Below are 55,393 nucleotides of genomic sequence, written 5' to 3' on the forward strand. Positions count from 1 at the left end.
TCGTCGACGACCACCGGAACCGATGTCTGATAGGACGCGAGAGGCATTTTATGTCTCCTGTTGCGATGTTGCGGTGGATCAGGCGGAGGCGCGGATGCGCTGCTTGTCGTAGAGGTCCTTCTCGTCGTCGGCGATCGGGACGACATAGGGCTCCACGGCGCGCTTCTCGCTGGTCATCTTGCCGTTTTGCTTCGAGAGCAGCGTGTGGCAGAACCAGTTCTCGTTGTCCTTCTCCGGGAAATCCGTGCGCCAGTGATAGAGGCCCCAGCGGCTTTCCTCGCGGTAGAGCGAGGCATGCACCGCCATGTCGGCGCAGTCCATGATCGACTGCACTTCGAGCGCACGAAGCAGCTCGTGCGCATTGCGCGCGATCATGCGTTCCTGCATGTCCTCCCGCGTCTCGGCGAGGCGGCGCATGCCGAGCTCGTATTTGCAGGTGACCTTCGGCGGCTGGAGATAGTCATTGACGAGGCGGCGGGTCTTGTACTCGACCTGGTTCGGCGGAATGCCGTCCTCGCGCCTCGTTGGCGCCAGCACGCGGTCGCGCTCCCTGGCGACATCGGCCGCGTCGAATTCCGCGAAGTCGTGGTTGTCGGCGAACTCCATGGCATCGATGCCGGCAACCGAACCGTTGGTGAAGGCGCCGAGCATGTAATTGTGCGGGACGCTCGCCATGTCGCCGGCGGCGTAAAGGCCGGGCACCGTCGTGCGGGCGTTGTCGTCCACGAACACGCCGGAGGCGCTGTGGCCGGAGCAGAAGCCGATCTCGGAGATGTGCATCTCGATCGACTCGCTGCGGTAATCGACCCCGCGCCCCTGCTGGAACAGGCCGCGCGTGGGACGCTCGACCTTGTGCAGCGTGGATTCGATCTCCGAGATGGTGTCGGGATGGAGATGCTTGAGCTGGAGGAACACCGGGCCCTTGCCTGACAGCAGCTCGTTGTAGAACTCCAGCATCATCTGGCCGGACCAGTAGTCGCATTCAATGAAGCGCGATCCCTCGTTGTTGGCGGTGAAGGCACCAAACGGACCGGCGACATAAGCACAGGCCGGGCCGTTATAATCCTTGATCAGCGGATTGATCTGGTAACATTCGAGGTTCGCCAGCGCTGCACCGGCGTGATAGGCCATGGCATAGCCGTCGCCGGAATTGGCGGCGTTCTCGTAGGTGCCGAACATGTAGCCGGAGGTCGGCAGACCGAGGCGGCCGGCGGCGCCCATACAGAGGATCACGGCCTTGGCCTTGATCACCAGGATTTCGGCGGTGCGGGTGTTGACGCTTATCGCGCCGGCGATGCGGCCGTCGGCGGATTTCAGCAGCCGCGTCGCCATGTAGCGGTTGGAGATCAGGATGCGGGCGCGGCGGAGCTGGCGGTAGAGCGCCTTCTTCACGGTCTCGCCGTTCGGCATCGGCAGGACATAGGTGCCGATGTGGTGCACCTTCTTGACCGCGTAGTCGCCGTTCTCGTTCTTGAGGAAGCGGATGCCGAAACTGTCGAGCTCTTCGATGATCTTGTAGCAGTTTTGCGCATATTTATAGACCGCCTTCTGGTCGACGATGCCGTCGTTGGCGATGGTGATTTCCTTGGTGTACTGCTCCGGCGTCGCGTAGCCGGGGATGACGGCGTTGTTGAGCCCGTCCATGCCCATCGAGATCGCGCCGGAGCGCTTGACGTTGGCCTTTTCGAGCAGGACGACATTGGCCTTCGGGTTCTTCAGCTTCGCCTTCAGCGCCGCCATCGGGCCGGCCGTGCCGCCGCCGATCACCAGCACATCGCAGGAAACCTCCGAAAGTCCGTCGACGATCTCATCTAGTGCCATCGCTTGCTCCTGGTTCGCCGGCAGGTCCGGCGCCTTTGCATCAGATTTGTTCAGGGGACGTTCCGGCGATAGCAATTAGTTGTCGCCGGGCCGCGATTTGCGCCTCAGCGCTCGACAAAAGCCTTTTCGATGACGAAATGGCCGGGCTGGCTGTGGTTACCCTCGACAAAGCCGCGCGCGGCAAACATCGCGGGGAGTTCCTCGAGCATCGCCGGGCTGCCGCACAGCATGATGCGGTCGGTCTCGATATCGAGACCGGACTGGCCGATGTCGTCGAACAGCTGATTGGAGGCGATCAGGTCGGTGATGCGGCCGCGGTTTTTGAACGGTTCGCGGGTCACGGTCGGGTAGTAGACGAGCTTGTCGCGGATCAGGGGCCCGAAGAACTCGTGATTGCGCAGGCCGTTGACGAGGTGCTCGCCATAAGCGAGTTCCGAAACCTGGCGGCAGCCATGGGCGAGCACGATGGTCTCGTAATTTTCGTAGACGTCGGGGTCCTTGATCAGGCTGGCGAAGGGCGCGAGGCCCGTGCCGGTCGAGAGCAGCAGCAGGCGCTTTCCCGGGATGAGGTTGCCGGTGATCAGCGTGCCCGTCGCCTTGCGGCCGACCAGGATGATGTCGCCCTCCCGGATCTTCTGGAGACGCGAGGTCAGCGGACCGTCCTGCACCTTGATCGAGAAGAATTCGAGCGCCTCCTCGTGATTGGCGCTCGCCATGCTGTAGGCGCGCATCAACGGCTTGCCCTCGACTTCCAGCCCGATCATCGCGAACTGGCCGTTCAGGAAACGGAAGCCCGGATCGCGCGTCGCCGTGAAGCTGAACAGGCTATCGGTCCAGTGCCGGACCGACAAAACCGTTTCCTTCTGAAATGCGCTCATGCTCTCTCCTCAGCCGTCGTTGGCGCACAAGGTTTCGGAGAGAGCAGAGTCCGGCAATTCGGAAGTGAAATTCCCGGTCGATTAGTTTCACATTTCGCAGGTGATGACTGAAGAGGAGGCAGACGACGGCCCCTGCCACGCATCCGCGCCGGCAATTAGTTGCTATTCACGCTCGCCCGCGTCGACATAGAAAGAAGCTGGAGGTTCGTCATGACCATGACCTTGGTGGCACCGACGGTGGCCGACTACGAAGCGAGCGCCGATCTCGCGACGCTCGTCGTGCGCACCACGCAGGACGACGTGGTCGGAATCACCGCCGAGCAGCTCCGTCTCTCCTGCAAATGCGCTCACTGCACTCGCGCCCGCTTCGACGATCGCTTCCCCGAACGCTTTGCCGGCATCGCCATCACCGAGATCGGCGATCTCGGCTACGGGCTGAACATCTCGTTTTCGGATGGGCATAACAGGGGGATTTACCCGAAGCCGTATCTGCTGAGCTTGGCGGGGCGGTAGGGCCTCGACCGTTCCCCTTGCTCCGTTGTCATTCCCCGCGAAAGCGGGGAATCCAGTACGCCGCGGCCTATCCGTAACCCATTGCTGCCTCTGGAATACTGGGTCGCCCGGTCAAGCCGGGCGACGACAGCGGAGTAAAGCTGGCACGGACATTGCTCCTCTTTAGAACGATTTGAACGTTCCGGAGGCGGCTTATGTTGCAGGCGACCAATGTGGTTCGCGGGGCGGTTCCCGCAACGGTTCGGCCTGCCGGCGGCTCCTCGCTGCTGCTGACCGAGAACCAGCAATGGATCGGCGGACCGCCACCGCTGATGGACAAGCTCACGCCACGCGAGCGGGAGCTGGTGCTGAAGCAGGGCCGGCGAAAGGTGCTCAACCGCGGCCAGACGCTGTTCAGCCAGGGCGGCAAGCATGACGGCATCTGGCTGATCGAGAGCGGCCGCATCCGCGTGTTCTACACTTCGCCGCTCGGACGCGAGATCACGCTGGCCTATTGGCATGTCGGCAATTTCGTCGGGGGGCCCGAAGTGTTCGAGGGCACCGTGCATCAATGGTCCGGCGTCGCATCCAGCAATTGCAGCGTCGTGCACCTGCCCGGAAAGGAGCTGCGGTCCCTTGCCGTGGAGATCCCGAACCTCGCCATCGGCCTCATTGAAGGCCTCACCTTCAAGGGCAAATGCTATTCGGCACTGGCGCAGATGCTGGGAACGCGCTCGATCACCCAGCGCCTCGCGCATCTTCTGCTGCATCTGGTCGAGCTCTACGGCGTCGAGGATGCCGACGGCCGGGTGATCGCGGCGGCCTTCACCCATGCCGACATCGCCCACATGGTCGGTGCTACCAGGCAATGGGTCACGATCAGCCTGAAACGGATGCAGGAGAAGGGAATCGTCGTCACCAAGCGCTCGCAGATCGTGGTGTGCCGGGCCGACGCTCTCGAGGAGATGCGCGGCCAGAGCGGCGACTAGGGTCGATGCACAGGCAAGCGGCTTTATAGTGCAGGACTGCTCAAGGAGTATGCAATCAGCTTTTCCCGGCAACTAATCGACTGCGACGGTCACTCCGGATTTGCCCTGCCCGCGGCCTCACCCAATCATGGCAACCACAGCACATCCAACCGAATGAGGATGAGAATGGTCCGCCATCTTCCCACGCTCTCGATCGCGATGTCGGTGACCTCGCTGGCGCTACTCCTTGCGCAGCCGGCCTTGGCGGAAACCGTCACTCTCGGCATTGGAACGCAGGACACCACGACCAACACGGTGACCGCCGGCGTCGTCATCCGGCAGTTGCATCTCCTCGAGAAATATCTGCCGAAGGACGGCAAATACGCCAACATCAAGTTCGAGCTGGAGTGGCAGAATTTCACCTCAGGCCCGCCCGTCACCAACGCGATGATGGCGAACAAGCTCCAGATCGGCATGATGGGCGACTATCCGCTGATCGTGAACGGCTTCACCTTCGAGAGCAATCCGGAGAGCAAGAGCCGCCTGATCGGCGTGGCCGCCTACAGCCTGTCCGGCTCCGGCAACGGGCTCGTCGTCCACAAGGACTCGCCCTATTACGATCTCGCCGATCTCAAGGGCAAGCTCGTCAGCGTGCCGTTCGGCTCGGCCGCGCACGGCATGGTGCTGAAGGCGATGCAGGACCGCGGTTACGCCTCCGATTTCTTCCAGCTCGTCAGCCAGAGCCCGGAGGTCGGCTCGACCAATCTCCAGGAGAAGAAGATCGACGCGCATGCCGACTTCGTCCCCTTCGCCGAGCTGTTGCCGTTCCGCGGCTTTGCGCGAAAAATCTTTGACGGCGTTGAGACCAACCTGCCGACCTTCCACGGCATCGTGGTCCGCACCGATTTCGCCGAGAAATACCCCGAGGTCGTCGTTGCCTACTTCAAGGCGCTGATCGCCGCCAACCAGTGGCTGCGCGACGATCCGAAGCTCGCGGCCGAAAAGATCCAGGAGTGGACCGGCATCAACAAGGAAGTCGTCTATATCTTCCTCGGTCCCAGCGGCAACATGACCACCGATCCCACGGTGAAGCCGGCGCTGATCGACGCTGCCGCGACCGACGTCAAGGTTTTGCAGAATCTCGGCCGCATGAAGGAGTTCGATCCGAAGAAGTGGGTCGACGATTCCTATATCCGCAAGGCCTATGCCGAGATGAAGCTCGACTATGACACCCAGCTTGCGAGCACCAGGAATTACGAGATCGCGGGCGAAGATTCCTTCTGCAAGAAGCCGATCACCGACCCGCGCAAGGCCGGCGAGGTCTGGGTCGACGAAGCCGGCATCCTGCCGTTTGCGTCCGCAGCGTGCACGTTAGGGGCCTATGCCGACTACAAGGCCAAGGGCAAGAAGATCAACGTCGCCTACGTCTTCGACACCACGCGCGGCATCAAGCTGTTCGCCGACCAGGCCTTCTTCGCGGTCGGCAACGGCGAGGTCGCGCCGTTCCTGCTGAAGAAGGACGCCGAAGCCTATGCCGCCAAGATCAATGGCAAGGTGCTCGGCTTCGACGACGCGGTGAAGGCTGCGGTCGGCGGAGGCAAGACGTGAGCAGTCCCGCCCTCGCCAGACATCCCGAGGACAGCATGCCGGCAGCAACCGCAATCGCCGAGGCGGGCCCCGTGCCCGCCCCCTTCCCGCCCGCGACACCGCCTTCCTTCGGCACGCTTGCGCTGCGCTGGTACCGGCTCAATCGAGCGGGACTACGCGCGACGGCGATCGGCATCATATCGCTGCTCGCCTTCCTGCTGGTGTGGCACCTGCTCACGACCTATCGTGTTGTGTTCTTCGTGCGCTTCACCAACGTGCCCTCGCCGCTCGCGGTCTATGCCAGCTTCACCAAGGCGATCCACGATCCCAAATTCCTGCTGCACATCCTCTTGAGCTGCCGGCGCATCTTGTTCGGCTTCTCGCTCGCGGCGGTGGTCGGCGTGCCGCTCGGCCTGATCATGGGCCGCTTCAAGCTGGTGCACGAAATCATCTTCCCGGTGGCCGAGGTGCTGCGGCCGATCCCGGCAATCGCCTGGGTGCCGATGGCGATCATGCTTTGGCCGACCAACGAGCAGAGCATCGTCTTCATCACCTTCCTCGGTGCGTTCTTCCCGATCCTGGTCAACACGCTGCATGGCATGTCGCTGGTCGATCCCGTGCTGGTGCGCGCCGCGCAATGTCTCGGCGCGCGAGAACGGTCGATCTTCCGCGAGGTGTATTTTCCGGCTTCGATGCCGCACATCTTCACCGGCCTCACCGTCGGTATGGGCGTGGCCTGGGTGTCGCTGATCGCCGCCGAGATGATCTCGGGTCAATACGGCATCGGCTACTTCACCTGGGAGGCCTATTCCCTTGTCCAATATGCCGACATCGCGCTCGGCATGATCGCGATCGGCGTGCTTGGCCTTGGATCGAGCCTGCTTATCAGGGGCGCCGGGCAGTTGGTGATGCCGTGGAGGCTAAAATGAACGAAATCCTGACCAAAGCACCGCAGGGCCATATCGAGGTCAGGAATTTCTCCCTCAGCTATGAGAGCATCGAGGGACCTGTGCAGGCCGTCACCGACACGCAGATTCATGTGAGGCCCGGCGAGTTCGTCTCGATCGTCGGGCCCTCCGGCTGTGGAAAGTCGACGCTGCTCAATGCGGTCGCCGGCTTTCTCAAGCCGACCACCGGTGTAGTCACGGTCGACGGCGAGCGGGTCAACGGCCCCAGCGCCGAGCGCGGCATGGTGTTTCAGCAATATTCGCTGTTTCCGTGGAAGACGGTGCGGGAAAACGTCGAGTTCGGCCTGAAGATGCGCGGCATGCCGCGCTCCCAGCGCGAGCGCGCGGCGCGCACGCTGCTCGGGCTCGCGGGGCTCGAGGCGTTCGAAAAACATTATCCGGAAAAACTCTCCGGCGGCATGAAGCAGCGCGTCGGCATCGTCCGCGCGCTCGCCACGGGCCCGAAGGTGCTGCTGCTCGACGAGCCGTTCGGCGCACTAGACGCGCAGACGCGCGTGATCATGCAGCAGATCCTCACCAACATGTGGCAACGGCTGAAGATCTCGGTGCTGTTCGTCACCCACGACATCGATGAGGCCATCTTCCTCTCCGACCGCGTCTATTGCATGACCGCCCGCCCCGGCTCGATCAAGGCGGAAATCCCGATCCCCCTGGAGCGGCCGCGGCAGCAGTCGATGATGATGTCGTCGGAGTTTTTGGCGCTCCGCCGCGGGCTGATGTCGCTGATCCGTGAGGAGAGCCTGAAGGCGATGGGCGGCGAGATCAGCGACATGGGCATGCAGGGGCTGAACATCGAGCTGCATGGGCATTCGCTGGCGGATGTGATCTAGCGCCCCATCTCGACGATTGCGCTCTTACTTCCCTTCTCCCCTTGTGGGAGAAGGTGTCTTGCCGAAGGCAAGGCGGATGAGGGGTCTGCTTCGGCAAACTCCCCTCTCAGTTCGGACTCGCGGATAGAACCCCTCATCCGGCGCTTCGCGCCACCTTCTCCCACAAGGGGAGAAGGAAGAGGAGTTCGCAGCCGCTGCGCCCCCCTTACTTGAACCAGTGCACCAGCGCGATGCTGATGCCGAGCAGCAGCATCAGCGACAGTGTCACGGCGGCCGTCACCCGGCCCCCGACATTCGCCAGCACCTTCACGTCGACGCCGAGGCCGAGCGCCGCCATCGAGACCACGGTCAGGAAGCTCGTGATCTTCGTCACCGGCCCGACCACTGTGCCCGGCACGATCTCCAGCGAGCGCAGGGTCGCCAGCGCAAGGAAGCCGAGGATGAACCAGGGGACCAGGCGGAAGAAGCCGACATTGGATTTCTTGGCGCCGGTCTGCCAGCGCGAGGCGACCAGGGAGAGACCGACGACGACGGGCCCGAGCATCAACACGCGCATCAGCTTCACGAGCGTGCCGATCTGCGTCGAGACGAGCCCGGCCGGGACCGTTGCCGCAAGCACCTGCGGCACCGCATAGACGGTCAGGCCTGCGAGGATGCCATATTGCGTGGCCGACAATTGCAGCAGCGGAATCAGCAGCGGCAGACCCAGCACCATCATCACGCCAAGGATCGCCGTAAAGGAAATCGAGGACGCGATCTCGTCGTTGTTGGCGCCGATGATCGGCGCCACGGCGGCGATCGCGGAATTGCCGCAGATGGAATTGCCGCAGGCGATCAGGATCGAGAGCCGCGTCGACAGCCCCAGCATGCGACTGAGGCCGAAGGAGACGCAGAGCGCGATCACAACGACCGCGGCGATCGATGCCAGCAGCGCCACGCCGGAAGCCGCGATGGCGGCGAAGCTGATCGAGGCCCCCAGCAGCATGACCGCAACTTCGAGCAGCTGTTTGGCGCTGAAGGCGATACCGGCCTGCCAGCGCGGCGCCGGTTTCCAGAAGCTGCGCAGCGCCATCCCGAGCAGGATCGCCATCACCAGCGCTTCGACATAGGGGTGCTCGAAGACACCCAGCTCGGCCCGTTCGAGCAAAGCCGAGATACCGGCCACGGCGATGCACAGGAGGATTCCCGGAATCAGCGCCGCGATACGGCTCACGACAGTGGTTGGCTTGGCGTCGGCCGGGTTGGATGCTTGATTCTGCGACACAAATCTCTCCCAGAGGAGAAATATTTATACGCAGTGCCGTCCGATTGGGGAATAAGTTTTCGGCATATCAGGGCCGAGCGAAGTTCTATGCTCAGCCCGGAATAATCGGCTCAGAAGATCAGGCTTTTGGCGAGCGAGGCGACGCGGCTGAAGCTGTCATAGACGCCCGGCTCGAAGAAGGCCGCACGCGCGAGCACGATGCCCGCGACCAGCGACCAGAACACCGTGGTGCCGGCCCGCAGCAGGAGCTTTGACGCGCGCGATCGCGGCTGCGTGTCCGTTGCGGACACCAGCTGCTCGCCGAAGGGCTCAAATCCGGTGCGTTCCATGACCGTCAATCCATCAAATTCTGAATGGAATGTCGTCGTTTCGGCCCCAAACGGCAATGGAAGCGATTGGCGTTTTTGGCCGTCGACGGGGAAACTCCTTCCGTCTGACGAACCCGAGACAACAGTTTTCTTCTTTGGGCCGGTTTGGCGGTCCGGAACCCGGTTACAGCGCCAGATAACGGCGACGGATCGCGTCGTTGGCCTTCAGCTCGTCGATCCCGGCAGCATAGACGATCTGGCCCTTGTCGATGACAGTGGCGTGGCTCGCCAGCCCCAGGCAGAAATGCATGTTCTGCTCGGCGATCAGGACGGTCGATCCGAGCTGGCGGAGCTGCCGCAACAGCTCGCCGATCCGCTGCACGATGATCGGCGCGAGGCCCTCGCTCGGCTCATCGAGCAGCAACAGCGCCGGGTTGCCCATCAGCGTGCGCGCGATGGCGAGCATCTGCTGCTCCCCGCCCGAGAGACGTCCAGCAATGCGATGGCGCAGCGGCTCCAGCAGCGGGAAGACGTCGTAGATGCGCTTGATCGGCCACTCGTCCTGGCCTTCCGGCCCCTTCTTGCGACCGATGACGAGATTGTCCTCGACCGTGTGCTCCGGAAAGATCTGGCGATCCTCCGGCACGAAGCCGAGACCGGCGCGCGCGATATGGTGCGGCTTCTGGCCCGAGATCACCGCGCCGCGCAGGCTGATCCTGCCCCGCCGCGGCGGCGCCAGCCCCATGATCGCTTTCATGGTCGTCGATTTACCCGCGCCGTTGCGCCCGAGCAGCGCCATGGTCTCGCCCTGCCGCACCGAGAGGCCGACGCCGAACAGGATCTGGCTCGTGCCGTAGTAGACGTCGAGATCGGCGACTTCGATAATGGTCGCGCTCATGCGGTGGCCCCCGCATGTTCGGTGCCGAGATAGGCCTCGATCACGGCGCTGTTGCTTCGGATTTCGTCAGGCGTTCCGGTTGCCAGGATGCGGCCGTAGCAGAGCACGACGATCTTTGGGGCGATCTTGAACACGATGTCCATGTCGTGCTCGATGAAGACGACGGTGATTTTCTGCGTCTCCCAGAGCTCGCGCACCTTGTCGAGCATGCGCCAGCGCTCTTCCGGGCCCATGCCGGCAGTTGGCTCGTCCAGCAGCAGAACCTTTGGCTCGAGCACCAGAGCGAGCGCAATGTCGAGCAGCTTCTGGTCGCCATGCGACAGCGTCGCGGCGGTACGGTTGCGCTTGCTCGCCAAGCCCAGCAGCTCCATCACATGCTCGGCGCGGTCGCGCGTCTCGGGCAAAGGAAAGCGCTTGTGCAGCACCGCGGACGAGCGCTGGTCGGCGCTGACTGCGGCAAGCATGGTCTCCTGCACCGTCAGCGATTTGAAGATGCTCGCGACCTGGAAGGCGCGGCCGATGCCGTGACGCACGATCTCCGGCGGCGAGCGGCCGGCGAGATCGACGCCGTCGAGCAGCACCTGGCCGGAATCCGGCCTCAAGGCGCCGGTGATCAGGTTGAAGAACGTGCTCTTGCCTGCGCCGTTCGGTCCGATCACCGCCGTGAGCGAACCGTCGGGGAAGTCCAGCGTGACGTCGTTGGTCGCCTTCACGCCGCCGAAGGATTTTGCGAGGTTGCGGATCTCGAGCATCGCTAGCGCCCCTCGCCCGCATCACGCCGGTGCGCGAACCAGTCGGCGACGAAATCCAGCAGGCCTTTGCGCAGGCCCAGCGCGAAGAACAGGATGACCACGCCGAGCACGATGCCGTGGTACTCGGTGAAGCGCGTGACGGTGTCGTTGAGCAGAAGCAGCAGCACGGTGCCGACCATCGGCCCCAGGAAGGTCGAGACGCCGCCGAGCATGTTGATGAAGATGCCCTCGCCCGAGATCGTCCAATAGGCGAATTCCGGATAGGCACCGGAGACGAACAGCGCCATCACCATGCCCCCCATCGACGCAAACAATGCCGCCAGCACGAAGACAGTCAGCTTGGCCCGCCAGACGTCGATGCCGAGGAAGCTTGCGCGCGCGGCATTGTCGCGGATCATGCGCAACGTGTAACCGAACGGCGATTGCGCGATCTGGCGCATCGCGAGCAGGCCGAGGATGAGAAGCGCGCAGCTCGCGACATAGAGATGAATGTGATTCGCAAGATTGATGCCGAGGAATGTGGGGCGCGGAATGCCGCCACGCAGGCCCTGGTCGCCGCCGGTGAAGGAGGCCCAGGACAGGATGGTCGAGTGGATCAGCATCTGAAACGCGAGCGTGACGAAGGCGAAATAGATATCCTTCAGCCGCACGCAGATCGCGCCGATGACGGCGGCGATTACCGCCGTGATCGCCAGCGTCGCGACGAAGGCCACGGGAATCGGCACGCCCAGCTTCTGCATGATCAGGCCAAAACTGTAGGCGCCAAGGCCGAAGAACATGCCGTGGCCGAACGAAGTCAGGCCGGTGTAGCCGACCAGCAGGTTCAGCGAGGTCGCGAACAGGCCATAGGCGGAGCAGCGGATGACGAAATCGAGCAGCGCCTTGCTGCCCGTGAACAGCGGCAGGCTCGCCAGCACGGCAAAGGCGACGAGCGCGATCAGGACGTCGCGATAGCGTTGCAGTGCCGCACCGCTGCGCACCGGCGCCAGCGTTTCGGCACGTCCGGCCTCGAGCTCGGTCATGCCGCCTCCTTGCCGAACAGGCCGGTGGGCTTGGAGACCAGCACGATCACCATGAACAGGTACATCAGGCCTTCCGTGAATAGGGGAAAGCCGAGCGAGCCGAAGGACCTGATAAGCCCGAGCAACAGCGCGCCGATCAGAGCGCCTAGGATCGAGCCCATGCCGCCGATCACGGTGACGATGAAGGATTCGATCAGCACCGAAAATCCCATGCCGGGGGTGAGCGAACGAACGGGCGCCGCGAGCGCGCCGGCAAGGCCCGCCAGCATGCCGCCGAGCGCGAACACGCCCCCATAGATCAGACCGGTGTTGATGCCGAGCGCCGAGACCATGCCGGGATTATGTGCCGCCGCCCGGATCACCTTGCCGATCCGGCTGCGCGACAATCCGATGCCGAGCACGATCGCCACAACGAGCGCGACGCCGATCAGCAGCAGGTAGTAAGGCGGCACCACGCCGCCGGCGATGAACAGCGGCATCACCTGGAACGCCGCGGGCATGCCCATCGACTTGAATTCCGGCCCCCAGATGATGCGCACGACATCGTCGAAGATGAGCACGAAGGCGTAGCAGACGAGCAGCTGCATCAGCACGTCGGCGCCATAGACGCGGCTCATGAAGACGCGCTCGAAGATCAGACCAAGAATCGCGGTCCCGGCCGCGCCCGCGAACATCGCCAGCGCGAAGCTCCCGGTGAGCTGATAGGCCGTCATCGCGAAATAGGCGCCGAACATGTAGAAGGCGCCGTGGCTGAAATTGACGACCTTGAGCACGCCGAAGATCAGCGTCAGCCCGACTGCAACCAGGAACAGGAGCATGCCGATGATGAGGCCGCTGGTGGTTTGCGTCACCAGGCAGGCGGAACTGGAGAGGCAGCCGGCGAGCGCGTCGAGATCCACGGGAGCACTTTCATTGCGACGCGCCGAACTTGGCGCGGAGAGCCAAATCAAAACGGCGGAGACGGTCGCCCGTCCCCGCCGCGCGTCACATCAGGTGTAGCCCTTGCTCTTCTTCCACTCGGCCTCGAGCTCGAAGATGGTCTTCCAGTCGCCGGCCTTGACCTCGGGCACGTAGGGCTCCTGCGGGATCGTGGTGCCCCAGCCGATGGCGTAGCCGACCAGCGTGTGGTCGTCGCCGCGCATCGTCACGGTGCCGTCGGCGCCGAACGGGCACTTGATGGTGAGGCCCTTCAGCACCTCCGCGATCTTCTTGCCGTCGGTGGAGTTGGCTTTCTTCGCGGCCTCAGCGAGGAACATCACGGCCGTCGCGTTCTGCCACGACCAGTTGGTCGGATATTCGTTGTACTTCGCCTTGTAGGCATCGCCCCAGGCCGCATTCTCCGGCGTGGTCGGGAAGGTCTTGATGTAGCGGTTGCCGGAGTGGATGCCTTTCGGCAGGTTCTTCACCACGGTAAGCGCGGTGTAGTCGGCCATGTTGACCGCGAAGACCTCCATCTGGCCGAACATCGCGTAGATGTTGGCCTGGTCGATATAGGAGGTGAGATCGCCGCCCCAGAGGCAGGAATACAGCGCATGCGGCTTGGCCTGGAGGATCTTGGTTACCACTTCGGTGTAGTCGGGCTGGAACAGCTTAGGCCAGGACTCGCTGATGATTTCGACGTCGGGCGCAAAACGCTTCAGGTACAGCGTGAACTCGCCGGTCGTGTCGCGGCCATAGGCATAATCCGGCGAGCAGGTCGCCCATTTCTTCAGGCCCTTGGCTTTCGCGATCGAGGCGGCATAGCTGCCGCCGACGATGGAATCGTGGATGCCCTGGCGGACGCAACGGAACGCGTTCGGGATGTGCTGCTTCGGATCGGCCGTGAGCGAGGACGCCTCCGAACAGGTGTGGACGCAGAGCACACCGAGATCGCGCGCGACTTCGTGAACCGCAAACGATCCGGACGACGCCTCGCCGTCGATCAACCACTCGCAACCATCGGTGTTGACGAGCTCGCGCGCGACGCGCGCGGCTTCCTGCGGCTGGCCCTTGGAGTCACGGATCACCATCTCGATCTGGCGGCCGGCAAGTCCGCCGGCGGCGTTGACCTTGTCGACCTCGAGCATCACCGCATTGCGCGACGACGTGCCGAGCTGCGCGACGCGGCCCGACAGAATCGTCGGCATGCCGATCTTGATGGTCTTGGCTTGCGCGCGCGCCACCCACGGTGCGGCAACACTCATCGCACCGGCGCCCATCAGCGCCAGCGTTGAACGGCGGCTGATGCCCGGCATGCGGGTTCTCGTCATTTTCCCCTCCCTCTTTCGGGTCGGCGTTTCCTGGTCCCTTGCCGGAGATCGTCTCGTCTCCGTGTTCCCAACAATTTCAGAGGCAGGGGGGTGACGTCAAGCCAAAGATGAATTACGAGTCATAATTCATCAAAGGAGGAAACGAGGCCGGTAATCGGCCCAAAACCCGCAAAATGATCAATCTTTCGAGCTTCATCACCTTTCATGCCCGGCGCACGCCGGACCGGCCCGCGCTGAAATATCGCGGCGAGGAGATCTCCTACGCCGATTTCGATGCGCGCATCCGGCAAGCGGCCGGCTGGCTCGCCGCGCAGGGCATCGGCGCGGGCGACGTCGTGGCCGTGCTGATGAAGAACAGCGCGGCGTTCCTGGAGCTCGTCTTCGCCACCAGTCATCTCGGCGCGGTGTTCTTGCCGATCAATTTTCGACTGTCGCGCGACGAGGTCGGCTACATCGCGGGCAATGCCGGCGCGCGGTTGTTGATCGTCGATGAGGAACTCGCCGCGAATGCAGCGGGCGCGAAGGTTGTCGTGCTGAACGAAGTTGCGCAGCAAAGCATCACGCACCTCGCGGGCGAGGCCGTGCCCGCGCCGATGCACGTCCGCGCACCGTCCGACCTGATGCGGTTGATGTACACCTCGGGTACGACCGACCGCCCCAAAGGCGTGATGCTCACTTACGATAATTTTTACTGGAAGTCCGCCGACCAGACGATCGCGCTCGGCATCGGTGCCGAGACGCGACTGCTCGTTGTCGGCCCGCTCTATCACGTCGGCGCGCTCGACCTGCCCGGCATCGCCGTGCTCTGGCATGGCGGCTTCATCCGCGTCGAACGCAATTTCGAGCCGGAGACCGCGCTTGCGGCAATCGCGGAGGACAAGCTCAACGCGGCATGGTTCGCGCCCGTGATGACCACCGCGATGCTCACCTGCCCCACCCGCGATCGCCACGACGTCTCCAGCCTGAGATGGGTGATCGGCGGCGGCGAGAAGACGCCGGAGCTCCGCATCCGCGCCTTCTCCGAGTTCTTCCGCAATGCGCGCTACATCGATGCCTATGGCCTCACCGAGACCGTCGGCGGCGACACCTTCATGGAAGCCGGCCGCGAGATCGAGAAGATCGGTTCAACCGGGCGCGCCATCGCCCACGTCGAGATCGAGATCCGTGACGAGGACGGCAAGACGCTGCCGCCGAACGTCAATGGCGAGATCTGCCTGCGCGGACCGAAAATCACGCGCGGCTATTGGAAGGATCCGGAGAAGACGGCGGCGGCCTTCTTCGGCGACTGGTTCCGCAGCGGCGATGTCGGCTATCTCGACGAAGAAGGCTTCCTGTACCTGACCGACCGCAAGAAGGACATGATCATCTCGGGCGGCGAGAACATCGCTTCCTCCGAGGTCGAGCGCGTGATCTACGATTTGCCCGAGGTGCGCGAAGTCGCGGTGATCGGGCTGCGCGATGCGCGCTGGGGCGAGCGGCCGGTCGCGATCGTCGTGCTGGCCGAAGGCGCGAGCCTTGAACTCCCTGCCCTCGCCGAGCACTGCCGCGCGCGCCTGGCGAGCTTCAAGGTGCCGAAGCAGCTCGTCATCCGCAACAGCCTGCCGCGTAATCCGAGCGGAAAGATCCTCAAGCGCGTGCTGCGCGCCGAGCTGGAGACCTCTGAATGACGCAAGCGAATGCCAAGGTCACAAAGCTCAACCGCGTCGAGCGCAACGCCTGGACCAAGCAGAAGATCTTTGACGCCGCGACCAAGGTCGTCGGCAAGCATGGCTATGCCGAAGCCTCCGTCGCCCGCATCACGGAAGAAGCCGGCGTCGCGCAAGGCACCTTCTACAATCATTTCGAGAACCGGCAGGAGCTGCTCGACCAGCTCCTGCCGAAGATCGGCCTCGACATGGTGGAATTCATTCGCGCCCGCACCGGCACCGCCGATGCCGCGCGGCAGGAGATCGCCCGCTTCTCCGCCTTCTTCGACTTTATCCGCGAGGTGCCGGAGTTCCTGCGCATCCTCAACGAGGCCGAATTCTTCGCGCCCATCGGCTACCAGAAACATCTCGACAACATCTCGGTCGCCTATGTCCGCATCTTGCGCCGCGCACGAGCGGCAGGTGCGATCGAGAATTACAGCGACGAGGAATTCGAGGCGATCGTCCACATGCTGATGGGCGCGCGCGGCTATCTCAGCCGCCGTTACTCCTATTCGGCAGGCGGCGTCACCGCCGTGCCCGACCACGTCATCTCCGCCTATCGCAAGCTGATGACGCGCGGCCTCTTCAGTGCATCCGGAGATCAGGACACGCCATGAACATCGCATCTCCACAAAAGCCGCTCGATCTCGTCTCCGCGATCGCCGAAGGCGATATCCGCTGCCTGCTGATGGTGCTGGTGCACATGACCGGCGATGAGCGCTGGCTCGAGCCGCCGTATTTGCCCAAGCGCGACATCCGCCTCATTCCCGATCCGGAAGCCGGCGTGCCCCGGGAGGTCCAGGACGAGATCCGCGCCGCGGTGGTCAGGCTGTTTGCCGACGGCACGCCAAAACTTGTCATCACCGACCCCGGCGAAGCGCTGCTCTTGAAGATGATGCGCGCCTGCCTCGGCGAGAACGTCGCGCCGGAGTATGCGCCCCTGATGCGCGAGGAGATGGGGTTTGTGGCGCGCGAGCCGCAGTGGACGCAGCGCCCTTCCGACGAGAAGCTTGCCGGCCAGCACGTCCTGATCGTCGGCGCCGGCGTCTGCGCCATCGCGCTCGGCGTGGCACTCGGCCATCTCGGCATCCCCTACACCATCGTCGAGAAGAACGACGAGCTCGGCGGCACCTGGTGGATCAACCGCTATCCCGGCTGCGGCGTCGATACGCCGAACCATTCCTATTCCTACTCGTTCGGCTCGGGCAATGCATGGACGCGCTATTTCTGCCAGCGCGAGGAGCTGCTTGCCTATCTGCTGAAGGTCGCCGAGGAATACGGCATCCGCGAGCATCTGCGGGTCAATACCGAGCTGACAGCGTCGCGCTGGGACGAAGGCAAGCGACGCTGGATCTCAACGCTGAAGACGAAGAGCGGCGAAGAGATTTTTGAATCCACCGCGCTGGTCTCGGCTATCGGCCAGCTCAACGATCCCTCGCGCGCGCATTTCAAGGGCGAAGACAGTTTCAAGGGAACGATCCTGCATTCGGCGCTGTGGTCAGGCGATATCGACCTCGACGGCAAGCATGTTGCCGTGATCGGCACCGGCGCGACATCGATGCAGCTGGTGCCGTCAATCGCCGGCCGCGTCGCCTCCGTCACAGTCTATCAGCGTAGCGCGCAATGGGCGCGGCCCGTTAAGGGCTATTCCGATCCGATCAGCGACGGCGCGCGCTGGCTGCTCGCGCATCTGCCGTTCTATGTGCAGTGGTACCGCTTCAACATGTTCTGGCGCTATGGCGACGGCCTGTTGCCGTTCCTGCGCAAGGACCCGGCCTGGCCGCATCCGGAGCGCGCCGTCAACAAGGGCAACGACCGGCATCGCCAGGAGCTGACCGATTTCATCCTCACCGAGCTGAAGGATCGGCCCGACCTGATCGCCAAATGCGTGCCGACCTATCCGCCCTATGGCAAGCGCATCCTGCTCGACAACAACTGGTTCAGGACGCTCACGCGGGACAATGTCGAGCTCGTCACCGACACGATCGATCATTTCGATCGCGACGGCATCGTCACCGCAGACGGCGAGCACCGCCCCGCCGACATCGTCGTGGTCGCCACCGGCTTCAAGGTCACGGAGATGGCGGCGCGCCTCAACATCAGCGGCCGCGGCGGCAAGGATCTGCGCGAGGCCTGGGCCAACGACAACCCGACGGCGTTCCTCGGCCTCACCGTCCCGGACTTTCCGAACTTCTTCTGCATGCTCGGCCCAAACTCCGGCCCCGCCCATGGCGGCAGCGTCATCTTCCAGTCAGAATGCCAGAGCCGCTATATCTCCGCCTGCCTCGCCGACATGATCGAGCAAGACGTCGCCGCCATCGACGTCCGTCCCGACGTGCTCGACGACTACGTCCGCAAGGTCGATGCCGAGCACGAGGCGATGATCTGGACCCATCCTGGCATGAGCACCTATTATCGCAATTCGAGCGGCCGCGTGTTTTCGGCGATGCCCTGGCGGTTCGTGGACTACTGGCGCATGACGCATGATCCGGATCTGGGGCAGTATCGGCTGACGAAGGGGTAAGAGGTTGAGGCATTGAGGCGTTGATTGCGCCACGACGGCACTGCACCCTCGCCCCTTGTGGGAGAGGGTGGCTTCGCGAAGCGAAGCCGGGTGAGGGGTTCTATCCCCACGAACGGTAGCGCGAGTGGATAGATACCCCTCATCCGGCGCTTCGCGCCACCTTCTCCCACAAGGGGAGAAGGAAGAAAGAGGAAGCCGCCAATGCCCAGGCCAATTGTCCGCGTCTACACCGACTACAAGAGCCCTTACGCGTTCGTGGCCAACAAGCGGCTATTTTCGCTCGAGGAGGCGCACGGCGTCGAGCTCGAATGGCTGCCCTATACGCTGCGCGTCGCCGAATTCATGGGGACGGTCGAGGAGCGCACGCCGCATTTCTGGCGCAAGGTGCGTTACGCCTATATGGACGCGCGGCGCTATGCCAATGCGCAAGGGCTCGTCATGAAGGGGCCGCGTCGCATCTACGACGCCTTCTATTCCAGCGTTGGAATGCTGTTCGTACAGCGGCACGGCTTCTTCCGCCCTTATCACGACACGGTGTTCCGCAAATTCTGGAGCCATGAGCTGGAGATCGACGATCTCGCCGCAATCACGGACGTCATCAAATCTTGCGGTGGCAAGGCGCCCGAGTTCGAAGCCTACGTCAACGGCCCTGCCCGCGCCGAGCACGACCGCATCATCGACGAGGCCGAAGCACTCGGCGTGTTCGGCGTGCCGACCATGGTGTTCAACGGCGAGCTGTTCTGGGGCGGTGATCGCATCGACATGCCGATCGAACGGATCGAGCGTCCGGAAACGATCGAGGCCGCGCTCGGCAGCCGCCACCGCAAATCAGTGTAGCCGTTACGCGGCGAGGCCGCTCTCGACCGGAGCAAATTCCAGCCCGAGGCTCTCGGCAACCGCCTTGTTGGTTATGCGGCCACGATGCACGTTCAGTCCGTTGCGCAAATGCGGATTTTCCAGGACCGCGGCAAAGCCCTTGTTGGCGAGCATCAGGCCGAATGGCAGCGTTGCGTTGTTCAGCCCCTGGCTCGACGTCACCGGCACCGCGCCCGGCATGTTGGCGACGCAATAATGCACGATGCCGTCGACCTGATAGGTCGGATCGGCGTGCGTGGTCGGATGCGATGTCTCGAAGCAGCCGCCCTGGTCGATCGCGACGTCGACCAGCACGGCGCCCGGCCGCATCGACTTGAGCATCGCGCGCGTGACGAGCTTTGGTGCGCTGGCGCCCGGCACCAGCACCGCCCCGATCACGACGTCGGCGGCGAACACCTCGTCCTCGACCGCTTCGATGGTCGAGAAGCGGGTGCGCACCCGCCCGAGAAACACATCGTCCAGCTCGCGTAGACGGGGAATCGAGCGGTCGATCACAGTGACTTCCGCACCGAGGCCCGCCGCCATGCGCGCCGCCTGCGTTCCCACCACGCCGCCGCCGAGCACGACGACGCGCGCCGGCTGCACGCCGGGCACACCGCCGAGCAGCACCCCGCGGCCGCCGACCGATCGCTTGAGCGCGGCGCCGGCGGCTTCGACGGCGAGGCGGCCGGCGACTTCGCTCATCGGCGCAAGCAGGGGGAGGTGACCGGCCGCGTCGGTGACGGTCTCATAGGCGACCGCAGTGCAACCGGAAGCGAGCAGGCCCTTGGCCTGTTCGGGATCCGGCGCAAGATGGAGGTAGGTAAAAAGGATCTGGCTCTCGCGGAGCTGGGCCCATTCGCTTTTCTGCGGCTCCTTCACCTTCACGATCATGTCGGAGCTGGCGAAGATGTCGCGGGCGCTCTCGGCAATCGCGGCCCCTGCCCGCTGGTACACCTCGTCGGAAGCGCCGATGCCGCTGCCGGCGCCGGTCTCGACCGTCACCTGGTGCCCAGCCGCGACATATTCGCGTACGGCGCCCGGGGTGAGCCCGACGCGATATTCCTGCACCTTGATCTCCTTGGGCACACCGACGCGCATTTTGGGCTCCTTCCAACGTCCTGATTCACCCCGTCATCGTAGCGATCGGGCCAGTTTGGTTTCGTGCAAATATCCGCTAGCTTCGACCTCCCCGCGCCGGTTTCCGGCGTGCAAACGCCCTTTCACGCTGGAAACGAAACCTTGGCCCTCGACCGGAAAGATCTCGCCATCCTCGCGGAACTCACCACCAATGCGCGGGCCAGCCACACCGAGCTCGCCACGAAGGTCGGGCTATCAAGCACGGCGCTGGCGCGGCGGCAGAAGGCGCTGGAGGACGACGGCTACATCCAGGCCTACCAGGCTGCGCTCGATCTCGCGCAATTCGGCCTCACCACGACGGTGCTGGTCCGCATTGCGCTGGAGAGCCAGAGCGACGAGGCACTGAAGGCGTTCGAGGCCGAGGTGGTGAAATGCCCGTCCGTCGTGCGCTGCTTTCTGATGTCCGGCACCGACGACTACATCCTGATCGTGCTCGCCCGCGACATCCAGGATTTCGAGCGCATCCACCGTACCGAGTTGTCGCGCCTGCCGCGCGTGGCGCGGGTCCAATCGAGCTTCGCGCTGCGCGAGATCGTCAACCGCGCGGTGCCGACGGTGGTTTTCGGCGAAGCCAAGCGCTGACACTGTGTCGCGGGCGCCATAATTCCCGGCAGGGAACCAAGCGGCCGGTTGTAAGTTGGACGCCATTGGCAAGCGGAGGCGACGGTGCCTCCGCGTCAGTTCGGCTGACGTCTCGGCTCGGTCGCCGTCGCAGGGAGCAGGACATGAGCGATGTCACGCACGAGATTCCCGAACGCATTCCAGTTCATATCGTCGTCAATGGCGTCGGCCACACGCTCGATCTCGTGCCCTGGACCACGCTTCTGGATGCCCTGCGTGACCATCTTGCGCTGACCGGCACCAAGAAAGGCTGCGATCACGGCCAATGCGGCGCCTGCACCGTGCTGGTTGACGGTCGGCGCGTCAATTCCTGCCTGACGCTCGCCGTCATGAAGGACGGCGCCGAGATCACGACGATCGAAGGCCTTGCCAAGGACGGAACGCTTCATCCTGTGCAGCAGGCGTTCATCGACCACGACGCCTTTCAGTGCGGCTATTGCACGCCGGGACAGATTTGCTCGGCCGCGGGCCTTCTGGCCGAAGGCCGCGCCCGGGATGCCGACGAGATCAGAGAGCTGATGAGCGGAAATCTCTGCCGTTGCGGCGCCTATCCGAACATCGTCGCTGCGATCCAGCAGGCAATGGGCCGGCCATGAACAACTTCCAATATTCCCGCGCCACCGACATCGCCGATGCGATCCGCTTGCTGGCCGCCGATCCCGGCGCCAAGCTGATTGCCGGCGGCACCAATCTGATCGACCTGATGAAAGAAAATGTCGAGCGGCCCTCCCGGCTGATCGACATCTCCCGCCTGCCGCTCCGCGACATCGAGGAGACGGCCGACGGAGGCCTGCGCATCGGCGCCTTGGTACCGAATTCAGACCTCGCTTACCATCCGCTTGTCGAGCAGCGTTATCCCCTGCTCGCCGCCGCCATCCTCGCCGGCGCTTCCGCTCAATTGCGCAATATGGCCTCCGTTGGCGGCAACCTGATGCAGCGCACGCGCTGCGCCTACTTTTATGACACGGCGACGCCCTGCAACAAGCGAGAGCCCGGCAGCGGCTGCTCGGCAATCGACGGCCTCAACCGCAACCACGCAATCCTCGGTACGAGCGCGTCCTGCATCGCGACCAACCCGTCCGACATGAGCGTAGCACTTGCCGCGCTCGGTGCGCTCGTGCACATCGCAGGTCCCTCCGGCCGGCGCACAATCGCATTGACCGATTTCCATCGGCTCCCGGAGGACAAGCCCCATGTCGACACAAATCTCGGCACCGGCGAGATCATCGCGGCCGTCGAACTTCCCAAGCATGGCTTTGCCCGTAACTACAGCTATCTGAAAATCCGCGACCGGCTGTCCTATGCTTTTGCTTTGGTCTCGGTCGCGGCCGCGCTCGAACTGGATGGCAACGCGATCAGCGAAGCCCGCCTGGCGCTCGGCGGCGTGGCTCACAAGCCCTGGCGCAGCCTTGAGGTCGAAGCGGCGTTGCGCGGCCAGGCAGCGACGCCGGACCACTTCTCGCGCGCGGCCGATCTGCTGCTGCACGGGGCAACGGCCCGCGCACATAACCGCTTCAAGATCGAGCTCGCACGCCGCGCCATCGTGCGTACGCTGATACAGGCCGCGAGCGCCACGCCACAATCACAGGCTCACAAGAAAATCGCGTGAGGGACCGATGAACGCCTATGTCGGAACGCCAACGTCCCGCGTCGATGGCCGCGCCAAGGTCACCGGAGCCGCCAAATATGCCGGCGAATTCCCGGCAGACGGCCTCCTCCATGGCTTCGTTGTCGAGGCCACGATTCCGCGCGGACGTATCGCTCGCCTCGACGCCAGCGACGCGCTGCAAGTGAAGGGCGTGGTCGACGTGCTCACGCATGCGCATCGTCCGCCCCTCGCCGACAATGACGATGCCTGGAAGGACGAGGTGGCGCCGGAGAAAGGCTCGCCCTTCCGCCCGCTCTATGACGACAGGATCTGGTTCAACGGCCAGCCCATCGCGCTCGTCGTGGCGGATGACTGGGAAACCGCTAAATTCGCTGCGACCCGCGTGCGCGTTGAATACGACCGGGAGGCATTTGCAACCGATCTCGAATCCGAACATGGCAAAGCCGGCAAAGTGGATCGGCCGCACAGGCCGCGCGGCGACGCCGCCGCGGCGCTGGCTGGGGCCGCTGTGCGGCACCAGGCGGATTATGTCCTGCCGACCGAGCACCATAACCCGATGGAGCTCTATGCGACCACGGTGGTCCGCGACGGCAGCGGCAGGCTTACCGTCTATGACAAGACGCAAGGTGTCCAGAACGTCCACAAATATCTATGCAGTGTGTTCAACAAGAGGCACGATGATCTCCGCGTGGTCTCGCCCTATGTCGGCGGTGCCTTCGGCTCCGGATTGCGGCCGCAATACCAGGTGGTGCTGGCGACGCTTGCCGCGCTCGAACTCAAGCGATCCGTCCGTGTCGTGCTGACACGGCAGCAGATGTACGGGCTCGGCTACCGGCCGATGACCATTGAGCGTGTCGCGCTCGGCGCAAGGCCCGACGGCACGCTCGATGCCGTCACGCACGAGGCCACTGCCGTGACTTCGCGCTACGAGGATTTTTCGCGCAATGACACCGGCTGGGCGGAACAGCTGTACAAGAGCCCGAACAGCCTCTTCTCCCACAAGCTCGTCGATCTCGACCTCTCCACACCCTGCGACATGCGCGCACCCGGCGCCGCCTCCGGCGTCTGCGCGCTCGAATGCGCCATGGACGAATTGGCCGTCGCGCTCAAGCTCGATCCGATCGAGCTGCGATTGAAGTGCTATTCGGACCGCGACCAGAGCGAAGACCTGCCCTACACCAGCAAGCAGCTGCGCGAATGCTACGCCCGCGGCGCGGAAGCGTTCGGCTGGGGCCGGCGCAATCCTGCGCCGCGCTCCACGCGCGACGGCAAGGAGCTGGTCGGCTGGGGCATGGCGACGGGGGTGTGGGAGGCGCTTCAGATGCCGGCCGCCGTCCGCATCGTGCTGACGTCGAACGGCCATGCCGAAGTATCCTGCGCCGCCTCCGATATCGGCACCGGCACCTACACCATCGTGGCACAGGTGGCCGCCGACGCCCTCGGGCTGCCGATCGAGAATATCGACGTGAAGCTTGCCGACTCGACCTTGCCGCAGGCCCCTGTCGAAGGCGGTTCCTGGATGGCGGCGTCGGCCGCGCACGCCGTGCTGGGCGCGGCCGAAGACATTCGCCAGGAGCTCGCACGGCTCGCCAAGGCGATGCCCGCCTCGCCCCTCGGCGGCGTCGATGCGCCCGACGTGATCCTTGTCGACGGCACGATCGCCAAGGCCGGCGACAAGGCTTGTGCCGTCTCGATCGCCGATGCGATGCGCCACGGCAAGCTCGAGCGGATCGAGAAGCAGAAGCTCAATCATTTCGCGCAGGACAAGTCGCACGCGCGCAACACCCATTCGGCGGTCTTCGCCGAGGTCAAGGTTGACGAAGAACTAGGCGTCATCCGCGTCACGCGCGTCGTGAGCGCGGTCGCAGCCGGACGGATCCTCAATACCAAGACCGGCCGCAGCCAGATCATGGGCGGCGTGGTCTGGGGCATCGGAATGGCACTGCACGAGGAGACGGTGATGGATCACCGCTTCGGCCGGATCATGAACGCGAACATCGCCGAGTACCACATTCCCGTGAATGCCGACGTTCACGACATCGACGTCATCTTCGTCGACGAACCCGACGACCGGATCAACAAGCTGGGCGTCAAGGGCATCGGTGAAATCGGCATCGTCGGCGTGCCTGCGGCAATCGCGAACGCAGTCTATCACGCCACCGGTAAGCGCATCCGGCGCTTCCCGATCACGCTGGACAAGTTGCTGGATTGATCGCCCGTCACACGATCCCCGCTGGATCGGGCGATTGTCATAGAACTGTCATCGAAAGTGCAGAGACCTGCCAGTCTCTGTAGATTCGGGACACACCATGGATTATTTCAAGCGCTTCAACTTCCTGTTCGCCGCACCTGTGTTCGACGCCGACGATCTGGAAGGCATCCGCTTCAACCAGATTATCGAGGAGATCCAGCGCTCCGGCTTCGAGGTCGTGAGGGCCCGCAGACTGGAGGACGCGGAGATCGCGGTACAGACCGACGCCGCGATCGGCTGCATGGTGGTGGACTGGGGCAAGAAGGGCCTCGAGGGGAAGACCTCGGCGCTGATCAACCTGATGCGGCGCCGCGGCCTCGACTTCCCGATCATCCTCCTGATCCGGCGCAAGCGCTTCGAGGATTTGCCGGTCGAGGTGCTCGACTTCATCGACGGCTATGTCTTCCTCTCCGAGGAGACGCCGACCTTCATCGCCAAGAATTTGATCAGCCGGCTCAAGCAATATGCCGAGACGCTGAAGACGCCGTTCTTCGGCGCGCTGGTCGACTACGCCGAGGAAGGCAACCAGCTCTGGACCTGTCCGGGTCACAATGGCGGCGTGTTCTACAACCGCAGTCCGATCGGCCGGGTCTTCGTCGAGCATCTCGGCGAATCCGTGTTCCGCGACGACCTCGACAATTCCGTGCTCGACCTCGGCGACCTCCTCACCCATGAGGGTCCCGCGCTGAGGGCGCAGAAGGAAGCCGCCCAGATTTTTGGTGCGGAAAAGACCTATTTCGTGCTCAACGGCACCTCGACCTCGAACAAGGTCGCGCTCGGCGCCCTCGTCACCGACGGCGACCTCGTGCTGTTCGACCGCAACAATCACAAGGCCGCCCATCACGGCGCGCTGATGATCAATGGCGGCATCCCGATCTACGTGCCGACCATCCGCAATGCCTGGGGCCTGATCGGCCCGATGCGCTGGGACATGCTCGACGAAAAGGCCCTGCGCGAGGCGATCCGGAACCATCCGCTGGTGACGGACAAGGACGCCTGGCGCAAGGAGCGGCCGTTCCGCGTCGCCGTCGTCGAGCAGTGCACCTATGACGGCTCGATCCACAGCGCCGAGATGATCCTGAAGCGCATCGGCCATCTCTGCGAATACATCCTGTTCGACGAGGCCTGGGCCGGCTTCATGAAGTTCCACCCGCTCTATGCCGGCCGCTTTGCCATGGGGCTGGCGAACCTTTCTCCCGAAGCGCCCGGCATCATCGCGACGCAATCCACCCACAAGCAGCTCGCAAGCTTCTCGCAGGCCTCCCAAATCCACATCAAGGACCGCCATATCCGCGGCCAGAAGCGGCGCGTCGAACACCGCCGCTTCAACGAGAGCTTCATGCAGCACGCCTCGACCTCGCCGTTCTACCCGCTGTTCGCCTCCCTCGACGTCGGCGCGCAGATGATGAAGGGCCGCTCGGGCGAGGTGCTGTGGGACGACACGATCCGGCTCGGCATCGAGCTGCGCAAGAAGATCCGCGCCATGCGCCGGGAGTTCGAGGAGAAGGAGCAAAATCCGGATCGCCGCTGGTTCTTCGAGCCCTTTGTTCCCGATCGCGTCACCATTCCCGACGTCAGCCGCCCCGGCGCCGCGCACAACGTCGCCTGGGAGACCCTCTCCACCGACGAGCTCGCCACCAACCCCGCGCTGTGGCAGCTCTCGCCGGATACCAACTGGCACGGCTTCCCGGACCTTGCGGAAGGCTTTGCCATGACCGACCCGAACAAGCTGACGCTGCTGACGCCCGGCTTCGATCGCACCACCGGCGCCTATGCCGAGCACGGCATTCCCGCGCCTGTGGTCGCGCAGTATTTGCGCGAAAACCGCATCGTCCCTGAGAAGAACGACCTCAACTCCCTGCTCTTCCTGCTCACCCCCGGCGTCGAGGCGAGCAAGGCCGGCACGCTGATCTCCGGGCTTGTCGCATTCAAAAGGCTGCATGACGACAACGCGTTGCTGGCCGACGTCATCCCCGAATTTTACCAGCGGCGTCAGGCGCGCTATGCCGGTGTGCGGCTGCGCGATCTCTGCGGCGAGATGCACCGCTTCTTCCGCGCCGCCGATGTCAGCGCCCTCCAGGCCCGGCAGTTCATGCCCGAGCACATGCCCGAGATCGCGATGTCGCCCCGCGATGCCGCGCGCTATCTGTTCAAGAACGACGTCGACTATTTGCCGATCGAGGCGATCGCGGGCCGCATCGCCACCACGCCCTTCGTGGTCTACCCGCCCGGCATCGCCACCATCGTGCCCGGCGAACGGCTGACGGAGCGGGCCAAGCCCATGGTGGATTATCTCAAGATGTTCGAAACCTGCTTCAACACGTTCCCGGGGTTCGATGTGGAAATCCAAGGCGTCTACAAGGAGATCGATGCACAGGGCCGCATCGGCCTCTATACTTACGTCGTTGCCGAGTAGGTGCCGATGAACGAAACAGCGATTGCGCGTACAGATGACGAACCGGTTCTGGTCCGCCCCTCACGGGAGAGCGATGTCGAGGCGATGCTGGCGATCTACCGCCATCACGTCCGCAATGGGGTGCCGCGCGATGTCGAGGGAACCGGCGCGCCCGAACCGGACGATCTGCGCGACCGCCGCAAGAACCTGAAGCAGACCCGCCTGCCGCATCTGGTCGCGACCTATCGCGGCGAGGTGGTCGGCTATGCCTATGCCGTGCTGTTCCGCAAGCGCCCGGCCTACCGCTACACCGCCAAGCACTCGATCTACGTCCACCACGAGCATCTTGGTCGCGGCGTCGGACGGCTGCTGCTCCAGGGAATGATCGATGCGTGCGCGGCGGCCGGCTTCCGCCAGATGATCGGCTATATCGATGCCGACAACGCGCCCTCGCTGGCGCTGCACGAAAAATTCGGCTTCGCGCGCGCCGGCCTGCTCTGCGGCGTCGCCTATCGCCACGGCCGCTGGTCGGACACCGTCATGGTGCAGCGATCGCTCGGCGCGGGCGTCACCGCTCCGCCGACGCTACCGGCACCGGGCCGTTAAACCTTACGAGGGAAAGTCAGCCGGCTTGACCTGGATCCGGTCGGCATGCAGCGACCAGTGATGCAGCGCCTGGTCCTTGCAAAACCGCGCCTTCGCCCGCTCCCTTGCTTCGTCCTCGTCGGTGGCGTCGATTTCGAGCGTGCCCTGGCAAACCTCGATCTGCCGGCCGTACTGGCCGAGCACGTCCTTCATGAACCTGACGACATAAGTTGACATGGGACCTCCTGCCTGCGCCAGCGTGCCCCGGCGGCACTTTAATCCCATTTAGCCTGAACCGGGAAAGGAGATTTTGACGCGGATCAAGATCGGTGACGGTTCCCGTCGCCAACGCAGGCGTCGATACAATCCGTCAGCGATCACGTCTTGATATCGAGGAGGGTCTGTTCTGTCTCGGCGTAGGCTTGAATGACCTTCGCATTGGCGATGAAGCTGTACTTGGCGGCCGCCATTTGAACGAACTCGCTGGCGAGATCGACGTTCGGCGCGGCGACCAGGCCGTCCTCGTTTGCGAAGGGAGCGCTGGGGTCGGATTGTGCGGCATAGCTCGGCGAAACCGTCGACACGGTCGCGACCGTACCGCCTGGCGTCGAGCCGCTCGATTGGGAGACCTGATCGACGCGCAACGGCACATAGGCCGCTGGAAATGTCGGGCCAATGCTCGAGCCGCCCGCACCGGCCGATGTGCTCGATCCGCTTGAAGCGGGTAGCGGGCCGGTCGTGCGCACATTGGCGATGTTGCTCGCGGCCACGTTCACACGCAAACTCGCCGCGGAAAGTCCTGATGTCGCAATCGAAAATATGCTCATGGACTTTCAACTACAGGACAAGTGATACGCGTTCATTCACGCCATCAGTAAAATCCGCAGCTTTCTATTTGCATCCTCGTAACCAACGATCGGAGCGCGATCGGGGTTCGCACGTTCCTACCCCGGCGTCACGCCGAACGCCTGCTTGAAGCGCTCGGCGTAGCGCGGCCAGACCTCGGGATTGATGATGCGCGGCGGGCGTTTGCCGTCGAGCGTGTCCAGCACCTGCTCGGCGGCGATGCGGCCCATGTTCTGGCGCGCCTCGATCGTCACGCCTGCGGTGTGCGGGCTCGCCAGCACGTTGTCGAACTGGAGCAGCGGATGCTCGGGCGGCGGCGGCTCCTTCGACCAGACGTCGAGGCCGGCACCGGCAATGCGCTTGTCGCGGAGCGCCTGGAGCAGCGCATCCTCGTCGTGGATGAAGCCGCGCGCCGTGGTGATGAAATAGGCGTGCGGCTGCATCAGCGCGAATTCGCGCGTGCTGATCATGTTGCGGCTTTTCTTGTCGAGCGGACAGGAGATCGAGACGAAATCGGCGCGGCGCAGCAGCTCGTCGAGCTCGACCTTCTCCCCGCCCCGCTCGGCCATCACCTCGGCCGACAAATACGGGTCATAGGCCAGCACCGTCATGCCGAGCAGGCCCTTGCACAGCGCGGCAATGCGGCGGCCGACATTGCCGAGGCCGATGATGCCCACGGTCTTGTGCTCGACCTCGTTGCCGACGAGCTCGTTGCGGTTGACGTTGGCCTCCCTGCGGAGCTTGCGGTCGGACTGGATGATGCGCTTGGACAGCGTCAGCATCATCGCCAGCGCATGCTCGGCGACGGAATGCGCGTTGCCACCGGACTGGTTGACGACCAGCACGCCCGCATCGGTGCAGGCCTCGACGTCGACAGGGTCGAAGCCCGCGCCATTGCTGGAGACCAGCAACAGGTTCGGCGTGCGCTTCAGGAAGGCGGCATCGACATGGAAATGCGGAGCAAGCTCGTCGCGGGCGGCGCCGATCTGGTAAACATGCGCCGCGTTCAGGATCGGGGCGTAGAAATCTTCGGGGCTCTCGTTCTCGATGCGATCGAGCCGGACGTCGGACCGCGCCTTCAGGATGTCGATATAGATCGGATTGGCCAGGTATTTGACGTAGAAGACGCGCTTGCTATTGACGGACATCAGGACCCTTCCGGCTCTCTCAAGGAGACCCGCAAGGCCAGCGCACCCCGCGCTCCGTCCATGCGTTCCTCCCGTTTTTGCATTATCGCCGCTTATGACATGGCGGTGCCGGCCACGGCAGGCCGTCTGGCGCAGATCACGGTGCTGGCCCGGACATGTTGACAATCCCGCTGCCTGCGTCAAGTTCGGCAGACCGCCGCGACGACCAGAACCAAGAAGCATGCGCGGCTCAAGGGAGAACGCAATGGCGCTTGCGGAACAGCAGACCTCGCCCCAGGCGGCACAAGGCGCCAGCGACAGGAGCTGGCACGGCATCGTCCTGCAGACCCTGAAGCGGAACGAGATCAGCCTGATCCCTTACGTGCCCGACCGCGTGCTGACGCCGCTGATCAAGAACCTGCACGCCGACCCCTTCTTCACCACCTTTGCCACCGCCCGCGAGGAAGAGGCCGTCGGCATCGTCTCCGGCGCCTGGATGGGCGGACGGCGCGGCGCGGTGCTGATGCAGACCTCCGGCTTCGCCACGCTCGCCAACGTGCTGGCCTCGCTCGCGGTGCCCTACCAGATCCCGCTGATCATGTTCGTCTCCGAGCGCGGCACGCTTGGCGAGTTCAATTACGGGCAATCGCTGGTCTGCCGGACCATGCGCCCGGTGCTGGATTCACTCGCGCTGGAGCACCACACCATCACCCGGCTCGACGAGCTCGAATTCATCGCCGACCGCTCGATCAAGCAGGCCGTGACCACGCAGGCGCCGGTGGCGCTGATCCTCAACCCGCTGCTCACCGGCGGCAAGGTTTTCGACAAGTGAGGCCGGCCAGAATGAGCACAGATTTGGACAACCGCAACACCAAGGTCATGAACCGCTTCGATGTCACCTCGCGCCTGATCGCCAGGCTCAAGCACGAGGAAGCGGTGATCGGCGGCATCGGCAACACCAATTTCGATCTCTGGGCCGCCGGCCATCGCCCGCAGAACTTCTACATGCTCGGCAGCATGGGGCTGGCTTTCCCGATCGCATTAGGCGTCGCGCTGGCCCAGCCCGATCGCCGAGTCTTCGCGCTCGAAGGCGACGGCTCGCTGCTGATGCAGCTCGGCGCGCTCGCGACGATTGCGGCGTTGAGGCCGAAGAACCTCATCATGATCGTGATGGACAACGGCATCTACCAGATCACCGGTGCGCAGCCGACGCCGGCCGCGAGTGTGGCTGACATCGTCGCGATCGCCTCCGGCTCGGGACTTGCCAACAGCGCCTGGGCCGCGGACGAGGAGGATTTCGAGCGGCTGGTCGACGAGGCCCTGTCCGCCTCCGAGCCGAGCCTGATCGCGGTCCGCATCGACGACAAGCCGGGCGTGGGTACCACCCGCAGGGATCCCGTTCAGATCCGGGAACGCTTCATGCACGGCCTCGGCGTGCGCGAGCCACTTTAACGTTTCGTCATTAACTACACGGCGATCTGATCCCTGCCCCGCAACAGGCCGTTGCAAATCCGTGCTATCGGCACCGGATGCCCATTTTTATTCGCTTTTTTGCCTGGCTGCTCGCGGCCGCCGTCACTTTCGCAACCCTCGGCCCGCCCGGCCTGCGGCCCCATTCCGATCTCGGCCAGGACGGCGAGCACGCCCTCGCCTTCATCCTGGTCGGACTGGCCTTCGGCCTCGCCTACCGGAATCGCCGCTGGGCTGTCGCGGCCGTCGCGGTGGTCCTGATCGGCGTGCTCGAGCTGATGCAGTTCTGGGCACCGGGACGGCATGCACGGCTGGACGATTTTCTTGTCGATGCCGGCACCGCCTGCATCGGCTTTGCGCTCGCCGCCGTCACCGATTGGATCATGGCGCGCTTCCGCGCCAATTCGGCCCTGACGAACTAGGGCCCCGCGGAGTGACGCTCCGCAGGGCCCGGCTCTTCAAAGCCTTCACGCTCTGATCGATCAGTCGATGATCTTGACGACGCGGCGCGTGCGCGGTTCGACGATGACGCGGCGATCGTTCACGACCGCGTAGCGATACTCGGTGTAGTTCGGCACGGGGCGCAGCACCACGGTCGGGGGCAGCGGCTCGCCGACGATGACGCGCTCGTGGATCACGACGGAATCGTCGCGCGGGATTCCGCCGAGCACGGCATTCGGAATTTCGAGACCGGCGCCGACGGCCGCACCGACGGTGCCGCCGACCATCGCGCCGATCGGTCCGCCGATGTCGCCACCCGCACGCGCGCCGTCCCTAGCGCCCTGTTCGGTCGTCGACTGGGCCAAGGCTGCACTCGACGCCAGCAGCGACACGGCAGCCAGCGAAATCGCAAGACGGGTCTTCATGTCCACACTCTCCAGTGATTGTTCTGCGCCTTCAACCGCGGGGTCGGACCATTGTTCCGGTTCCCGCACGACGAAAGACAGGCCAAATCTGGAGAGTGTTACTGCGTAACACTTACGCTGCGGCGATCTCGTGTCCCGCCATCAGTTCCAGTGCCCGCACCATCGCGGAATGATCCCAGGCCTTGCCGCCATGCGCGGCGCAGGACGAGAACAATTGCTGCGCCAATGCCGTGCTCGGCAGCGACAGGCCGAGCGCGCGCGCACCTTCCAGCGCGAGGTTGAGATCCTTCTGGTGCAGCTCGATGCGGAAACCCGGCTCGAAATTGCGCTTCACCATGCGCTCGCCATGCACTTCGAGAATCCGCGACGATGCAAAACCGCCCATCAACGCCTTGCGCACGAGAACGGGATTGGCCCCCGCCTTGGATGCGAACAGCAGCGCTTCGCTCACCGCCTCAATCGTCAGTGCGACGATGATCTGGTTGGCGACCTTCGTCGTCTGGCCATCGCCATTGGCGCCGACATGCGTGACGTTCTTGCCCATCTTGTCGAAGATCGCCTTCATGGTGCCAAAGGCCCGCTCCGGGCCGCCGACCATGATGGTGAGGCTCGCTGCTTTCGCCCCGACCTCCCCGCCCGACACCGGCGCGTCGAGATAGTCCGCGCCGAGCGCCTCGATCTTCTTCGCGAACTCCTTGGTCGCCAGCGGCGAGATCGAGCTCATGTCGACGACGATCTTGCCCTTGGAGATGCCGCTCGCGACGCCGTCCTTGCCGAACAGCACCGCCTCCACGTGCGGGGTGTCGGGCACCATGATGATGACCGCATCCGCCTCCTCCGCGACTTCCTTCGCCGATTTGCAGGCGATGCCGCCCGCGGAAATCAGCTCAGGCGCGACCGGCGCGACGTCATGCAGGAGCACGCGATGGCCCGCGGCCAGAAGGTGGCCGGCCATCGGCCGTCCCATGGTGCCAAGTCCGATGAAGCCGATGTCGATCATGTCTACGTTTCCTCAGGTCTCAAATGTCTGCGCGGCGTGCCAGGACAGGCCTTCCAGCGTCGTGGTGCGCGGCTTGTATTCGCAGCCGATCCAGCCGCGATAGCCGATCGCGTCGAGGTGGCGGAACAGGAAGGGGTAGTTGATCTCACCGGTGCCGGGCTCATGGCGACCGGGATTGTCGGCGAGCTGGATATGGGCGATCTGCGGGAGATATTCCTGCATGGTCCGGGCGAGATCGCCCTCCATGATCTGCATGTGGTAGATGTCGTACTGGATGAACAGATTGTTCGACCGCACCTCGGAGATCAGCTGAACCGCCTGCTCGGTGCCGTTGAGGTAGAAGCCGGGAATGTCGAGCGTGTTGATCGGCTCGACCAGGAGCTTGATGTTCTCGCGCGCCAGCGTCGAGGCGGCAAAGCGAAGGTTGCCAACCAGCGTTTCGTTGAGCTCGCGCGGGTCGGCATCGGCAGGCGCGATGCCGACGAGGCAGTTGAGCTGCTCGCAATCGAGCGCCTTGGCGTAGTCGATGGCCCGGAACACGCCGTCGCGAAATTCACTGACGCGATCGGGCAGGATCGCGATGCCGCGCTCGCCCGCTGCCCAGTTGCCCGCGGGAAGGTTGTGCAGCACCTGCGTCAGCCCGTGAGCTTCGAGCTGCTCGCGCAGCAGCGCCTTGTCGAAATCGTACGGGAAGAGATACTCGACCCCGGAGAAGCCCGCCGCTTTCGCCGCGGCAAAGCGGTCGGGAAACGGCATCTCGTTGAAGAGCATGGTGAGGTTGGCGGCAAATTTCGGCATGATGCTCTCCCCTATTCCGCCGGCTGCAGCACGCCGGGCCGCTTGGTCTCGACCTCGTCGAGCGGCAGATCCAGCACCTCCTCGAACTCGACGATGTTGTCGATCTCCGTGCCCATCGCGATGTTGGTGACGCGTTCGAGAATGAACTCGACCACGACGGGCACGCGGTGCTTCGCCATCAGTTCACGCGCGGTCGCAAACGCCGCCTGCGTATCCTTGGGATCGGTGACGCGGATCGCCTTGCAGCCGAGGCCTTCGGCGACCGCGACATGGTCGACGCCGTAGCCACCGAGCTCCGGTGCGTTGACGTTCTCGAAGGAGAGCTGGACGTGATAATCCATGTCGAAGCCGCGCTGGGCCTGGCGGATCAGGCCGAGATAGGAATTGTTCACGACGACGTGGATGTAGGGCAGATTGAACTGCGCGCCGACCGCGAGCTCCTCGATCAGGAACTGGAAGTCGTAATCGCCGGACAGCGCGACGATCTCGCGATCCGGGCATGCCGCACGCACCCCGAGCGCGGCAGGCAGCGTCCAGCCGAGCGGGCCGGCTTGCCCGGCATTGATCCAGTTGCGCGGCTTGTAGACGCCCAAGAACTGCGCGCCTGCGATCTGCGACAAGCCGATCACGGTGACATAGGTGGTGTCGCGGCCGAAGGCCTTGTTCATCTCCTCATAGACGCGCTGCGGCTTGATCGGGACGTTGTCGAAATGGCTCTTGCGCAGCATCGTCTTCTTGCGATCGCGGCAGGCCGCGGGCCACGCCTGGCGCTCGCGGAGCCTGCCTGACCGACGCCACTCCCTGGCGACGGTGACGAAGAGCTCGAGCGCGGCCTTGGCGTCCGAGACGATGCCGAGATCGGGATTGAAAACGCGCCCGATCTGGGTCGGCTCGATGTCGACATGCACGAAGGTGCGGCCCTTGGTGTAGGTCTCGACCGAGCCGGTGTGACGGTTGGCCCAGCGGTTGCCGATGCCGAGTACGAAGTCGGATTCCAGCATGGTCGCATTGCCATAGCGGTGGCTGGTCTGAAGGCCGACCATGCCGGCCATCAGCACGTGGTCGTCGGGGATCGCACCCCACGCCATCAGCGTCGGCACGACCGGCACGTTGGCGATCTCGGCGAATTCCACCAGCAGGTCCGAGGCGTCGGCGTTGATGATACCACCACCGGCGACGATCAGCGGGCGCTCGGCGGCATTGAGCATCTCCAGCGCCTTCTCGACCTGCTTGCGCGTCGCGGTGGGCTTGTAGACCGACAGCGGCTCATAGGTCTCGTCGTCGAACTCGATCTCGGCGACCTGCACGTCGAGCGGCATGTCGATCAGCACCGGACCCGGCCGGCCCGAGCGCATGATGTGAAAGGCCTGGCTGAACACACGCGGCACCAGCGCCGGCTCGCGCACGGTCACAGCCCATTTGGTCACGGGCTTTGCAATCGACTCGATGTCGACGGCCTGGAAGTCCTCCTTGTAGAGCCGTGCGCGCGGCGCCTGCCCGGTGATACAGAGGATCGGAATGGAATCGGCGATCGCCGAATATAGCCCGGTAATCATGTCGGTGCCGGCCGGACCCGACGTGCCGATGCAGACGCCGATATTGCCGGCCTTCGCCCGCGTATAGCCCTCGGCCATATGCGAGGCGCCCTCGACATGGCGCGCGAGAATGTGGCGGATCGACCCGCGCTTCTTCAGCGCCGAGTACAGCGGATTGATCGCGGCCCCGGGAACGCCGAAGGCAGTCGAGATGCCTTCCTTTTCCAGAATTCGCACGGCAGCATCGACGGCTCGCATCTTCGCCATATCGGACCTCGCTTGAGTTGCGTCAGCGAGTGCGATCATCAGGCGTGCAAGATGCGATCTCAACGAGATCGATTTTATTTTCCACGATGCGGCAGCCGCGGAAAAACCGTGGCGGTCTCAAACGGTTAGATCGACATCGGCGTGAAAGCCGCTCACTCGAACAGCGGCGCCAGCTCCATCTGCGGCACCAGCACGAGACCCTTGTCGGTGATGCGAATTTCCGGAATGACCGATAGCGGAATCAAATTGAAGCCCATGTAGGGGATGGTGCAGCCGGCTTCCGCCCATTCCTTCTTCAGCACCTTGACCGCTTCGGCGACCTCGGTGACCCGTCTGTCGGAGAGCAGGCCGGCGATCGGCAGCGGAACCAGCGCCCTCACCTTGCCGTCGGCGACGACGCAAACACCGCCCTGCTCCGCCTTGATGGCTGATATCGCCGCCTGCATGTCGCCCTCGTTGGTGCCGGCGACGATGATGTTGTGGCTGTCGTGCCCGACGCTGGAGGCGACCGCCCCGCGCTTCAGGCCGAAATCCTTCAGCACGCCGTAAGCGACATTGCCGGCCGACTTGCCGTGGCGCTCGACCACCGTGACGAAGCACAGGCCGTAGCGCTCAAACAGCGACGGCCAATCCTTTGTCGGCTCGATCGCGACCTTCTCATGGATCAGCGTAATGCCCGGCAGCGCGGTCTTGATGGCATTGACGGTACACGCCTTCGCCGGCAATTCCGGCGTCAGCTTGACCTTCTCCGGAAGCTTTACGGTCGCATAGGCCGCCTTCGGATATTGATAGCGTTGCGACAGCGCCTGATCGAGCCGCGGCGTAATCTTGCCGTGCTCGACCACCAGCTCGCCGCCATACCAGGTGCATTGCGGTCTGAGCTGATCGTCCATCAGCACGAGATCGGCGCGGCGGCCGCCGCCGAGCCCGCCGATATCGCCCTCCATGCCGAAGCGTGTGGCGCCATGCAGCGAGCCCATCGACCAGGCCTGTTCGGGCGACATGCCGGCCTTTACGGCCTCGCGCACCACCCAGTCGAGACCGAACAGCAGAAGATCGTCGGCATCACGGTCGTCGGTGCACACGGCCGTACGCTTGTGCGACGCACCGAGCTCGGTGATGGTGCGGATCGCCTGCGGCAGCGAGTGCCAGGGCGTGGTCGGCGGACCGCCGCGCAGAAAAACCCAGACGCCGGCGTCGAGCAGATCGTCGGCGATGTCGCGATCGATCGCCTCATGGGTGTCGGTGACGCCGGACGCCGCATAGGCCGCGACGAATTCACGGCCGTAAACGTGTCCGGACACCGGCCGTCCCCGCTTCAAGGCAGCGGCAAGGATGGCATGACTGCGCTCGTCGCCCATCGTGACAGGCACGAAATCCATCTTCTCGCCGAGCGCGACCGCTTCGGGCCAGCGGTCGAACAGGCCGGCGATCTTGTCCGGCGTGAGGTCGCCGCCCGCGGTCTCCAGTTCCGCCGACGTGGCCGGCACCGTGCTCGGCACCGTCAAAAAGATCGAGAGCGGCGCCTCGCGCGCGTCCTCCAGCATCGCCTCGACACCGGCGACATCCATGACGTTGCCGATCTCGTGGCTGTCGCAGAAGATCGTGGTGGTGCCGTTGAGGAGCGCAGCCTCGGCATAGGCGCAGGCCGTCACCATGGAGGATTCGATGTGGATGTGCGGATCGACCAGCCCCGGCGCGATGATGCCGCCGGCGGCGTCGTAAAGTGGCACCCCGCCCCAGACCTTCTTCGCCGCCCCGGCCGGTTTCACCGCTGCGACGCGGCCACCGGTGATCCAGACCTCCCGACCGGGATGGATGCGCTCGGAATAGGTCGAAAGCACCCGGGCCCCCGTGACCACGAGATCCGGTGCGACGCGCGCGGAGGCGACATCGGCCAGACACCGGGTCATCGAATGCAGCGGTGCGACGGCGAAGCGGGTAAGTCTGGTCATCGGGACCCTCGCGTGGCGTTACGGCCCAGCGATGGTTACGCCCTGCGCTATAGCGGGCAAGCGCAAATATAACGGCAGACCCTGCTTACGCCTTAGGCGCCGAACTGCCCGTCGTCCCCGCCCTTGCGGGCCTGCGCGGGTTCCGCCTTCTCGGCGGTGCGGCGGCAGCGGGCTTCACGCGAATTCGCATCGACCGGCCCTTTGGCTCATCGATCTCAAACGAATTCGTCTTGCGTACGAGGTCACTCAGCTTGCGGAACCCGAACGTTCTCGGATCGAAATCGGACGCCAGATTGGCGAGCTGCCGGCCGACTTCGCCGAGCGCGACCCAGCCGTCTTCGCTCTCCATCTGGGTGATGACCTTCTTGATGATGGGCGTGGCTGCATCGGGCGGCTGAAGCGACGTCGATCTTGAGGCGGCATCCTGGGTGGTCGCCGGGACGGAGACCAGGTTCTCGGTGTAGACGAACCTTCGGCAGGCCTGCCTGAAGCTCTCCGGCGTCTTCTGCTCGCCGAACCCGAACACGTCGACGCCCTGCTCACGGATGCGGGCGGCCAGACGGGTAAAGTCGCTGTCGGAGGAGACCAGGCAGAAGCCGTCGAACCGGCCGCTGTGAAGCAGGTCCATGGCGTCGATCACCAGGGTTATGTCGGAGGCATTCTTTCCCGTCGTATAGGCGAATTGCTGCTGCGGGATGATGGCGTGCTTCGACAGAATGTCGGCCCAGCCCCTGGACCGTGCATTGGAGAAGTCGCCATAGATGCGGCGGACGCTGGCCTCGCCGATCTTGGCAATCTCCTCGAACAGCCCATCCGCGATCTTCGCAGAGGCGTTGTCGGCATCGATCAGGACGGCGAGACGGGGCGAGCGAAGTTCCGACGGCATGGCGTTTCCTCAACGAGCTGGACGCAGCATTAGAGGACGCTCGCGCCGGGACGGCTAGTCCTCGTTCGCCTTGAAGCGCCCCATCCCCTTCAGCACGAACGGGGCCAGCAGCGCAACCAGCGCGATGCCGAGCAGCGTCGCCGAGATCGGGCTCTGGAGCAACGTCATGGGATCGCCGAGGCTGATCGCGAGCGCACGGCGCAGCTGGCTCTCGGCGATCGGACCGAGGATCAGGCCGACGACGACGGGCGCGATCGGAAAGTCGAACCGGCGCATCAGGAAACCGAGCACGCCGAAGCCGGCCAGCATCGACAATTCGACCACCGAGGGCTTTGCGGCGATGGTGCCCATGGTCGCGAACACGAGAATGCCGGCATAAAGCCAAGGCTGCGGGATCGCGAGCAACCGCACCCACAGTCCGACCAGCGGCAGATTGAGCACCAGCAACATGCAATTGGCGATGAAGAGACTGGCGATCAGGCCCCACACGAGGTCAGGCCGCTCGGCAAACAGTAGCGGCCCCGGGTTGAGGCCGTACTGCTGGAACCCCGCCAGCATCATCGCGGCCGTCGCCGAGGTCGGCAATCCCAGCGTGAGCAGCGGCACCAGCGTGCCGGCGGCGGAGGCGTTGTTGGCGGCCTCCGGTCCCGCGACGCCTTCGATCGCGCCCTTGCCGAATTCTTCCGGATGTTTTGTGAGCCGCTTCTCGGTGGAATAGGACAGAAAGGTCGGAATCTCCGCGCCGCCCGCGGGCAGCGCGCCGATCGGGAAGCCGAACATGGTGCCGCGCAGCCACGGCTTCCACGAGCGCCTCCAGTCTTCCTTGGTCATCCACAGCGAGCCGCGCACCGGCTCGAGCTTTTCCTCGGTGTGGTGGCGGCGCGATGCGACGTAGAGCGCCTCGCCCACCGCGAACAGACCGACCGCAAGCGTGGTCACCTCGACGCCGTCGAGCAGCTCGGGGACGCCGAAGGCAAGCCGCGCCTGCCCCGTCAGCTTGTCGATGCCGACGAGGCCGAGCGTCAGGCCGATGAACAAGCTGGTCAGGCCGCGGATCGGAGAATCGCCGAAGGTCGCCGACACAGTGACGAAGGCGACGCACATCAGCGCGAAATAGTCCTCGGGGCCGAAGCGCACGGCGAAATCGACCAGCCACGGCGCGAGGAACGCGAGCCCGATGGTGGCGATGGTGCCGGCGACGAAGGAGCCGATCGCGGATGTCGCAAGCGCCGGCCCGCCGCGGCCGGCCTTGGCCATCTTGTTGCCTTCGAGCGCGGTCGCCATCGAGGCACTCTCGCCGGGCGTGTTGATCAGGATCGCGGTGGTCGATCCGCCATACATGCCGCCATAATAGATGCCGGCAAACATGATCAGCGAGCCGCCGGGGTCGAGCTTGTAGGTCACCGGCAGCAGCAGCGCGACCGTCAGGGCCGGGCCGATGCCGGGTAGCACGCCGACGGCCGTACCGAGGAACACGCCGATCAGCGCATAGAGCAGGTTCATCGGCTGGACGGCGACCGCCATGCCGTGGGCCAGCGCGGCAAAGGTGTCCATCACAGCAGTCGCTCCAGCGGGCCGGTCGGAAGGCTCAGCGTCAACAGCCGGTCGAACGCGAGATAGATGAGGGTCGACATCACGAGGGCAATGATGCTGTCGACGAGGATGGCACGGCGCCCGAAAGCTGCCGACGTCGTCACGAACAGCGCTGACGTCGCCAGGATGAAGCCGCCGCCGAAGCCGATGATGGCAATGAGGAGCGCAAGGCCAACCAGGATCAGAATCACAGGCACGGGATCGGCGCTCTCGCGCACCGGCAGATTGCCGCGTAGCGCGTCGATGAAATTTCCGATCGCGAGCAGCCCAAGGCCGGTGGCGACCACGACCGGCATCGCCTCCGGTCCCATCCCGTACATCGCAGTGGATTGCAGCCCGCGCGCGTCCCAGACCAGCACCGCGGCGAGACCTGCGAGCAATACAGCGATGACGATGCCGGCGCGATCGACGCGCCGCGGCTGGGCGGGATCGCCTGAGGTCATGACTTGACCAGGCCGACCGATTTCAGCACGTCGGTGACGCGCACGGTTTCCTTCTTCAGGAAGTCGGCGAAGGCGTCGCCGCCGAGATAGGCATACTCCCAGCCCTTCTGCTTGAGGATCTCCTTCCAGGCGTCCGACTTCACCATCTTCTCGACCGCATCGCTCAGCGTCTTGCGCTGCTCCGGCGTGATGCCGGGAGGCGCGACCACCGAACGCCAATTGGCGATCACGAGGTCGATGCCTTGCTCCCTAAAGGTCGGGATGTCGCTGCCCGCGATGCGCTTCTCCGAGGTCACGCCGATCGCGCGCAGCTTGCCGGACTTGATCTGCCCGTCATATTCGCTCAGCCCCGAAATGCCCGCGGTGACCTTGCCGCCGAGGATTGCCGCCAGCGATTCGCCGCCGCCGGAGAACGGGATGTAGTTGATCTTCTTCGCGTCGGCGCCGACTGCGCCCGCGAACAACGCGGCCATGACATGGTCGACGCCGCCGGCCGAGCCGCCGGCGAAGGTCACCTTGGCGATATCGGCTTTCACCGCGGCGGCGAGATCCTGCGCGGTCTTGATCGGCGAATTCGCCGGCACCACGATCACCTGGATTTCCTCGGTGAGGCGTGCGATCGGCGTCACCTGCTCGAGCGTGACAGGCGATTTGTTCATGGCGAGCGCGCCCACCATGACGAAGCCGTTGACCATCAGCTGGTTGCCATCGCCCTTGGCGCCGTTGACGAACTGCGCGATGCCGATGCTGCCGCCGGCGCCGGGAACGTTGGTGACCTGCACGCTGCGCGCGACGCCCGCGGCAACCAGCGCCTGCTGCATCGAGCGCGCGGTCTGGTCCCAGCCCCCGCCCGGGGCCGCCGGCGCCATCAGCTTGAGCTCCAGCGGCTGGGCGAAGGCCGGCGTAGCTGCCGCAAGGGTCAACGCGACGGCTGCGCCGACAAGGCGCGCGGGAAATTGAAACATGAGGGTATTCTCCGGGCTCGTGCGGACGTCGTTGATCGGTTGCCGCATTGTGTCGTTTGGTCGCATATCAGCCAAAACGGCCGATGCTGTCCAGCGACAGGCCCGGTTCCTTGTTAGCCAGACTTCGGCATCACCCCGCCGAGCGCGACGGTCAATTCGCCGGCGACTTCGCGCACGATTTGGCCGATTTCCGGCAATCTGTCGTCGGTCAGGCGGCTGGTCATGCCCGAGACGGAAATCGCCGCGAGCGGCTCGGCGCAGTCGTTGTAGACCACTGCGGCAATACAGCGCAGGCCCATACAAGCTTCTTCATCGTCGAGCGCAAAACCCTGCTTGCGGATCTTCTCGAGCTCCTTGAACAGATCGCCCGGCCGCACGATCGACTTCTCGGTCAGGCGAGGCATGCCGTGATGGCGGATGACCGCGCCGACGTCCTCGTCCGAATAAGTCGCGAGCACTGCCTTGCCGACGCCTGACGTCACCATGGCGACGCGGCCGCCGACCTGGGTCAGCGAGCGCATGATCTCGCGGCTCTCCATGCGGGTCAGCACGATGATGAACTCGTCGTCGACGACAGCGAGATTGGCGGTCTCGCGGGTGAGATCGCGCAGCTTGCGCAAGTAAGGAATCGCCTGCGTGGAGAAATTACGCCGCCGGGCAAAGCTCGCGCCGACCGTGAAGCTGCGCACGCCGACATGCCATTTGGACTGGGCGCGGTCGAACTGCACGAAGCGGCGGCTCTCCAGCGTCGCCAGCAGGCGGTGCACGGTCGAGGCCGACAGGCCGGTGCGCACGGCGAGGTCGCTGAGGCGGTAGCCTTCGTCGTCTTCGGCCAGCGTTTCGAGGATCGACAGCGCGCGGTCGACGGACTGCACGCCACCATCGCGCGCGTCGTGGTCGGCCTCCGATGGCGATCGAGGCTCGAGCGATTTGCGCCGGATCACGTTCTTGCTCATCGCGACCTGACCGTTCTCCCTCGCCCTATTCTTATTTCCCTCTCCCGCTTGCGGGGAGAGGGTCAGGGTGAGGGGGAGTCTCCGCAAGGACGGTGACAGTTAGACTCGGGGAGAGTCCCCTCACCCGAATTGCTTCGCAATTCGACCTCTCCCCGCGCGCGGGGAGAGGTGAATAACCACCCGCTCCGGATCATACCGAAGCTCTTCGTCGTCTCAGAGCAGCCCTGCCCCGCGCGCCCACTTGTACTTGGCGCCGAGCACCTCGACCGGCAGCTCGGTGGAATAGGCGTAGGCCGGGATGCCGTTCTGGTAGAGATATTCGGCCGCTTCCTCGACCTCGACGTCGCCGGCGAGCGAGGCGACGATCGGCTTCACGAAGCCCTTGGCCTCCATCTCCTTCTTCACCTCGACCATGTTGCGGGCGAACACCATCGGCGGCGTGACGATGGTGTGCCAGTAGCCGAGGATCAGCGAATGGATCCGCTCATCCGACAGGCCAAGCTTCACCGTGTTGACGTAGGTGATCGGCGGCTCGCCGCCGGTGATATCCACAGGATTTCCGGCCGCACCGAACGGCGGGATGAACTTGCGGAAGGCCGCATCCAGATCCGGCGGCATCGACATCAGCGACAGGCCGTTGTCGACGCAGGAGTCCGACAGCAGCACGCCAGAGCCGCCGGCGCCGGTGATGATCAGTACGTTCTCGCCCTTCGGCGTCGGCAGCACCGGCACGCCACGGGCGAATTCGAGCAGCTGCCGCAGCGAGCGGGCCCGGATCACGCCGGACTGCGCCAGGACGTCCTCGTAGATCTTGTCGTTACCGGCGAGCGCGCCGGTATGCGACGAGGCCGCCTTTGCGCCGGCCGAGGTGCGGCCGGCCTTGAGCACGATGACCGGCTTCTTCTTGGAGACGCGCTTGGCGGCTTCCGCGAAGGCGCGGCCGTCCTTGAGGTCTTCGCAGTGCTGGGCGATCAGGTTCGTGTTCGGATCCTGCTCGAAAAAGGCGAGCAGATCGTCCTCGTCGATATCGGACTTGTTGCCGAGGCCGACGATCGCCGAGACGCCCATCTTCGCCGAGCGCGAGAAGCCGATGATGGCCATGCCGATGCCGCCCGACTGCGACGACAGCGCCGCGTGGCCCTTGACGTCGTAAGCCGTGCAGAAGGTCGCGCAGAGATTGGCCGGCGTATAATAGAAGCCGTAAATGTTCGGCCCCATCAGGCGGATGTCGTACTTCTTGCCGACCTCGACGATCTCGGCCTGAAGCTCCGGCGCGCCGGCTTCAGCGAAGCCCGACGGAATCAGCACCGCACCCGGGATTTTCTTCTCGCCGCATTCGGTGAGCGCCGCCGCCACGAACTTCGCGGGGATCGCGAACACGGCCGTGTCGATCACACCCGAAACGTCCTTGACGCTCTTGTAGGCCTTGTAGCCGAGGATCTCGGCGGCCTTGGGATGGATCGGATAGATGTCGCCCTTGTAGCCGCCGTTGATGAGGTTCTTCATCACGGAGTTGCCGATCTTGCCGTCCTCGGCGGAGGCGCCGACCACGGCGACCGCCTTCGGCTGCATGATGCGGCTCATGGCCGCGACGATCTCTTCGGTCGGGCGCGGCTTCGGCTTGGGCACATAGGCGAAGTCGACGACGATACGCACGTCGGCGGCGATCGCGTCCTTGGCCGTCGCGAACACCGGGTTGAGATCGAGCTCGACGATTTCAGGGAAATCGGTGACGAGCTGCGAAACCTTGACGATGACATCGGCGAGCGCAGTACGGTTCACCGCCTCGCCGCCGCGAACGCCCTTCAAAATCTCATGCGCCTGGATGCCGTCGAGCATCGAGAGCGCGTCTTCCTTGGTCGCGGGTGCGAGGCGGAAGGTGATGTCCTTCAAGACTTCGACCAGCACGCCGCCGAGGCCGAAGGCGACCAGCTTGCCGAACGAGCCGTCGGTGATCGAGCCGACGATGACTTCGGTGCCGCCGGCCAGCATCTGCTGCACCTGGACGCCCTCGATCTTGGCATCGGACTTGTGCTTCTTGGCGTTGGAGAGAATGGTCTCGTAGGCCTTCTCGGCATCCTCGGCCGTCTTGAGGCCGACGATGACGCCGCCAGCTTCGGTCTTGTGGAGAATGTCCGGCGAGACGATCTTCATCACCACCGGGAAGCCCATCGAGGAGGCCATTTTGCCGGCCTCACCCGCCGACCTGGCCACGCCCTCCTTCGGCACCGGAATGCCGTAGGCGTCGCAGACCAGCTTGCCTTCCGGCGCGGTCAGGCTGGTGCGGTTGTCCGCCTTGACCTGGTCGAGCACTTTGCGGACGGCATCTTTGGAATTGGACATATGGCTTCTCCCTTGACCTCAGTTCGTTCTTTCAAAGCGCGCGCGTGTAGCGGCTGCCCGTGATGCTTGCCATTCGCCGCGCTCTGTTCCATGTCGCGGAACGGAGTGGCATAAAGCCCACATTACTCCGCCGCTTTGGATCAAAAATGGCTGGCGATGGCATTTGGTATGCCAGAAGCCAACTTGTCAAGCTGCTGCATGACTTAGAACGCCGCAAAAAATAGCCAGCTTGACATTCTGGCATGTGGTATGCCAAAAACTTTCCCGTTAATAATCCTGTAAAAGACGACTCCCACTGGAGGAGATTCGTCGTGTCACTGCGGAAACCAACCAAGGCGTTGCCGAACATGACCGAGGCAGATATCGCAATCGTTCGTATTGCCCCGGAGAGCAGCTTCAAGAACAAGGCGTATGACGCCTTGAAGGAAGCCATCCTCAAGATGGACATCTACTCGACGCCCGAGCCGGTGATGCTCGACGAGCGCGCGTTGTCCGAACGCCTGGGTGTGAGCCGCACCCCGATCCGCGAAGCCATCGCGATGCTTGAGCAGGATGGCTTCGTGAAGACGGTTCCGCGCCGCGGCATCATGGTGGTGCGCAGAACCAAGAGCGAGATCGTCGACATGATCCGCGCCTGGGCGGCGCTGGAGAGCATGGCGGCCCGCCTGATCACCACCACCGCACGCAAGAAAGACATCACGGCGCTGCGCGACTACTTCAAGGACTTCGGCAAGGACCGCCTGCCCGAGGATCACGTCGAGGAATATTCGCGCGCCAACATCGCCTTCCACCAGGCGCTGATCTCGCTGTCGGAATCGCCGGTGCTGGTCGATCTCACCAACGACCTGCTGCTGCACGTGCGCGGCTACCGCCAGCTCACCATCGGACGCAAGGATCGCACCGCCACTTCGCTGCCCGAGCATCTCAGCATGATCGAAGCACTGGAAGCGCGCGACACCGAGCTCGCCGAGAAGCGCGCCCGCGACCACACCCTTGGCCTTGCCGCTTACGTCGAAGCGCACGGTCAAGAACTGTTCACCTAGCAACGTCCACCAGAAGGGCGAGCCATTCGCCCACAAAGCCTAAAACGGCATATGAGACCAGGGAGACAAGGCCCATGCTGAATACCGCGACCAAGTCCGAAGCACCGGGCACCGAGCAGGAATTGACGGATGGCTTTCATCTCGTCATCGACGCGCTCAAGCTGAACGGCATCAACACCATCTATAATGTGCCGGGCATCCCGATCACGGATTTGGGCCGCATGGCGCAGGCCGAAGGTATTCGCGTGATCTCCTTCCGCCACGAGCAGAACGCCGGCTACGCCGCGGGCATTGCCGGCTACCTCACCAAGAAGCCCGGCGTCTGCCTCACGGTGTCGGCGCCCGGCTTCCTCAACGGTCTCACCGCGCTCGCGCACGCCACCACCAACTGCTACCCGATGATCCTGATCTCGGGCTCCTCCGAGCGCGAGATCGTCGACCTCCAGCAGGGCGACTACGAAGAGATGGACCAGCTCGCGATCGCCAAGCCGCTGTGCAAGGCGGCCTATCGCGTGCTGCACGCCCAGGACATCGGCATCGGTCTCGCCCGCGCCATCCGCGCCGCGGTCTCGGGCCGTCCGGGCGGCGTCTATCTCGACCTGCCGGCAAAGCTGTTCGGCCAGGTGATGAACGCCGATGCCGGCCAGAAGTCGCTGGTCAAGGTGATCGATGCCGCGCCCGCGCAGATCCCCTCGCCCGCGTCAATCAAGCGCGCGCTCGACGTGCTCAAGAGCGCAAAACGTCCGCTCATCATCCTCGGCAAGGGCGCGGCCTACGCGCAGGCCGATGAAGAGATCAAGTCGTTCGTCGAGAAGAGCGGCGTGCCGTTCCTGCCGATGAGCATGGCCAAGGGCCTCCTCCCCGACACGCATCCGCAATGCGCTGGAGCCGCGCGCTCCACGGTGCTGAAAGAATCCGACGTCGTGCTGCTGATCGGCGCCCGGCTGAACTGGCTGCTCTCGCACGGCAAGGGCAAGAGCTGGGGCGAAGCGCCCAAGAAGTTCATCCAGGTCGACATCGAGCCGCGCGAGATGGACTCCAACGTCGAGATCGTCGCGCCCGTCGTCGGCGACATCGGCTCGGTCGTATCGGCCTTCAATCAGGCGATCAGCACGGGTTGGACCGCGCCGCCGGCCGAATGGACCAAGGCCATCGTGTCCAAGCGTGACGAGAACGTCGCCAAGATGGCGCCGAAGCTCATGAACAACAAGTCGCCGATGGATTATCACGGCGCGCTCGGCGTGCTGAAGAACGTGATCAAGGATCACCCGGAGGCGATCCTCGTCAACGAGGGCGCCAACACGCTCGACCTCGCCCGCGGCGTCATCGACATGTACAGGCCGCGCAAGCGCCTCGACGTCGGCACCTGGGGCGTGATGGGCATCGGCATGGGCCAGGCGATCGCGGCGGCGCTCGAGACCGGCCACCCCGTGCTGGCGGTGGAAGGCGACTCGGCCTTCGGCTTCTCCGGCATGGAGGTCGAGACCATCTGCCGCTACAACCTTCCGATCTGCGTCGTCATCTTCAACAATGACGGCATCTATCGCGGCACCGACGTCAACAGCGTCAACGCCGATCCGGCGACGACGGTGTTCGTCAAGGGCGCGCGCTACGACAAGATGATGGAAGCCTTCGGCGGCGTCGGCGTGAATGCCACCTCGCCCGACGAGCTCAAGCGCGCCGTCAACGAGGCGATGGCCTCGGGCAAGCCGACGCTCATCAACGCGGTGATCGATCCGGCCGCGGGCTCGGAGAGCGGCCGCATCGGCAACCTCAATCCGCAGAGCGTTCTGCAGAAGAAAAAGTAAGTCCTCCCCTTCAACCCTTAATTCCCTGCGGTTTGCGGGGGCAGACAGAGTATACGGAGCAACACGATGACCAAAGCGCTCAAGGGCGTTCGCATTCTCGACTTCACCCACGTCCAGTCCGGACCGACCTGCACGCAGCTGCTGGCATGGTTCGGCGCCGACGTGATCAAGGTGGAACGTCCGGGCGTGGGCGACATTACCCGCGGCCAGCTGCAGGACATCCCGAACGTGGACAGCCTGTATTTCACCATGCTCAACCACAACAAGCGCTCGATCACGCTCGACACCAAGAACCCCAAGGGCAAGGAAGTCCTCACCGAGCTGATCAAGAAGTGCGACGTGCTGGTCGAAAACTTCGGCCCCGGCGTGCTCGACCGCATGGGCTTCCCCTGGGAGAAGATCCAGGCGATCAACCCGAAGATGATCGTCGCCTCGATCAAGGGCTTTGGCCCCGGACCGTACGAAGACTGCAAGGTCTATGAGAACGTCGCGCAGTGCACCGGCGGCGCCGCCTCGACCACCGGCTTCCGCGACGGCCTGCCGCTCGTCACCGGCGCGCAGATCGGCGACAGCGGCACCGGCCTGCACCTGGCGCTCGGCATCGTCACCGCGCTCTATCAGCGCACGCATTCGGGCAAGGGCCAGAAGGTCACCGCCGCGATGCAGGACGGCGTGCTCAACCTCGCGCGCGTCAAGCTGCGCGACCAGCAGCGCCTCGCGCATGGTCCGCTCAAGGAATACAGCCAGTTCGGCGAAGGCATTCCGTTCGGCGACGCCGTGCCGCGCGCCGGCAACGATTCCGGCGGTGGTCAGCCCGGCCGCATCCTGAAGTGCAAGGGCTGGGAGACCGATCCCAACGCCTACATCTACTTCATCACCCAGGCCCCGGTCTGGGAGAAGATCTGCGACGTGATCGGCGAGCCCACCTGGAAGACCGATCCGAACTACGCCAAGCCGGCCGTCCGCCTGCCGCGCCTCAACGAGATCTTCGCCCGCATCGAACAGTGGACGATGACCAAGACGAAATTCGAGGCGATGGAGATCCTCAACAAGGACGACATCCCCTGCGGCCCGATCCTGTCGATGAAGGAGATCGCCGAGGACCAGTCGCTGCGCGCGACCGGCACCGTGGTCGAGGTCGATCACCCGACCCGCGGCAAGTACATCTCGGTCGGCAATCCGATCAAGCTGTCGGATAGCCCGAGCGAGGTGGAGCGCTCCCCGCTGCTCGGCGAGCACACCGACGAGATCCTGCGCAGCGTGCTCGGCTTCAGCGATCACCAGGTCGCCGACATCCACAAGTCCGGCGCGCTCGAGCCGCCGCAGAAGCAGGCCGCTGAGTAAGCCGCACCACGTTGAACGAGACGAAAGGGCCGCCCGAAGGGGCGGCCCTTTTTGCTTCAGAAGACCGTGCGGTCGCGGCTGTGACTAAAAAATGGAAAAACAACCCCATGCACAGTAGCTAACCTGTTGGTCATAAACGATTTCGTATTTCACGAAATGCCTTTTGACACGTCGGGCAAAACAGAGGCATTATGCCATGATCCGACAAAGCCAATATCCTGCCCTGCGAAGAGCGGCCGAGGGGTTGTTCGTCGGACAAACGACCTAACGGCCAGGGCATGATCGGGAAAGAGGCTCAGCGGCTTGCAAAAAGGTCAGAGCGCTTCCAGTCCGAGCCGGCGGAACAACTTTCGATCGGCTTCGTCCTGCGGATTGCCCGCCGTCAGCAGCGTGTCGCCGACAAAGATCGAGTTTGCGCCGGCAAAGAAGCACAGCGCCTGCATCTCGTCGCTCATCGCCGACCGCCCCGCCGAGAGTCGCACGAAAGAGGCCGGCATCATGATACGCGCCAGCGCGACAATGCGCACGAACTCGACCGGACCTATCGGCGTCGCCTTCGCCATCGGCGTTCCCGGAATCGGGATCAGCATGTTGATCGGCACGCTCTCCGGCGCTTCCGGAAGGTTGGCGAGCGTGACCAGCATGTCGACGCGGTCCTGTTCGCTCTCACCCATGCCGAGAATTCCGCCGCAGCACACTTTCATGCCGGCATCGCGGACATGCTCCAGCGTATCGAGACGATCGGCGAATGTGCGGGTGGAGGTAACACTCGGATAGAAGCGCTCCGAGGTATCGATATTGTGATTGTAGTAATCAAGCCCGGCAGCACTCAGCCGGTCGGCCTGATCCCGGTCGAGCATGCCGAGCGTCATGCAGGTCTCGAGCCCGAGCTCCTTCACGGCTCCGACGACCTCGACAATGGCATCCATGTCGCGCGGCTTCGGATTGCGCCAGGCCGCCCCCATGCAATAACGCGTCGCGCCGCTGTCTTTTGCCTTGCGTGCCTCGGCAACGATCTTCCCGACCTCCATCAACTTGGAGGCTGCAAGAGCGGTCGCATGATGCGACGACTGGCTGCAGTAACCGCAGTCTTCCGGACAACCACCTGTCTTGATGTTCAGCAGCCGGCTCAACTGCACGCGATTTGGGTCAAAATGCTCCCGATGTACGGATTGTGAACGGAAGAGCAGATCGTTGAAGGGAAGCTGGTAAGCCGCCCATGCATCTTCACCGGTCCATCTTTGAGGCCTTTGCGGCCTTTCCTTCGCGGGGATTGTCTCCCCGTCGTTCACACCGAGCATTACACATCTCCTGACATTGCGGCGGGACAATCGCACTATCGCAAACCTGGCGCCAGTCCGCAGGGTCCTTGGAACAAAAGCGGCGGCGTGCCATTGTTGTCTAAGCCGGCGTGCTATCCCGACGTACGAGCAACGCAGCCGCCAAGGCGAGTGACTGAAACACATCGCAAAAGCATCTGCGCAACGCTGCAGAATTGGCCTTCTTCTCGCCCCGAAAGGTAGCAAGCCTACGCACAGCGTTTGCGGGTGGGAGGCGTCGGCCAGCACCTGTCCTGTCACAGCTTGTTGATCAAAACGAGGTCGAAATGTTGAGAGATCAATCCTCGGATCGGGCCAAGCGTGAAGCCAACAAGGCGTTCAAGCCTGTCAAAACGCAGAAGCCGATCAATGACTATGCGAAGGACCAGCACTCCTTCAACGAGAATCGCGAGCGGCTGAAAGCGGAGCGACTGGCCCGCGAGGCCGAGCCGAAGGACCGCTCTGAATAGGACGCGTTCCCTGCCGGGTCACGATGTTGCATCCGCGCGATGGAGGCTGGCGCTGAGCGCGTCGCGTCGAAATCGACGCCTGACCGAAAGCGCGATGAGATCGGAATGAATCGTCAACGCGCTTTAGGTTATTGTTTGAGCATGATCTTTTCGGAAAACCGCTTCGCACTTTGCGCAAACGCGGCCCTTCGGGTCCGGATCATGCTTTAGAGCATCGAAAGCACGACGATCCCGTCTTCGAGCTCCCCGGAGGCCAATCGGCTCCGCGCGATGCGCTCGAATTCCGTCCGGTATTTCTGAAGATAGCTGAAGGCCTGCTTCTGCGTCTGAAACGTGGTCGCAAGGCGGCACATCTGCCGGCCTGCGCCAAGCGCGAGAAAGAAGGTGATTGTACCACCGCTGTCCGACTTGATCCTAGGCACGATCCGCACTCTTTGGCATGTGACCGGCCCTCTCCAGATTTTCGTCGACGCAGTTGAATTCGACTATCGCGTCAGCTTTCTCTTGCGCTTCGTCAGGGTTGGTGCCGGCAGCGATGCTTGAAGAGTTGCGTCGGCCGCTTCCTTGGCTTCGCGCAGTTCGCGAAGCCGCGCCATGTTCTTGCGAACATCGGCGGCCTGTCTCTCGACGTCCGCCATTGCCCGCGTTCCCTCCTCGGCAGCCAAACGCTGACGGTTGGTACGCGCAATGCTTTGGGGTGACGGTTCAGCCGACTTCTTGCCGCTCATGCTTCACCCACTCCCGCAACGGACAAAACCCGCTCAATCCCTGGGATCGAGCGGGCAGCGTGGCCGTTTCAGTACATCCGTGAAACGGCGCAGGATCTTAGGCCAGCGATAGATTCTCTGCGCTGACCTTGCCTCGCATCTTGTCGGTCTTGGCCTCGAAGTTGACCTTCTGGCCCTCGGCGAGACCTGAGAGACCAGCCCGCTCGACTGCGCTGATGTGAACGAACACATCGTTGCCGCCGTCGTCGGGCTGAATGAATCCAAAGCCCTTTTGGCCGTTGAACCACTTCACGGTACCTGTCGTCATTATTCTTCTCCAAAGCGCATACGCGCACATTCCGCGTGACACTCACGCAGAACCAGATTCAATTCGTCGATGTCTCTGGAAAAGGAGCCCGCGGGCGCATTCAACAAGGCACAGCGGCTGAACGAACAGCACCAACGTATACCTCATCGGCGCCAGTTGCAAGGCTTGGCGGGATTTAATGCCTCATGGGCTCCGGCGGAACAATTCGGACTTTACGAATTCAGGCCCGAAAGGCGCCTGAGGCAAGGTGAGTTGCGCGTTCGCAGCCGCGATTTGGTGTCGGCTAACTGTGCTGGCCCGAGAGCGTCGATGCGATGCCGCGCTATCGAGCGCACACCGTACGCCACCGGCAAGTTGCTCGCGGAAGACCCGCACCACTCTCCCTCCAGCCAATCGACTGTGTGCACCGAAAGACTGCCAAGCTCCACACGTGCCGGCTCCGCCGCGAAGGGATAGCAGATCACACCTGACAGTACGGGGTCGGATTGGAAGCGTGAACGACTTGCTTCCTCCGTTGGCGTCAAGGCAAAGTGCTGGAAAACAGGGAGGTCAGCATGTCACTGCTTGGCAAGGCCGCCGTCGCGATGTGGTGGAGCGTCCGCCACGAGCAGCGCGCGGAGTTCGGCGACTGGCATTCCCACGAACATTTTCCCGAGCGGATGAGCATTCCCGGCTTCCGGCGCGGATCGCGCTGGACCAGCACGACGGACACCGACGGCTTCTTCGTGCTGTACGAGCTGGAGCGGTACGAGGTGCTCACGTCGAAGGGATATCTCGACCGGCTCAACGCGCCGACGCCGTGGTCGACCAAGATGATGCCGCACCATCTCGGCATGGTCCGCAGCCAGTGCCGCGTCGCCGCCAGCTTTGGCGGCGGCGTCGCGACCTCGCTCGCCACCATCCGGCTTTCGCCGGAGGCCGGGCGCGAGGCGGAGTTGCAGACACATCTCTCGGAGACGCTCGGCACATTGGCGCAGATGCCGGGACTGACCGGCGCCCACCTCCTCCTGACCGACACGCCCCGGACCAGCTCGCCCACCACCGAGCAGCAGATCCGCGGCAAGGACGGCGCCGCCGACTGGATCATGCTGCTGTCGGGTTACGATGCCGACGCGATCGAGCAGGTGACCGCCGACCGACTTTCGCCGGCGGCGCTTGGCGCTCTGGGCGCGCAGGACAATCCGACGATCGGCCGCTACCGGCTCGCCTTCACGATGACGCCGCAGGATGTGGCAACGATCTGACGGATCGGTCGTCCGGCCGGCCGCGAGGTAGAGCTCGCACCAGGCGAGCTCGATTCAAGTGAGCGCGCAAACGCGCCAACCGTTGCACATGGAGGACGTGTTTCAGGTTCTCGTGTGCAGCACGAAGGCGGACAAGGCACGCCAGGTGTAAGCTCAGCTCCCCTCGCCTGCATCCTCATCGCGGCCCTCCTCGCCTGCGACATATTCGAGGATGTCTCCGGGCTGACAATCTAGCTCGCGGCAGATCGCGGCCAGGGTCGAGAAGCGCATCGCCCTCGCCTTGCCCGTTTTCAGGACCGACAGGTTCTGGATGGAAATGCCGATTGCGTCGGCGAGGTCCCCGAGGCGGCGCTTCCGCTTCGCAAGCATGACATCGAGGTTCACGACGATCGGCACAAGCATTCACCTCAGATCGTCAGCTCGTTTTCGGACTGCAGCAGGATGGCGTGCTCGATGACGAATTTCAGCGCCATCAGGAACATCCCGCCCGCGATCGTGCCGATGTCGACGTTGTAGGACGGCAGGAAGAACTTGACGTCGCCGATCTCGTGCAAGGCATAAGCCACCGCGTTGCTGGTGATCAGGTCGATGAACGGCCAGATCACCAGAATGATCCCCATCCACCACACACCCTGAAGCGTCTCGGACGCGAAGATCCGGCCGCGTGCGAATCGGTGCACCATACGGTGCAGGATGCCGATCAACACGGCGAAGAACGAGAGCTGAAGCGCAAATAGCGTCCAGAACAACAGCTGTCCCGGGCGCGACATCTCGAGCGGATTGGCGACAAGGCCTGCGCATTTCACCTGGTCGGGACCAAGGCTCGCCGCGATCGAGGCGGAGGCGGTCGTGCTCCGGAGATAGGCGAGCCACACCACCACCGGCAGTGCCGCCCAGATCGCCCAGAACGCAAGATCGAGACGCCGGAACCAGCTCTGCCGGGCCTCACGTACCGATATCTCCACCACACCCATCTCCAAGCACTCCGCAATTTCCAGGCAACCACCCTCCCCCAATATGCATGTTCCGCACAATTGACTCAACCTTAAGCGCGATATATTGATCGTTTATCATGAAATATTTCATGACAATTGGTCCAATATGGAGCCCCCATGCGTTCCACCCTCGTCCGGCACCTGCTCGCAGCGCTGTTGTCCATCTCCCCGCTTGGAAACGCTGAAGCCGCAACGGCCAGCGGTCCCGCTGGTGTCTGGCTGACACAGTCTGGCGACGCGAGGATCAAGGTGAGCCGTTGCGGCAATGCGCTATGCGGCCGGGTCGTCTGGCTGAAGGAGCCGATCGATAAGAAGACGGGCAAGGCGCAGCTCGACGACCATAACGCCGATCCTGCATTGCGCGGCCGGAAGATCGTCGGCATCTCCCTGTTCATCGACATGCAGGCTGCCGGCGAAAATAAATGGTCGGGCAGGATCTATAATGCCGACGACGGAAAGACCTATGCGAGCACCGTCAGCTTGCTGCCATCCGGCAGTCTCAACGTCCGGGGCTGCATGGGAACGTTGTGCGCGGGTGAAGACTGGACGCGGTGAGCGGCAAACCGATCCAAAACAACGTCCAAGATAAGTTCCAAGACGAACAAAAACAGCATCAAGGGCCGCCGGTTTCGGCGGCCCCCGTTTATCTGCAATGCCATGTCGGATCGGCGGCGTCCCGGTCGTCCTTGAGACATGAATGGGCCGTAGACGCCAAGGTCGGGCCCATCGATGCAAGAGGATGAAAGAACATGCCCAGCACTGTACGTCTGCACCGCGTTCTCTCGACCAGTCCGGAGAAAGTCTATCGCGCCTTCCTCGAGGCGGATGCGCTGGCGAAATGGCTTCCGCCGAACGGCTTTACCTGCACCGTCCATCACCTCGAGCCCAAGGTCGGGGGCACGTTCAAGATGTCGTTCCGAAATTTCACGACGGGCAACAGCCACGCCTTCGGCGGCGAATATCTCGAGCTCGTCGCGGGCGAACGTCTCCGCTACACCGACAAGTTCGACGACCCCAATCTGCCCGGCGAAATCCAGGTGACCGTGACGCTGAAGAAGGTCTCGGTCGGCACCGAGGTCGACATCACCCAGGCCGGCATCCCTGACGTCATCCCGCCGGAGGCCTGCTATCTCGGCTGGCAGGAATCGCTGCGAAGCCTCGCAAGGCTCGTGGAGCCGGAGATCAATCAGTAGCGGCGAAATCAGTATCGTAGGGTGGGTAAAGCGCAGCGTGCCCACCGATGCTCTCTCAACCTCGGAAAGATGGTGGGCACGTCGCTCCGCGCCTTTGCCCACCCTACGGCACTGATGACAGCTCTCCGTCGTCATTGCGAGCAGCCAAGCAATGGCGGCTGTTGCTGGGCTACGCGCCCGCCTTCGG

General features: G+C 63.9%; 57 protein-coding genes (2 of these 57 cut by a window edge). 25 read left to right on the top strand and 32 right to left on the bottom strand.

The annotated features are described in order from the left end of the window. From AB7Z56_RS30615 to AB7Z56_RS30625, 3 genes are all read right to left on the bottom strand, one after another. Positions 1–47 carry the 5' portion of a 4Fe-4S dicluster domain-containing protein gene (locus AB7Z56_RS30615; RefSeq protein ID WP_008141081.1) on the bottom strand. It extends 187 nt beyond the left edge of the window, so 47 of the gene's 234 nt are visible here — the first part of the coding sequence; its start codon is at positions 45–47; its stop codon lies off the left edge, out of view. A gap of 31 nt (positions 48–78) precedes the next feature. Continuing rightward, positions 79–1,821, bottom strand: coding sequence for a fumarate reductase/succinate dehydrogenase flavoprotein subunit (locus AB7Z56_RS30620; RefSeq protein ID WP_063986539.1), 1,743 nt, complete (start codon positions 1,819–1,821; stop codon positions 79–81). A 104-nt stretch (positions 1,822–1,925) separates the two neighbouring features. Continuing rightward, entirely contained in the window at positions 1,926–2,699 is a 774-nt protein-coding gene (locus tag AB7Z56_RS30625; protein ID WP_063984488.1) for a ferredoxin--NADP reductase, read from the bottom strand. A 216-nt stretch (positions 2,700–2,915) separates the two neighbouring features. Between AB7Z56_RS30625 and AB7Z56_RS30630 the strand changes: the two genes are divergently transcribed. From AB7Z56_RS30630 to AB7Z56_RS30650, 5 genes are all read left to right on the top strand, one after another. Beyond that, positions 2,916–3,212, top strand: coding sequence for a gamma-butyrobetaine hydroxylase-like domain-containing protein (locus AB7Z56_RS30630; protein WP_063986540.1), 297 nt, complete (start codon positions 2,916–2,918; stop codon positions 3,210–3,212). Between the two features lie 194 nt (positions 3,213–3,406). After that, entirely contained in the window at positions 3,407–4,180 is a 774-nt protein-coding gene (locus AB7Z56_RS30635) for a Crp/Fnr family transcriptional regulator (protein WP_063984489.1), read from the top strand. Positions 4,181–4,345: 165 nt separating this feature from the next. Then, the gene (locus tag AB7Z56_RS30640) at positions 4,346–5,767 is read left to right on the top strand and encodes an ABC transporter substrate-binding protein (RefSeq protein ID WP_063984490.1); all 1,422 of its coding nucleotides are present in this window, start codon (positions 4,346–4,348) and stop codon (positions 5,765–5,767) included. Further along, positions 5,764–6,675, top strand: a complete 912-nt coding sequence (locus AB7Z56_RS30645) for an ABC transporter permease (protein WP_187387763.1) — start codon at positions 5,764–5,766, stop codon at positions 6,673–6,675. The genes AB7Z56_RS30640 and AB7Z56_RS30645 overlap by 4 nt, the downstream gene beginning before the upstream one ends. Further along, positions 6,672–7,544 carry an ABC transporter ATP-binding protein gene (locus tag AB7Z56_RS30650; RefSeq protein ID WP_063984491.1) on the top strand — a complete coding sequence of 291 codons (873 nt, stop codon included), beginning with the start codon at positions 6,672–6,674 and terminating at the stop codon, positions 7,542–7,544. The genes AB7Z56_RS30645 and AB7Z56_RS30650 overlap by 4 nt, the downstream gene beginning before the upstream one ends. A gap of 205 nt (positions 7,545–7,749) precedes the next feature. Here the strand turns inward: AB7Z56_RS30650 and AB7Z56_RS30655 are convergent, their stop codons facing one another. The 7 genes from AB7Z56_RS30655 to AB7Z56_RS30685 form a co-directional block, all read right to left on the bottom strand. Beyond that, a complete protein-coding gene (locus AB7Z56_RS30655; protein ID WP_038941923.1) occupies positions 7,750–8,808 on the bottom strand; it encodes a YeiH family protein in 1,059 nt (352 codons plus the stop codon). 110 nt (positions 8,809–8,918) lie between these two features. Further along, complete coding sequence (locus AB7Z56_RS30660; RefSeq protein WP_063984492.1) at positions 8,919–9,137, bottom strand: hypothetical protein; 219 nt, start codon at positions 9,135–9,137, stop codon at positions 8,919–8,921. A gap of 163 nt (positions 9,138–9,300) precedes the next feature. After that, complete coding sequence (locus AB7Z56_RS30665; RefSeq protein WP_063984493.1) at positions 9,301–10,014, bottom strand: ABC transporter ATP-binding protein; 714 nt, start codon at positions 10,012–10,014, stop codon at positions 9,301–9,303. Next, the gene (locus AB7Z56_RS30670; RefSeq protein WP_441256712.1) at positions 10,011–10,766 is read right to left on the bottom strand and encodes an ABC transporter ATP-binding protein; all 756 of its coding nucleotides are present in this window, start codon (positions 10,764–10,766) and stop codon (positions 10,011–10,013) included. The genes AB7Z56_RS30665 and AB7Z56_RS30670 overlap by 4 nt, the downstream gene beginning before the upstream one ends. Before the next feature lie 2 nt (positions 10,767–10,768). After that, positions 10,769–11,788 (bottom strand): branched-chain amino acid ABC transporter permease, encoded by a 1,020-nt coding sequence (locus tag AB7Z56_RS30675; RefSeq protein WP_063984495.1) that lies wholly within the window; start codon positions 11,786–11,788, stop codon positions 10,769–10,771. Beyond that, positions 11,785–12,687, bottom strand: coding sequence for a branched-chain amino acid ABC transporter permease (locus AB7Z56_RS30680; protein ID WP_063984496.1), 903 nt, complete (start codon positions 12,685–12,687; stop codon positions 11,785–11,787). Before AB7Z56_RS30680 ends, AB7Z56_RS30675 begins: the two co-directional genes overlap by 4 nt. Before the next feature lie 90 nt (positions 12,688–12,777). Further along, positions 12,778–14,037, bottom strand: coding sequence for an ABC transporter substrate-binding protein (locus tag AB7Z56_RS30685; protein ID WP_063984497.1), 1,260 nt, complete (start codon positions 14,035–14,037; stop codon positions 12,778–12,780). Between the two features lie 173 nt (positions 14,038–14,210). Here AB7Z56_RS30685 and AB7Z56_RS30690 point away from each other — a divergent pair, with 173 nt between their 5' ends. The 4 genes from AB7Z56_RS30690 (at position 14,211) to AB7Z56_RS30705 (ending at position 19,086) form a co-directional block, all read left to right on the top strand. Continuing rightward, entirely contained in the window at positions 14,211–15,704 is a 1,494-nt protein-coding gene (locus tag AB7Z56_RS30690; protein WP_063984498.1) for an AMP-binding protein, read from the top strand. Next, positions 15,701–16,342, top strand: coding sequence for a TetR/AcrR family transcriptional regulator (locus AB7Z56_RS30695; RefSeq protein ID WP_063984499.1), 642 nt, complete (start codon positions 15,701–15,703; stop codon positions 16,340–16,342). The genes AB7Z56_RS30690 and AB7Z56_RS30695 overlap by 4 nt, the downstream gene beginning before the upstream one ends. Next, complete coding sequence (locus AB7Z56_RS30700) at positions 16,339–18,249, top strand: flavin-containing monooxygenase (protein WP_231144478.1); 1,911 nt, start codon at positions 16,339–16,341, stop codon at positions 18,247–18,249. The genes AB7Z56_RS30695 and AB7Z56_RS30700 overlap by 4 nt, the downstream gene beginning before the upstream one ends. A gap of 201 nt (positions 18,250–18,450) precedes the next feature. Further along, positions 18,451–19,086: a 2-hydroxychromene-2-carboxylate isomerase gene (locus AB7Z56_RS30705; RefSeq protein ID WP_063984501.1), complete on the top strand. Its 636-nt coding sequence runs from the start codon at positions 18,451–18,453 to the stop codon at positions 19,084–19,086. 3 nt (positions 19,087–19,089) lie between these two features. On the opposite strand, the gene ald is transcribed toward AB7Z56_RS30705, so the two are convergent. Beyond that, positions 19,090–20,205 carry an alanine dehydrogenase gene (ald, locus tag AB7Z56_RS30710; RefSeq protein WP_063984502.1) on the bottom strand — a complete coding sequence of 372 codons (1,116 nt, stop codon included), beginning with the start codon at positions 20,203–20,205 and terminating at the stop codon, positions 19,090–19,092. A 141-nt stretch (positions 20,206–20,346) separates the two neighbouring features. Here ald and AB7Z56_RS30715 point away from each other — a divergent pair, with 141 nt between their 5' ends. The 6 genes from AB7Z56_RS30715 to AB7Z56_RS30740 all read left to right on the top strand — a co-directional run bounded on the left by AB7Z56_RS30715 (position 20,347) and on the right by AB7Z56_RS30740 (position 27,726). Further along, positions 20,347–20,826, top strand: a complete 480-nt coding sequence (locus tag AB7Z56_RS30715) for an Lrp/AsnC family transcriptional regulator (protein ID WP_028150288.1) — start codon at positions 20,347–20,349, stop codon at positions 20,824–20,826. A gap of 143 nt (positions 20,827–20,969) precedes the next feature. Further along, positions 20,970–21,461, top strand: coding sequence for a (2Fe-2S)-binding protein (locus AB7Z56_RS30720; RefSeq protein WP_063984503.1), 492 nt, complete (start codon positions 20,970–20,972; stop codon positions 21,459–21,461). After that, positions 21,458–22,474, top strand: a complete 1,017-nt coding sequence (locus tag AB7Z56_RS30725) for an FAD binding domain-containing protein (RefSeq protein ID WP_231144477.1) — start codon at positions 21,458–21,460, stop codon at positions 22,472–22,474. Before AB7Z56_RS30720 ends, AB7Z56_RS30725 begins: the two co-directional genes overlap by 4 nt. Positions 22,475–22,481: 7 nt before the next feature. Continuing rightward, complete coding sequence (locus AB7Z56_RS30730; RefSeq protein WP_063984505.1) at positions 22,482–24,686, top strand: xanthine dehydrogenase family protein molybdopterin-binding subunit; 2,205 nt, start codon at positions 22,482–22,484, stop codon at positions 24,684–24,686. 97 nt (positions 24,687–24,783) lie between these two features. After that, complete coding sequence (locus AB7Z56_RS30735) at positions 24,784–27,141, top strand: Orn/Lys/Arg decarboxylase N-terminal domain-containing protein (RefSeq protein ID WP_283018566.1); 2,358 nt, start codon at positions 24,784–24,786, stop codon at positions 27,139–27,141. 6 nt (positions 27,142–27,147) lie between these two features. Beyond that, a complete protein-coding gene (locus AB7Z56_RS30740; RefSeq protein ID WP_014496638.1) occupies positions 27,148–27,726 on the top strand; it encodes a GNAT family N-acetyltransferase in 579 nt (192 codons plus the stop codon). Positions 27,727–27,729: 3 nt separating this feature from the next. On the opposite strand, the gene AB7Z56_RS30745 is transcribed toward AB7Z56_RS30740, so the two are convergent. The 3 genes from AB7Z56_RS30745 to AB7Z56_RS30755 all read right to left on the bottom strand — a co-directional run bounded on the left by AB7Z56_RS30745 (position 27,730) and on the right by AB7Z56_RS30755 (position 29,699). Then, the gene (locus tag AB7Z56_RS30745; RefSeq protein ID WP_028150282.1) at positions 27,730–27,942 is read right to left on the bottom strand and encodes a hypothetical protein; all 213 of its coding nucleotides are present in this window, start codon (positions 27,940–27,942) and stop codon (positions 27,730–27,732) included. A gap of 140 nt (positions 27,943–28,082) precedes the next feature. Next, positions 28,083–28,532 (bottom strand): flagellar basal body rod protein FlgC, encoded by a 450-nt coding sequence (locus tag AB7Z56_RS30750; protein ID WP_063984506.1) that lies wholly within the window; start codon positions 28,530–28,532, stop codon positions 28,083–28,085. 117 nt (positions 28,533–28,649) lie between these two features. Beyond that, positions 28,650–29,699 carry a hydroxyacid dehydrogenase gene (locus tag AB7Z56_RS30755; protein ID WP_063984507.1) on the bottom strand — a complete coding sequence of 350 codons (1,050 nt, stop codon included), beginning with the start codon at positions 29,697–29,699 and terminating at the stop codon, positions 28,650–28,652. A gap of 244 nt (positions 29,700–29,943) precedes the next feature. Here AB7Z56_RS30755 and AB7Z56_RS30760 point away from each other — a divergent pair, with 244 nt between their 5' ends. From AB7Z56_RS30760 to AB7Z56_RS30770, 3 genes are all read left to right on the top strand, one after another. After that, positions 29,944–30,510 carry a thiamine pyrophosphate-binding protein gene (locus AB7Z56_RS30760; protein WP_014496644.1) on the top strand — a complete coding sequence of 189 codons (567 nt, stop codon included), beginning with the start codon at positions 29,944–29,946 and terminating at the stop codon, positions 30,508–30,510. Positions 30,511–30,521: 11 nt separating this feature from the next. Next, positions 30,522–31,130: a thiamine pyrophosphate-dependent enzyme gene (locus AB7Z56_RS30765; RefSeq protein WP_063984508.1), complete on the top strand. Its 609-nt coding sequence runs from the start codon at positions 30,522–30,524 to the stop codon at positions 31,128–31,130. Between the two features lie 77 nt (positions 31,131–31,207). Continuing rightward, entirely contained in the window at positions 31,208–31,570 is a 363-nt protein-coding gene (locus AB7Z56_RS30770) for a VanZ family protein (protein WP_063984509.1), read from the top strand. A gap of 60 nt (positions 31,571–31,630) precedes the next feature. On the opposite strand, the gene AB7Z56_RS30775 is transcribed toward AB7Z56_RS30770, so the two are convergent. From AB7Z56_RS30775 to AB7Z56_RS30825, 11 genes are all read right to left on the bottom strand, one after another. Next, a complete protein-coding gene (locus AB7Z56_RS30775) occupies positions 31,631–32,014 on the bottom strand; it encodes a DUF1236 domain-containing protein (RefSeq protein WP_063984510.1) in 384 nt (127 codons plus the stop codon). A gap of 112 nt (positions 32,015–32,126) precedes the next feature. After that, complete coding sequence (locus AB7Z56_RS30780; RefSeq protein ID WP_063984511.1) at positions 32,127–33,014, bottom strand: 2-hydroxy-3-oxopropionate reductase; 888 nt, start codon at positions 33,012–33,014, stop codon at positions 32,127–32,129. A gap of 12 nt (positions 33,015–33,026) precedes the next feature. Continuing rightward, on the bottom strand, positions 33,027–33,812 hold the full coding sequence (hyi, locus tag AB7Z56_RS30785; RefSeq protein ID WP_063984512.1) for a hydroxypyruvate isomerase: 786 nt from the start codon (positions 33,810–33,812) through the stop codon (positions 33,027–33,029). Between the two features lie 11 nt (positions 33,813–33,823). After that, positions 33,824–35,614 (bottom strand): glyoxylate carboligase, encoded by a 1,791-nt coding sequence (gene gcl / locus AB7Z56_RS30790; protein WP_063984513.1) that lies wholly within the window; start codon positions 35,612–35,614, stop codon positions 33,824–33,826. 152 nt (positions 35,615–35,766) lie between these two features. Beyond that, the gene (locus AB7Z56_RS30795) at positions 35,767–37,569 is read right to left on the bottom strand and encodes an adenine deaminase C-terminal domain-containing protein (RefSeq protein WP_063984514.1); all 1,803 of its coding nucleotides are present in this window, start codon (positions 37,567–37,569) and stop codon (positions 35,767–35,769) included. Positions 37,570–37,654: 85 nt separating this feature from the next. Next, positions 37,655–38,455: an NYN domain-containing protein gene (locus AB7Z56_RS30800; RefSeq protein ID WP_028150272.1), complete on the bottom strand. Its 801-nt coding sequence runs from the start codon at positions 38,453–38,455 to the stop codon at positions 37,655–37,657. 54 nt (positions 38,456–38,509) lie between these two features. Then, a complete protein-coding gene (locus AB7Z56_RS30805) occupies positions 38,510–40,009 on the bottom strand; it encodes a tripartite tricarboxylate transporter permease (protein ID WP_063984515.1) in 1,500 nt (499 codons plus the stop codon). Further along, complete coding sequence (locus tag AB7Z56_RS30810; RefSeq protein WP_063984516.1) at positions 40,009–40,491, bottom strand: tripartite tricarboxylate transporter TctB family protein; 483 nt, start codon at positions 40,489–40,491, stop codon at positions 40,009–40,011. Before AB7Z56_RS30810 ends, AB7Z56_RS30805 begins: the two co-directional genes overlap by 1 nt. Continuing rightward, positions 40,488–41,456 (bottom strand): Bug family tripartite tricarboxylate transporter substrate binding protein, encoded by a 969-nt coding sequence (locus AB7Z56_RS30815; RefSeq protein ID WP_441256713.1) that lies wholly within the window; start codon positions 41,454–41,456, stop codon positions 40,488–40,490. The genes AB7Z56_RS30810 and AB7Z56_RS30815 overlap by 4 nt, the downstream gene beginning before the upstream one ends. A gap of 113 nt (positions 41,457–41,569) precedes the next feature. Then, positions 41,570–42,412, bottom strand: coding sequence for an IclR family transcriptional regulator (locus tag AB7Z56_RS30820; RefSeq protein ID WP_063984517.1), 843 nt, complete (start codon positions 42,410–42,412; stop codon positions 41,570–41,572). A gap of 213 nt (positions 42,413–42,625) precedes the next feature. Further along, positions 42,626–44,755: an acetate--CoA ligase family protein gene (locus AB7Z56_RS30825; RefSeq protein ID WP_063984518.1), complete on the bottom strand. Its 2,130-nt coding sequence runs from the start codon at positions 44,753–44,755 to the stop codon at positions 42,626–42,628. A gap of 347 nt (positions 44,756–45,102) precedes the next feature. Here AB7Z56_RS30825 and AB7Z56_RS30830 point away from each other — a divergent pair, with 347 nt between their 5' ends. From AB7Z56_RS30830 to frc, 3 genes are all read left to right on the top strand, one after another. Further along, the gene (locus tag AB7Z56_RS30830; RefSeq protein ID WP_166105920.1) at positions 45,103–45,798 is read left to right on the top strand and encodes a GntR family transcriptional regulator; all 696 of its coding nucleotides are present in this window, start codon (positions 45,103–45,105) and stop codon (positions 45,796–45,798) included. A gap of 74 nt (positions 45,799–45,872) precedes the next feature. Further along, on the top strand, positions 45,873–47,606 hold the full coding sequence (gene oxc / locus AB7Z56_RS30835; RefSeq protein ID WP_063984520.1) for an oxalyl-CoA decarboxylase: 1,734 nt from the start codon (positions 45,873–45,875) through the stop codon (positions 47,604–47,606). Between the two features lie 66 nt (positions 47,607–47,672). Next, positions 47,673–48,950 carry a formyl-CoA transferase gene (gene frc / locus AB7Z56_RS30840; protein ID WP_063984521.1) on the top strand — a complete coding sequence of 426 codons (1,278 nt, stop codon included), beginning with the start codon at positions 47,673–47,675 and terminating at the stop codon, positions 48,948–48,950. A gap of 314 nt (positions 48,951–49,264) precedes the next feature. Here frc and bioB read toward each other — a convergent pair whose 3' ends face one another. Beyond that, positions 49,265–50,251, bottom strand: a complete 987-nt coding sequence (bioB, locus tag AB7Z56_RS30845; protein ID WP_166105922.1) for a biotin synthase BioB — start codon at positions 50,249–50,251, stop codon at positions 49,265–49,267. Positions 50,252–50,556: 305 nt separating this feature from the next. On the opposite strand from bioB, the gene AB7Z56_RS30850 reads away from it, so the two are divergent. After that, complete coding sequence (locus tag AB7Z56_RS30850; RefSeq protein ID WP_063984522.1) at positions 50,557–50,739, top strand: hypothetical protein; 183 nt, start codon at positions 50,557–50,559, stop codon at positions 50,737–50,739. Positions 50,740–50,945: 206 nt separating this feature from the next. On the opposite strand, the gene AB7Z56_RS30855 is transcribed toward AB7Z56_RS30850, so the two are convergent. From AB7Z56_RS30855 to AB7Z56_RS30865, 3 genes are all read right to left on the bottom strand, one after another. Beyond that, the gene (locus AB7Z56_RS30855; protein WP_028151477.1) at positions 50,946–51,170 is read right to left on the bottom strand and encodes a hypothetical protein; all 225 of its coding nucleotides are present in this window, start codon (positions 51,168–51,170) and stop codon (positions 50,946–50,948) included. Positions 51,171–51,224: 54 nt separating this feature from the next. Continuing rightward, on the bottom strand, positions 51,225–51,467 hold the full coding sequence (locus AB7Z56_RS30860; RefSeq protein WP_441256714.1) for a transcriptional regulator: 243 nt from the start codon (positions 51,465–51,467) through the stop codon (positions 51,225–51,227). A 97-nt stretch (positions 51,468–51,564) separates the two neighbouring features. After that, positions 51,565–51,774 carry a cold-shock protein gene (locus AB7Z56_RS30865; RefSeq protein WP_028151479.1) on the bottom strand — a complete coding sequence of 70 codons (210 nt, stop codon included), beginning with the start codon at positions 51,772–51,774 and terminating at the stop codon, positions 51,565–51,567. A 554-nt stretch (positions 51,775–52,328) separates the two neighbouring features. Here AB7Z56_RS30865 and AB7Z56_RS30870 point away from each other — a divergent pair. Next, positions 52,329–53,018: a hypothetical protein gene (locus AB7Z56_RS30870; RefSeq protein WP_063986543.1), complete on the top strand. Its 690-nt coding sequence runs from the start codon at positions 52,329–52,331 to the stop codon at positions 53,016–53,018. A 153-nt stretch (positions 53,019–53,171) separates the two neighbouring features. On the opposite strand, the gene AB7Z56_RS30875 is transcribed toward AB7Z56_RS30870, so the two are convergent. Both AB7Z56_RS30875 and AB7Z56_RS30880 read right to left on the bottom strand, forming a co-directional pair. Continuing rightward, the gene (locus tag AB7Z56_RS30875; protein ID WP_063986544.1) at positions 53,172–53,414 is read right to left on the bottom strand and encodes a helix-turn-helix domain-containing protein; all 243 of its coding nucleotides are present in this window, start codon (positions 53,412–53,414) and stop codon (positions 53,172–53,174) included. A gap of 11 nt (positions 53,415–53,425) precedes the next feature. Continuing rightward, positions 53,426–53,992, bottom strand: a complete 567-nt coding sequence (locus AB7Z56_RS30880) for a DUF2975 domain-containing protein (RefSeq protein ID WP_063984524.1) — start codon at positions 53,990–53,992, stop codon at positions 53,426–53,428. 138 nt (positions 53,993–54,130) lie between these two features. On the opposite strand from AB7Z56_RS30880, the gene AB7Z56_RS30885 reads away from it, so the two are divergent. After that, on the top strand, positions 54,131–54,568 hold the full coding sequence (locus AB7Z56_RS30885) for a DUF2147 domain-containing protein (protein ID WP_084795231.1): 438 nt from the start codon (positions 54,131–54,133) through the stop codon (positions 54,566–54,568). Positions 54,569–54,762: 194 nt separating this feature from the next. Next, entirely contained in the window at positions 54,763–55,206 is a 444-nt protein-coding gene (locus tag AB7Z56_RS30890) for an SRPBCC family protein (RefSeq protein WP_063984525.1), read from the top strand. 169 nt (positions 55,207–55,375) lie between these two features. On the opposite strand, the gene AB7Z56_RS30895 is transcribed toward AB7Z56_RS30890, so the two are convergent. Further along, positions 55,376–55,393, bottom strand: the 3' end of a protein-coding gene (locus tag AB7Z56_RS30895) for an Hsp70 family protein (protein WP_063984526.1). Its footprint extends 1,314 nt past the window's final position; 18 of the gene's 1,332 nt are visible here — the last part of the coding sequence; its start codon lies off the right edge, out of view — the gene reads right to left on this strand; the stop codon is at positions 55,376–55,378.

It is taken from the genome of Bradyrhizobium sp. 482_C4_N1_8, assembly GCF_052075965.1.
In the GTDB taxonomy this organism is placed as follows: domain Bacteria; phylum Pseudomonadota; class Alphaproteobacteria; order Rhizobiales; family Xanthobacteraceae; genus Bradyrhizobium; species Bradyrhizobium barranii.

Excerpts from the sequence above, each read along its gene's own strand:
- AB7Z56_RS30620 (WP_063986539.1), bottom strand. The coding sequence starts at position 1,821 with ATGGCACTAGATGAGATCGTCGACGGACTTTCGGAGGTTTCCTGCGAT.
- AB7Z56_RS30625 (WP_063984488.1), bottom strand. The coding sequence starts at position 2,699 with ATGAGCGCATTTCAGAAGGAAACGGTTTTGTCGGTCCGGCACTGGACC.
- AB7Z56_RS30630 (WP_063986540.1), top strand. The coding sequence starts at position 2,916 with ATGACCTTGGTGGCACCGACGGTGGCCGACTACGAAGCGAGCGCCGAT.
- AB7Z56_RS30635 (WP_063984489.1), top strand. The coding sequence starts at position 3,407 with ATGTTGCAGGCGACCAATGTGGTTCGCGGGGCGGTTCCCGCAACGGTT.
- AB7Z56_RS30640 (WP_063984490.1), top strand. The coding sequence starts at position 4,346 with ATGGTCCGCCATCTTCCCACGCTCTCGATCGCGATGTCGGTGACCTCG.
- AB7Z56_RS30650 (WP_063984491.1), top strand. The coding sequence starts at position 6,672 with ATGAACGAAATCCTGACCAAAGCACCGCAGGGCCATATCGAGGTCAGG.
- AB7Z56_RS30660 (WP_063984492.1), bottom strand. The coding sequence starts at position 9,137 with ATGGAACGCACCGGATTTGAGCCCTTCGGCGAGCAGCTGGTGTCCGCA.
- AB7Z56_RS30665 (WP_063984493.1), bottom strand. The coding sequence starts at position 10,014 with ATGAGCGCGACCATTATCGAAGTCGCCGATCTCGACGTCTACTACGGC.
- AB7Z56_RS30670 (WP_441256712.1), bottom strand. The coding sequence starts at position 10,766 with ATGCTCGAGATCCGCAACCTCGCAAAATCCTTCGGCGGCGTGAAGGCG.
- AB7Z56_RS30675 (WP_063984495.1), bottom strand. The coding sequence starts at position 11,788 with ATGACCGAGCTCGAGGCCGGACGTGCCGAAACGCTGGCGCCGGTGCGC.
- AB7Z56_RS30685 (WP_063984497.1), bottom strand. The coding sequence starts at position 14,037 with ATGACGAGAACCCGCATGCCGGGCATCAGCCGCCGTTCAACGCTGGCG.
- AB7Z56_RS30690 (WP_063984498.1), top strand. The coding sequence starts at position 14,211 with ATGATCAATCTTTCGAGCTTCATCACCTTTCATGCCCGGCGCACGCCG.
- AB7Z56_RS30695 (WP_063984499.1), top strand. The coding sequence starts at position 15,701 with ATGACGCAAGCGAATGCCAAGGTCACAAAGCTCAACCGCGTCGAGCGC.
- AB7Z56_RS30700 (WP_231144478.1), top strand. The coding sequence starts at position 16,339 with ATGAACATCGCATCTCCACAAAAGCCGCTCGATCTCGTCTCCGCGATC.
- AB7Z56_RS30705 (WP_063984501.1), top strand. The coding sequence starts at position 18,451 with ATGCCCAGGCCAATTGTCCGCGTCTACACCGACTACAAGAGCCCTTAC.
- ald (WP_063984502.1), bottom strand. The coding sequence starts at position 20,205 with ATGCGCGTCGGTGTGCCCAAGGAGATCAAGGTGCAGGAATATCGCGTC.
- AB7Z56_RS30720 (WP_063984503.1), top strand. The coding sequence starts at position 20,970 with ATGAGCGATGTCACGCACGAGATTCCCGAACGCATTCCAGTTCATATC.
- AB7Z56_RS30725 (WP_231144477.1), top strand. The coding sequence starts at position 21,458 with ATGAACAACTTCCAATATTCCCGCGCCACCGACATCGCCGATGCGATC.
- AB7Z56_RS30730 (WP_063984505.1), top strand. The coding sequence starts at position 22,482 with ATGAACGCCTATGTCGGAACGCCAACGTCCCGCGTCGATGGCCGCGCC.
- AB7Z56_RS30735 (WP_283018566.1), top strand. The coding sequence starts at position 24,784 with ATGGATTATTTCAAGCGCTTCAACTTCCTGTTCGCCGCACCTGTGTTC.
- AB7Z56_RS30740 (WP_014496638.1), top strand. The coding sequence starts at position 27,148 with ATGAACGAAACAGCGATTGCGCGTACAGATGACGAACCGGTTCTGGTC.
- AB7Z56_RS30745 (WP_028150282.1), bottom strand. The coding sequence starts at position 27,942 with ATGTCAACTTATGTCGTCAGGTTCATGAAGGACGTGCTCGGCCAGTAC.
- AB7Z56_RS30750 (WP_063984506.1), bottom strand. The coding sequence starts at position 28,532 with ATGAGCATATTTTCGATTGCGACATCAGGACTTTCCGCGGCGAGTTTG.
- AB7Z56_RS30755 (WP_063984507.1), bottom strand. The coding sequence starts at position 29,699 with ATGTCCGTCAATAGCAAGCGCGTCTTCTACGTCAAATACCTGGCCAAT.
- AB7Z56_RS30760 (WP_014496644.1), top strand. The coding sequence starts at position 29,944 with ATGGCGCTTGCGGAACAGCAGACCTCGCCCCAGGCGGCACAAGGCGCC.
- AB7Z56_RS30765 (WP_063984508.1), top strand. The coding sequence starts at position 30,522 with ATGAGCACAGATTTGGACAACCGCAACACCAAGGTCATGAACCGCTTC.
- AB7Z56_RS30770 (WP_063984509.1), top strand. The coding sequence starts at position 31,208 with ATGCCCATTTTTATTCGCTTTTTTGCCTGGCTGCTCGCGGCCGCCGTC.
- AB7Z56_RS30775 (WP_063984510.1), bottom strand. The coding sequence starts at position 32,014 with ATGAAGACCCGTCTTGCGATTTCGCTGGCTGCCGTGTCGCTGCTGGCG.
- AB7Z56_RS30780 (WP_063984511.1), bottom strand. The coding sequence starts at position 33,014 with ATGATCGACATCGGCTTCATCGGACTTGGCACCATGGGACGGCCGATG.
- hyi (WP_063984512.1), bottom strand. The coding sequence starts at position 33,812 with ATGCCGAAATTTGCCGCCAACCTCACCATGCTCTTCAACGAGATGCCG.
- gcl (WP_063984513.1), bottom strand. The coding sequence starts at position 35,614 with ATGGCGAAGATGCGAGCCGTCGATGCTGCCGTGCGAATTCTGGAAAAG.
- AB7Z56_RS30795 (WP_063984514.1), bottom strand. The coding sequence starts at position 37,569 with ATGACCAGACTTACCCGCTTCGCCGTCGCACCGCTGCATTCGATGACC.
- AB7Z56_RS30800 (WP_028150272.1), bottom strand. The coding sequence starts at position 38,455 with ATGCCGTCGGAACTTCGCTCGCCCCGTCTCGCCGTCCTGATCGATGCC.
- AB7Z56_RS30805 (WP_063984515.1), bottom strand. The coding sequence starts at position 40,009 with ATGGACACCTTTGCCGCGCTGGCCCACGGCATGGCGGTCGCCGTCCAG.
- AB7Z56_RS30810 (WP_063984516.1), bottom strand. The coding sequence starts at position 40,491 with ATGACCTCAGGCGATCCCGCCCAGCCGCGGCGCGTCGATCGCGCCGGC.
- AB7Z56_RS30815 (WP_441256713.1), bottom strand. The coding sequence starts at position 41,456 with ATGTTTCAATTTCCCGCGCGCCTTGTCGGCGCAGCCGTCGCGTTGACC.
- AB7Z56_RS30820 (WP_063984517.1), bottom strand. The coding sequence starts at position 42,412 with ATGAGCAAGAACGTGATCCGGCGCAAATCGCTCGAGCCTCGATCGCCA.
- AB7Z56_RS30825 (WP_063984518.1), bottom strand. The coding sequence starts at position 44,755 with ATGTCCAATTCCAAAGATGCCGTCCGCAAAGTGCTCGACCAGGTCAAG.
- AB7Z56_RS30830 (WP_166105920.1), top strand. The coding sequence starts at position 45,103 with ATGACCGAGGCAGATATCGCAATCGTTCGTATTGCCCCGGAGAGCAGC.
- oxc (WP_063984520.1), top strand. The coding sequence starts at position 45,873 with ATGCTGAATACCGCGACCAAGTCCGAAGCACCGGGCACCGAGCAGGAA.
- frc (WP_063984521.1), top strand. The coding sequence starts at position 47,673 with ATGACCAAAGCGCTCAAGGGCGTTCGCATTCTCGACTTCACCCACGTC.
- bioB (WP_166105922.1), bottom strand. The coding sequence starts at position 50,251 with ATGCTCGGTGTGAACGACGGGGAGACAATCCCCGCGAAGGAAAGGCCG.
- AB7Z56_RS30850 (WP_063984522.1), top strand. The coding sequence starts at position 50,557 with ATGTTGAGAGATCAATCCTCGGATCGGGCCAAGCGTGAAGCCAACAAG.
- AB7Z56_RS30860 (WP_441256714.1), bottom strand. The coding sequence starts at position 51,467 with ATGAGCGGCAAGAAGTCGGCTGAACCGTCACCCCAAAGCATTGCGCGT.
- AB7Z56_RS30865 (WP_028151479.1), bottom strand. The coding sequence starts at position 51,774 with ATGACGACAGGTACCGTGAAGTGGTTCAACGGCCAAAAGGGCTTTGGA.
- AB7Z56_RS30870 (WP_063986543.1), top strand. The coding sequence starts at position 52,329 with ATGTCACTGCTTGGCAAGGCCGCCGTCGCGATGTGGTGGAGCGTCCGC.
- AB7Z56_RS30880 (WP_063984524.1), bottom strand. The coding sequence starts at position 53,992 with ATGGGTGTGGTGGAGATATCGGTACGTGAGGCCCGGCAGAGCTGGTTC.
- AB7Z56_RS30885 (WP_084795231.1), top strand. The coding sequence starts at position 54,131 with ATGCGTTCCACCCTCGTCCGGCACCTGCTCGCAGCGCTGTTGTCCATC.
- AB7Z56_RS30890 (WP_063984525.1), top strand. The coding sequence starts at position 54,763 with ATGCCCAGCACTGTACGTCTGCACCGCGTTCTCTCGACCAGTCCGGAG.